This window comes from Citrobacter braakii (assembly GCF_009648935.1).
Classification (GTDB): Bacteria; Pseudomonadota; Gammaproteobacteria; order Enterobacterales; family Enterobacteriaceae; genus Citrobacter; species Citrobacter braakii.
Window position 1 is genome coordinate 4,547,714 of the sequence record NZ_CP045771.1, and the last position, 57,671, is coordinate 4,605,384.

Below are 57,671 nucleotides of genomic sequence, written 5' to 3' on the forward strand. Positions count from 1 at the left end.
ACTGTTTTTCTAACATTTTCAAACGGGTGAACCCGCTGTGTTTCAGCCACTCGTTTTTGAGCCAGGCCAGGCAACGACTGTCATGAATAAGATCATCAAACGACTGGAAATCGTCAAAAGCGCTATTGAACTGGAAGATGAGGAGATTATTTTCCAGCAGGTAGATCATCTGAAAAATGAGCCTATGTCAGTCTTGCCTGGCGCCATCGTTCAGGCGCTCGAAGCACGGCGCTTTAGTGATGCCCTACGTGAAATCACGGCCTGGCTACAATCTCAACGGGCAGTCTCAACGTGGCAGGATCCTGCCATTGCCGCCAGTAAACTGGAACTAAAGGCGCTCGAAACACAGCTGCGTGACCTGATCGATAAGCGCAACACGCGCATTCAAATCCTCGATGATTTCAACGATCTGTATCATCTTCGCCTTGGGCCTCTGATGAGCCGGATCCTCGAGTTGCGTAAACAGCTCGCCGCCAGCGCCCAGCGCAAACAGGAAGCGGAGCGAAAACGCCGGGAACAAGACTATCAATCCTGCCAGCACTATATTTCCCAGGCCGTTGATCAACTGGCCAGGCTTAAGCAGCTCTGGATGAACCAGAATTCAGATTCGCGCGAATCGGTGGAAACACGTCAACGAATTCAGCAACAAACGGAGCTTATTACCGCCCTGCTGGCGGAGATTCGTGAGCTGGAAAACGACTTTTCTCGCCAGGACGACAGCGCAGCCCGTCAGGCACAGGAAGAAGCCAGCCATGAATATGATGAATATCAGGAGCAGCAGCAGGATGCGCAACATCGTTTTAGCCGTGACCAACGACTTTCTTCTGAAGAGCGTAATGAGTTAAAACGCCTGTGGCGTCAGGCCAGCCGTCTTTGTCATCCGGACGTGGTGGCAGACGATCTGAAAGAGAAAGCGCATCAGATGATGGTGCAGCTTAACCAGGCGCGCCAGAATGCCGACCTTGCTGCCGTTCGGGCGCTACTGACTCAGTTGCAAAGCGGCCTCGAACCGATGATGGCGAGTGACCGATTGAACGATCTGCAGCATTTACGCAGCAAAATACAGCAGCTCAGAGAACAAATTAACGCACTGCTCAAAGAGATTACCGAACTGGAAGCTGAGAACGCCTGGCGCCTTGCCACCTCCGTGACGGATAAAGAGGCTTACTTCTCCGATCAACAACGGGCGCTTACTGAAATCCGCAATACGCTGGAACAACAGGTGCAACAGGTTGAGCAGGAGCTGTTGGCGGGCTAAGCGCTATCAGCGATAGCAAGCAGAAAATACAACATCTTCAAGCGAGATTTGAAGATTAAGCACAAAATGATAAAAATAGCACAAAATGCTTAGTTATTAAGATAAGTCAGAGTTATCAACTTAAATACTCGAGTTTTAGGTCGATAACTGCAAATAAGACAATATTTCTCTCTCCCACCGCTTTCCCTCTCTCTTTATCCTGGCCTTGATTAAGAATTCTCCTACCTGCCAATAGTCCCATTAAGAAGAATGGTTATCTGTTTGAAATATAAGATTTTTCATATAAATCCCCTCCAGTACAAATAGGAATACCCTGTCTTTATAGAAATGGCTGAAACATTATTCGCGTGATCCATAAGCGAAATCTATCAATCATTTACTCAGAGCTGAAATAAACGATTTATCTTAAATTTTAACAAAGTGTAATATCTACTTTAAGAATAGTTAATGATTCAAATTAATACAGAAAATATCTGTTGAATCTGCAATAAATAAGGATGCGTTCACACCAAAGAACGTCATACGAGATTTAATTAACATTTCATGCGTCGCAAGAAACTCTTTTTTTAGCCTAAAAAAAGAGGCGACCGCCTGCACCAAAATTTCAAGGAGATCGTTATGTCTAAGGCTATTTTTTTGGGTGAATCAATTTATCCCTGGCTAGGCATGCGAGAAATCCTACGTGGTTCATCATTATATATTGATATCGCGTACTACTCCTCTCAGACGCTTTCTGCCGTCAACATAATCCCTTATGAAATGGATTGCATCATTATTAATCCTGACAACTCAGATTTTTTAAAATATGCCAGGATTATCCGCAACATGGCTTTACGCCCTGCCACAAAAATTATTGTTTTGGCAGATGAAGCTACTTTTTCTATTTTTCAAACCGTTTGCGGGAGGAACATGCTGTTCCTCGATCAAGACGCCAGCCTTGATCGGTTACTGCATGCCGTGACGTGCATATCACAAAACAAAAAACCACGTAATATCAAAGAAATAAATAACAAAATCACAGCAAACGAATTTAACGTAATGATGATGCTTGCCCGGGGGTGGTCACTGACTCAAATCGCTGGGGCATCACAAAAAAGTGAAAAAACCATCGGGGCGTACAAAAGCAACATTGCCAGAAAACTCGGGAAAAATAACTCCCGACTCAAGTACACCATTTCTCACTATAGCCAGCCGTAACTGACTTATTTAAGGACAATTATCACGGTTATTATTTAAAAGATTTCCTTTCGGCTCACTTTTTAATTCCGCATCGCACGGAAGGGAATCCTATTTCCAAAAATCTATTACCGGGTAGCACATCCGCGTGCCAACCATAGCCAACAACTCAACGTATTAACAATACACATAACAGGAATGTAGACGAGGGTTATATATGAACAAAGTTTACAGCATTATTTGGAACGCGGTGCTCGGTATCTGGGTGGTCGTTTCCGAATTAACCAAAGGAAAGAAAAAAAGCAGCTCACGTAAAACTGTCGCCGTACTGGCGGCCGGCGCATTAAGCGCTACTTCAATGCAAGCTTCAGCAACTCCGATCATCGACATCGGTGAACATAATATTTTCGCCGACTACCAGACAGGTATTTCTGTTGGGGATTATGAGGGTGTCCACGACTACGGATTCTTATATGAAGATATCACTGCTGGTCAGGCACTCAATATCAGCGGCGCGATCCCAACCATCAGTCCGGGTCAAAGTGGCGTTGTTGAATCAACGACCATCAGAGAGCTACTGCAAACCGGCAAAATCACCCTGCAGGCCACCAGCCCTGACCAGGGCGTAAAAACGATTACTACTGCCGAGGAGCTGGCGGAATACCTGACTTATAACCAATCATCAACGCCTTCGCAGAGCACAGAATTTGAGATTAACGACCCGGCGTTCCCCGGCGAAAAAACAACCATTAAAGTCTTTGATACTAACGCGTTAAGTAACTTTCTTACCGAATCACAGATTGGCGATTCGGCATTAAACACTTACGATCCGGCGCAGTCTAAAATCTACAAACAATTTGGCATCGCGCTGGCGACAAACGGCTCCACGGCCAATCTGAATTTGGGCGACGACACGCTCAATGTACGCGCCAAAACCAATACCATCGAATTACTGGCCAAAGACTCCTCCTTACTGGAGGCTCAGGACGCGGGTAGCCAGGTTTACTGGCAATCCGATAACTTTATCAAATTTAACGCCGCCCCGGTTATTCCTGAAAAAACCTTCGCCGGCTCAGCGCAAACCTCCGTGTTTGGCGATGCTGTCACGCTCATGACCTACGGCTATGATACGGACGGCAAAGTCGTCGAAACGGGTGAGCGCACATTTAACATCACCAACACGCAGGAGTTGGCCGAATTTAACGACTGGCTGTTGGGCAATAGCAGCGACGCGGCGGAAAACCCGGAAGGCGAAAAAGTCAGCCAAATCCAGCTGTGGCTGGAAACGGATGAAGTCACTACCGTCACCGCAGCACAAACGAAGTATGCCGAGCTGATTGATGGTCTGATCAATTCCAGCAAGCCCTCTGACGTGCTCAGTTGGGATTACGACGTCTGGACAGACGGCTTATCGCATGCCAATAACGCGACCGCTGACCGCGGTGAGCTGCATGCTATTTACGCCAACGGCGCAGGCACCTCCGGCACCCTGAACAAAGATGCGATTCTTGCCGTTGACGGCAGTATTAATGGCGTCATGAAAGCCGTTGATGGCGGGGTTATCACAAACTTTGGCGAACTGAACGCATTACGAACGTCTACCGGGCAGAGCCTGGCGATTGGCATGCTGGCAAAAGACGCGACGGCAACCAACAACGGGATGATCAACTCCGGGCTGTTTATCGATAAAGACGGCAACCAAAACGTCAACAGCTATGGCGCATTTGGTATGCAAGGTCAAGGCACCAGCCAGATCGCTAACAACGGCATCATCAACCAGGCGATCACCACCGATAACTTTGGTACCGCTTCGGCAGCCGATCCCTGGAGCAAAGACGTCCCCGCTTCTTCGCTGACGCTGGCGATTGGTATGCAATTGTCTGACGATGCGCAAGGGGTCAACAATGGCGAGATTAACGTCGTAGACGGACGTAAAAGCGGTACATCCTTTGCCAGCGGCACCGCTTATGGCGTAGAAGTCGCCGGGAATGCCACCTTTACCAACGCTCAGAATGCCTCTATTTCTCTTGGTCGCGACGCAAGCGATCCGGCTAAAGATGTCACCATGGCAGGCGGTTCCAGCCTGAGCGCCGGTATTATGATCAAGAGCGCCAAAGAGGTGATTAACAACGGCCTTATCACGCTGGGAACCGGCGTCCGTAACGCCGCGGGGATTTTGGTCGGAAATGCCACGGGCAACGTCCTCAATACCGGCAATATCGTGATCAATGGCGGTTCTACAGGGGGCAGCAGTAAAAACTACGGCATCTCCGTACACGACAGCGGCGCAGAAAATAATCAGGAAATCCGTAACGACGGCAAGATTAACGTGAATGGCACCAACAACGTAGGGATCCACGTTAGCGCCAATAACAAAAATGCCGAAGTCACCACCAGCGCTGCAGGCTCTATCGTGGTGGACGGTGAAGGCGGCGTCGGTAACCGTAACTACGCCATCTGGGCGGAAGGTGACGCCAACGGTCAGGCAGTGGTTAACGTCTATTCCAATATTACGCTGGATAAAGCCGGTAACATCGGCGTCCACGTGCGTGATAACGCCATCGCTAACGTTGACAGCTTAAGTAGCCCCTCATTTAACAGCACCGATCAGATTGGTTATTACCTGTATGGTAAGGGCGCTACCGCCAATATTGGTCAGGCGGTGATGAATGACAACGGTCAGGATCGCACCACCATTTTCCGTATCGCCAATGGCGCATTGCTGGCCGGTAATACCACTAACCCGAAAGATCAGTCCACTTCCAACCTGGATTTGACTCTCAGCGGTAACAATTCCGTGGGCGTACTCGCCACCGGCGCAGGCAGTAACGTAGATACCGGTGAAGCAACGTTTACCGTTAAGGGTACTGACTCTGCGGCGCTGGTTATCGAAGGCGGCGCGAAAGGGACCATCAGCGATAAAACCACCATCAATTTAACCGGTGAAAGAACCGTTGCCGGGGTTGTGGATGGTCAGGCGCATCAGTTGAATGGTAATGCGCAGGGCAATGCCACGAGCACGACCCTCACCTCAAACGCGAAGATCACCTCTGAAGCCAGCGGCAACAAGGTAATCGCCTATGTGGCGAGGAATCTGGGCAACCTGATCCTCGATACCAAATCGATTATCGATCTGGCCAGCGTCGACAGCATTGGTGTCGATGTTCAAAAAGGCGGTAGCTTAACCAATAACTCCGCCCTCGCCCTGCATGTCAGCAACGGCATCGGCGTACGCGCCTCAGGCTCCAGCGCGCAGATTAATAAGCTGGGCAAAATTCAGGTTGATGATGGCACCGCTGGCGTTCTGTTGACCCAAGGGGCAAGCCTGCTGATTAACGGTATGACTGGCGACAGCATTACCACCGATGGCTCCGCGGACGGCATTCGCCTGGCCGAAGGCGCTGGCGCTCTGGCCGCGCAAAGCGTGATGATCCGTGCTGATGGTACCGGTGCCGGTATTCAAAACGATGCCAACAACACCAATATCACGCTGCGTGATGTCACCATCGACTCCAACGATGGCCCAGGGATCCGCACCAGCGTGGCTCTGACCATGAACGATGGGCTGGACAATATCCTCAACGTCAACGGTAAAGGTACCGGCTTCGCCTTTGAACAACGTAATGGCGACGCGGTGACGGGCAATCTAACCATCGGCAAAGGCTATACCATTGAGGTACTAAACAGCGAAGGCAGCGGTATCCGCGCCAATACGGACGGTCGTATCACCACCAATGCCGACATCAACGTGCATGACAGCGCAGGTGGTTCAGCAATCATCGCGAAAAACGTTAGCGCATTGACCAACAGCGGCAAGATTATCTCTGCCAGTACCACCTCACCGGTAATAGACGCCAGCGGCGACAGCAGTAAAGCCATCACCAACACGGGAACCCTGCAGGCCATCAACGACTCGGCCGTGGCAGTTCAGTCTGGTAAAGGCAATGACACCATCGATATCAGCGGCGGTGTGACCAGCGGCGTAATCAACACCGGTGAAGGTACGGATACCTTCAACTGGCGTAGCGGCTCTTATGCTGGCGAAGTGAATTTCGCGGGTACTGGCGGTAACAATAAAGCCAACATTGGCAATGTGACGCTGGATAAAACGCGCCACATCCTTACCGCAGCGGGTACGGGCAACGCCCTCACCTTCACTGATACAAAAGATGCGAAGATTGGTACGCTGGCTAGCGACAACCTGAATACCGGTACCAACATTGGCACCGGCTGGGATTCACTGACCATCAGCGGGTCAAATGCAGATGTACGCATCGTTGAAAACCTGAATCTGGCGAGCGAAACCCTTGCTGTAAACAATGGCGCCACGCTGCGTACCGGCGACCACGTCGAACCAACCAGCACTGCCGCAAGCATTGGCGATTACAATGTCACCACCCAGGGCGCAGACAGCAAGGTTATCTTCGATACTCAGGGGGATACCTCAGCAGCACAGATCTATCGCGGGATCATCAGCGGCGACGGGAAATTTGAACGTGCGGCGGGCGGCACCACGGTGTTTACCGCCAACAATAGCTACACCGGCTCTACCACCATTGATCAAACCGGTACGCTGCAGTTAGGTGACGGTGGAAATGAAGGCGAAGTGAGCGCCGTCTCTGACATCATCGACAACGGCGTATTGGCGATTAATCGCGCCAACACCGTGCTGCTCAACGGTGTGATCTCCGGTATCGGCGCGCTACAGCAAATCGGTGGCGGCATTACCCGTCTGAACGGTAACAATACCTATACCGGTAACACCACCGTTACTAACGGCACGCTGCTGGTGAATGGCGATCAAAGCGCGGCGCGCGGCGTCACCACCGTCAGCGGTACGTCCACACTTGGCGGTAAGGGCATTATCGGCGGCAACGTGCTGATGAACGATGCCACAACCATCAGCGCCGGTGACGGCGGTGCGGGTACGCTATCTGTTAACGGTAATCTGCAGCTTGGCAGCAAAACGACCTCCGCTTTCGAACTGGGCCAGGCCTTTACGCCAGGCGGTGCGCTAAACGATCTGGTGAACGTGGCAGGCGATCTGCAACTGGACGGGACCCTGGATGTTACCACTTCGCAAGGCGGTAACTTCGGACCGGGCGTGTACCGTATCTATAATTACGGCGGTACGCTGGATAACCAGACGCTGGAGCTGGGCGCAATACCGGACAGTCAGGATAAGAGCAATATTTTTGTCCAGACCTCTATCGACAAACAGGTCAACCTGGTGAACGCCAACGGCGTTACCCTGCAGTTCTGGGACGGGGCGACGGTAAGTCAAAGCCACGGCGCGTCGGGCATTGAGGGCGACAGCAAAATTGATGGTGGCGATGGCAAATGGATGGCGATCGGCAGTCAGGGTGATAACAACTGGACCACGGCAACGGGCGAAGGTAACGCACCTTGGGCGCAGAAGTCCTTTGCCGTCTTCACCACCAAAGGTGGCACCGTTACCGTGGATAACGCCGCGGGAGAAGTTAACTTCTCCGGGGCACAGTTTGACGCCGATGGCTATGTCGTTAAAGGCGACGCACTTAACGCTTATGCCACCACGGAAAACGCGACTCACGCCGGCCAGACGCCGGGAACCGGTGAACTGCTGCTGCGCGTTGGCGCGGGTGGCGCGGGGCAAAACTATACCGCGACCATTGAGTCCGTCATCCGCGAAGCCAGCACGACTGACAAGCTGACGCTGGTGAAAACCGACCTTGGTCGTCTGATCCTCAGCGGTGATAACGCGTATCGCGGCGGCACACGCATTGATGGCGGTACGTTGCAGATTTCCGCCGACAGCAACCTCGGTCAGAGCGGAACCGACCTGGCTATCAACAACGGCTCCACGCTGCAGATGGGCGCGGACCTGACCAGTAATCGCACCATTGCGCTGGGCGCGAATGATAACGCGGCGGTGTTTGACCTCAATTCACATGATTTCACGCCAACAGGTGAGATTACCGGCGACGGTAAACTGAAAGTCACCAGCAGCTCAAGCGATGCGGGCAGTACCCTGTCGCTCAATCGCGCGAACAGCTATAAAGGCGACACAGAAATTGCCGGTACCGGAAATGCCAACAATGTGACGGTCAACGTCAGCAAAACCGGGGCCTTTGGTAGCAATGAAAACAGCACCGTGAACGTCAATAACGGGGCAACGCTCAATGTCAGCGGAACAGAGACCAGCCTGAAATCCCTGACCATGAACATTGCCGACAGTCTGTTAACGCTGGCGGATAACGTCACCGCCGCGAGCGCAAAACTGAACCTGACGGGCACAGCGAAAGCGCTGTTAACCGATAACGCCACCGCGGACGAGGCGACGGTTAACGTGTCAAAAGACAGTACGTTGGCGCTGGAAGAAAATGCCAGCGGTGGTACTGCTAGCGTGAATAACAGCGGACTGATGACCTTTGCGGACCAGGCGTTAGCAGAGAATACCGTCGTTAAAAACCTGGCGGGCGGCAAGGTCGATATCAGCGCAGTCGACAGCGCAACATCTATCGGCTCGTTATCCGGCGCGGGGAATGTCGAACTGGGCAATAAAGAATTATCGCTGGGTAATCTGCATCTTGATGACACCATCAGCGGCATTATCAGCGGCAACGACGGCAGCCTGGTGAAAATCGGTGACGGCACGTTAACGCTCACCGGCGATAACACCTGGACCGGCACCACGGACGTCAATGAAGGCGTACTGCTGGTCAACGGTAATCAGTCTGCCGCGACCGGTCAGGTGACGGTGAAATCTGGGGCAACGCTCGGCGGGAACGGTATTATCGGCGGCGCGGTTGATGTACTGGATGACGGCCATATTACCGCGGGTGCAGCCATCAATAGCGTGGGTAAACTGACTACCGGTTCACTGACGCTCAGCGATAACGCACAGCTTGATTACCAGTTTGGTCAGGCCTATACCCCAGGCGGAGCCTTCAATGACCTGATAGATGTGAATGGCGATCTGACGCTCGATGGTAAGCTCAATATCCAGACCTCTCCAGGCGGAAGCTTTGACGTTGGTGTTTACCGCGTCATCAACTACACCGGCACATTAACCAACAATGTGATGGACATTGCCGACGCGCCGGAAGCTGCGGACAGCCTGTACGTACAAACCTCGGTTAAAAACCAGGTTAACCTGGTCAACCATGCCGGGCTGACGCTACGTTTCTGGGACGGCACCGGCGGTGAGAATGGCGAGCTGAAAAACAACGGCGTCATCAACGGCGGCGACGGTATCTGGCAATCCAGCCAGGGTAATGACAACTGGACAACGGATGAATCAACGCCAGAAGGCGCGCTGAATGCACCGTTTACCGATGCTGCGTTCGCCGTCTTCCAGGGTGAAGCGGGCAATGTAACCGTCGATAACAGCAAAGGCGACGTCATCATCAGTGGCGCACAGTTCGCCACCGATGGTTATCGCGTGGGCGGGGAAGCCATTACCACCGATACAGCTAATACGCTGATTCGCGTCGGCGATGGCACAGTAGACGGCGCTAACTACACCGCGACTATCGACAGCGTGATCCGCGGCACCGGCGGCCTGAATAAAGGCGACCTCGGTACGCTCATCCTCACTGGCGACAATACTTACAGCGGTGGAACCACCATCACCTCAGGTACGCTGCAGGTGGCGGGTGATACCAACCTTGGCGCACCAGAGACGGGAATTACCTTTAATGGTGGTACGCTGAAATATGGTGAAGCGTTTGATACCGCTCGTCAGGTGACTCTGGAATCCGGCGGCGGGACATTCGACACCAACGGACATAACGTTTCTCTGCTGACGGAAGTCGAAGGTAACGGTCAGTTGACCAAAACCGGTAAAGGCTCCCTCACCCTGACGCTGGATAACACCTACACCGGTGGCACCACCATCGAGCAAGGCGTTTTACAGCTGGGTAACGGCGGTGATATCGGCAGCATTCAGGGGGATATCGTTGATAACGGCGTACTCAACGTCAATCGTGGCGATACCCTGGCGCTGACAGGTAATATCAGCGGCGAAGGCCAACTGCATCAAACCGGCAGCGGTGTTACGGAGTTGCATGGTGAAAACAGCTACAGCGGCGCAACGCTGATTGCCAACGGTGTACTGCAGGCGGGTAATACCAACACTCTGAGTGGCGCATCACACCACTACGTTGTCGCTGACACTACCCTCAACACGCAAGGTTACAACCAGACGGTAGCGGGACTGAGCAACGGCGGCGATGTTTCACTCATCGGCCAGCAGACTGGCACAACGTTAACCGTCAAAGGGGATTACACCGGCGAAAAAGGAACTATCAACATGGCGGCCACACAAAATGGCAGCGGCGCAGGCATTGCCGACCGCCTGATTATCGATGGCGGTAAAGCCAGCGGTAGTACGCTATTGGATGTCGATGGTTCTGGTCTCGGCGCACCAACTATTGGTGATGGTATCGAAGTGGTAACCGCGCTCAATGGCGCAACCACTACGGCACAAACGTCACGAGACGCCTTCCATCTTGCCGCCGATCGTATGGCAGCAGGCGCATTTGAGTATCAACTGCATGCGGGTAACGCTCAGGGTCAGGGTGAAAACTGGTATCTGAGAAGCGAATATCGTCCAGAAACTATGCTGTATTCTGGTCTCGCCAGCGTCGTTCGTCAGGGCGACATCAGCCTGTTAGGCAACATGCACCAGCGTATGGGTGACGAGGTTAAACCGGGTATTGATGAAGACAATCGCGCCTGGGCAAGAATGATTGGCTACTCCGGTAAAACCAAACTGGATGATGCGGCTGGAACGCAAACCAGTTCCCATACCATGGGGATTCAGGTTGGCGTCGATATGTATGCCAACGAAAGCTGGAAAGCCGGGATGTATACCAGCATTCTTGATATCGACAGCAACGTGAAAGGCACGAAGACAGGCAGCGACGGCAAAGGCGGCAACATCGACGACAACGCGTTTTATGTCGGCGGCTACGCCACCTGGTTCTCAGGCGACGGGATGTATGTTGATAACGTCCTGCAATACGGTAACCATAAATCCCGCCTGGCGGCGACCGGTAACAACGGCTCGTATACTGTCAGAGGCAACACGCTGACGGCGTCAACAGAAGTGGGTAAATCGTTCCGTTTAGGCGCCAGCGCATGGAGTCTGGAACCTCAGGCTCAGTTGATCTATCAATACAGCGACTTTGATAACGGGCGGCTTGATGGTGTAACCCAAACGAAAGTGAAAATGGATACCGCGGATTCCTTTACCGCCCGTCTGGGCGTGCGTCTGGTCGCTGACTATGACACCAACCATGGCAAATTCCAGCCTTACGGCAGGGTCAACGTCTGGCAGGGTCTGGGTTCAAACGACAAAACGCACTTTAGCAATGCGGTAGCCACCACCACGCTTGAGTCTTCACAACAGTACTCCAGCACTGAAGTTGCAGCCGGTCTGTCATGGTCTATCGACAGAAACCTGCAGGTTTACGGAGAACTGGGTACGCAATTTAGCAACGGTGGCAGTAAGTCGCAGGTTGAAGCGCCGGTTAATGCATCAATTGGCTTTAAGAAATCGTTCTAAGCTGACATAAACTCGCTAGCCCTCTGTTTAACAGGGGGCTTTTTTTTGCCTGTCACGGATACAAAGCAACCTGATGCGCTTAACGTATCAGGCCTACGGACTTATTTTATAGGCAGGAAAAGCGCGGGAGCGGCCCTCTGGCAACGCGAAACAAACGAGATTCAGGGGAACAACAGAGAGGGAGAAGATTAAGGATTATACTGCGTCAGGAGTAACGGGATCTCTTCTGCTAACACTGGGGGAGAAATGAAAAAGCCTTGAATTTTGTCACAACCAATCTGCATCAGCCGGTCCAGTTCGGACTGGGTTTCCACCCCTTCAGCAAGAACTTCAATACCAAAATTGTGCGCCAGTGAAATTATACCCTCAACAATCTTTGTTGAGCGGGTATCGGGTTCAATGCCGGCGATAAACTCCTTATCAATTTTTAAGGTATCAAAAGGATATTTCAACAGATAGTTAAGATTGGCGTGGCCGGTTCCAAAATCATCAAGGGCAATTTTGACCCCTATCGCCTTCAGCTCCGTCATATTTTTAGCCGCGACCTGACTGTCGCACAGCGGCGACGTTTCCGTGACCTCTATCTGGCATCGATGGGGCGGGAGACCACATACAGTAAGGTTTTTTCTGACGCGTTGGGGTAACAGCGGATCGCAGAATTCAAGCGCGGAAATATTGACGGACAATACAAGGGGCTCTGGCCAACGGGTTGCCACATCCCAGGGAGTGTGGGTAACCATATCTTCAATTGACATGATATTGCCGCTGTCTTCCAGCAAGGTAATAAAAATATCGGGAGAGATCATCCCCATCTGGGGGCTATTCCAACGCATTAATGCTTCAAACCCGCTAATACGCTGATTACGCAAATTAAAAATTGGTTGATAAACCATATAAAGCTGACTGGTATTCAATGCCTTTTCAAGCGCGGTTAACACCTCACTAGAATTAAACATTCCTCTCTCCCTCAACAAATCATAAAAATTAAAAACCAGTCAATATCACTCCCGAATTGTATCTACTATTAGGTGTGTTACATCAGAATAGAATGGCCAGGTTAGGGTAAAAAAGACATACGATGGGTAAATCTGACAATTAATTTATTTAATTCCGAGGTATTGGTCAGTCCCAGCTTGGTGACGACCCTCATTTTATGCGCCTGGATAGTTTTATAATTCAGGCTAACTAACTCTGAAATTTCTCTGGCGGTATATCCGTTTACCAATAAATTCAGAATCTGCTGCTCTCTCTCGGTTAATCTTTTCTGTGAACGATACAGCCGGGGATTCCATTTCCCGGCCGTTAACGACGCCAGTTGACCGAAATCGCGCAGTGAAGATTTCTCCGTCAAAACTATCGTTTTTTCAACATATAATAACTCTACACATAATTTCGCCACCAAACTATCAGCAATAATTACCACGACATTATTATAAAACTTGAAGCGGTTTTTATTCAAAAACTGCACGATAGTTGAACATGGTTGTTCGTTATCAATGATATTAAAAACCATGGTTTGATGCTGGCATAATGATGACTGATGCAACATATCCTCAAACTGGAATGTTTGTATCGGTACATGTTTGCTTGTCAGGTAGGCGAACAAACCGTTGCCCACAAAATTATCACTGCCACACATCAACATCCTGTTCATCGCTCCTTATCAGCATCAAATCTTGTTACTCATTAAAAATTTAATAATAATCTTCTCGACCTCTGCCTCTTCACGACGATTTTTAAAATCGAACTCACATGAAATCTGATGACAGGCATACAATTGATTATCCTCATCAAATTCATTGATCATGACGACATCGATCACTTTCAAATCCAGCTGTAAACTGCCAAACGTATCAAAATCCAGCGCGGCATTTTTAATCACCGCATCTTTATAGAGAAAACGGGAGTTCACATCTTTAACAATTAATGCACAACCGCCCTGCGAGATGTTTTTAATCTTCAGAGAGTAGTTTTCTCCGTTTTTGTAACGACCAAAACAGAAAAAGTCGTAACCCTTCAGGAAGGAAAAACGCTGATTTTGTCGCTGCTGGGCAAAGAAAATCATATCCGGGATGAAGTAGGATAATCCTGCTTGTACACCTGCTGATAAGGTTTGTTCGAATCTGGCACTAAATTTTACAATCCCACTCTCACTGTGCAGGATAAAGTACTGGACCTTTTCAGGAACAATGTCTTCGTGTCCGGAGATGACAAACCGCTCGAAATCAATCTTCTCTAACTGCGTGATAACACTATGGTTTTCACATAAAACTTCAAGTTTCGTTTTCTTGTGCAACTCTTCACGAAGGGTAGCGATGATTTCAAACTTGTTGTCCTTTGCTAATCCAAAGCTCATTCTAAAACCCTTATTTCCATATTTAAGATATGTCTCGCTTTTGGTTACTCACAAAACGCAAGATCAGCATCCACCCCTGGTGCTTAATTACCATAGTGGATTCCATGTCGAACAGTTGGTTAAAAATTAAGTTTTTAACTATCTTTAGCCATTTATTGATACGTAAAAACATTTAATCAAAGTTAATTCTAGCTGAAGCCATGCCTAAAACCACATGAAGTTGTTGGCTAACTATAACAAAAGAGAATAATAAAATTTTTTGAGATGTCATTTTGAGATAACAAATAGCAAGAACTACACAGAAAAAAATAGAGGGAAATGAATGGGTTTTGATGGAAGGACCACGCAGTATGCGGACTGGCGTGCTATCGCAAGAAGAAGAGAAAATGCTTACTGCACTATATCATTAACCAGGAATATAGCTCCAACTAGTTATTGTGAAAAAGTGAATAATTATATTTCACCTGTAAAATAAATTTACCTTAGGGCAGAAAAAAGGCCAGCATCCTGCTGGCCCGGTAATTACCGAATCGAACTATAGAGGCTTACTGTCTTACAGAGGGTACAACGTTAAAAATTCAATACTTTTGCTTAATAATTGATCGTGATGAATCTGCGATGATCATCGCCGCTCCCGCCAGCATTAATGTGTCTTTCAACACCAGACGCCCGGCTCCGGACAAGTACGGAAAACCGTGGTGCAAATCGCCCAGTGGCATCACCCATGCTTCCGGTGTGGTAATTAAAAATGATAACGTCACAATCGGAGTAGCAAATGCCAGTACGCCACCAATTAATCCCAACCAACGACTAACAGGATTAGCCAGCACCAGCAATGCGATCAGCACTTCGACTACGCCCAGGCCATTGGAGAACGTATAGGTGTTATTCGCCTTCTGCCATTCCCGCTCCTGCGGTTTAAACTCACCTTCGTGGGTTAAATGCTGCTTATATTCTTCTGGATGTTCATAAAAAAATGACATTACCGGACTATTGGCAACAAATGGCGTAATACTATCGGCTTCGTAAGGTACAAATTTCAATAAGCCAATCCAGATAAAAACAATGGCAATACTCAGGCGAATCAATGTTAATCCAATTCTATCGCCCTTGCTGAGTAAACGCAGATACTTTTCCATTCAGACTCTCCTCACTTGTACAAAATTGCGGTTGCGTGAGTGCTGCTATCAATGCGCATTGAGGTGATTGTCCAGGAAGTTGCCTTCTTTTCCTGCGCCAGTCTGGCGATTGCATGTTCAACAACAGAAGGTGCGGCGGCAATTGCCGACACGCTGACGCGGGCTACTTCGACTGGCTGTTGTGCCAGTGCAGAAAATGTCACCGGCGCGGTCAGTAAAGCAGTCAACAATAATGAAGTTTTAAGCATGTTCATTTCTATTTCCATTAACAAGTGATTTCACTCGTAATAGAATAAAACATTGTTGCTTATCTTATTTCCTCCATAACGCCAGAATAACTGTTCATGAGTATTTCTTTATATATGATAAAAAAAAGCCCCACACAGGTGGGGCAATCATGCAAACTATATTATTATTTTATTAGAGAGAAGAGATCGTTCAGTGATTCGCTCATGCTCGGATGAGTAAATATTTGATCGCGCAATGTCGTGTAAGGTAAACCAGCATCCATAACGGTTTTAATGATATTAATCATCTCATGAGAATCCACGCACAGCAGCGATACGCCTAATATCTGTTTCGTTTCGCGATTTACCACCGCTTTAAGTACGCCACGCGTGTCATTCATCACCCGTGCACGCGGGATAGCCGCGACAGGCAGGGTGACAACCTGGACCGCCGCGCCGCTGGCGCGAGCTTGTTCTTCTGTCATCCCCACGCGGGAAAGCGGCGGCGTCATAAAGACAGAATACGGTACGTTTTGGCGATCGCCGGTGTTACGTAATCCCTCGCCTGACAGGTTGTCGCGCACAATACGGAAGTCATCCAGCGAGATATAGGTGAATTGTAACCCCCCCGTCACATCGCCCATGGCCCAGATATTGTCTGCCGAAGTACGCAGATATTTATTCACCACAATGGCACCGCGCTCGTTGACATCCACACCCGCATTCTGCAACTGCAGATTTTCAGTTGCCGGTTTGCGACCCGATGCCACCAGTAGCGCATCCACAGTCTGGACGCCTTCCTGCATTTGCACCTGCACCGCGCCGTCATGGGACGAAACCGCCTGCACCCTGGCATTGAGGATAATCTCAACCCCTTTGTCGCGTAAAATGTTGGCGATAGCGTCGGCAATATCCCGATCTTCGCGGGCTAAAAACAGTGGGGCGGCTTCATAAATGGTGACCTTACTGCCAAAGTTGGCAAACATTGATGCGAATTCAATACCAATATAACCGCCGCCCAAAATCCCCAAACGTTCCGGACGTTGCGTCAAATTTAACAACCCGGTACTGTCAAACACACCCGGTGTAGTCATTAACCCTGCCACGTTTGGCATCGTTGCCTGTGCGCCGGTATTAATAAAGATCTTTTCGCCGCTTAGTTCAATCTCGCCTGTTGGCTGCACGACCCGCACCGTATGGTTATCAATGAATTCAGCACGGCCTTCAATCACATCTACATTTTCCAGATCGGCAAGATTATGGAAATTTTTATCACGCAGAAAGCTGACAACGGAGGCCTTGCGCAGCATCGCCGCAGCAAAGTCATGCTGAAGTTCAGCATCGTGTACCAGGGTTTTGGTGGGAATGCAGCCGATATTGATACATGTCCCGCCATACATGGTGTTTGACTGTTCAATAATCGCCACTCGCCAGCCCGTTTTCGCCAGGGTAGCCGCCAGCGTTTTACCCGCTTTGCCAAATCCGATAATAATCGCCTGATACTGATTCATGCTGTCTCTCCGCCATGTCACTGTTCGTTTGTTGAACTGAAGTATAGGTTTAACGATGCATGAACAATGTATCCATATCGCGCAAATTACTGTCAAATCGTCTAAATCACTACTATCTCTCTTCCACTCAATCCATCGGGACAATAAACTAACACCATAAATTTATTTAAGAAATAATGAGTAACAGCGTTACTTTATCTCGACAAGCATCAACAAGAACTGCTCAGGAGTCTTTATGGATGCACTTAGCCGATTACTTATGCTTAACGACCCGCAGGGCTCGATTGATCAAAACTGCCTGCTGAGCAGGGACTGGCAACTGCCGCACGCGGCGGGCGAGCTGTCCGTTATCCGCTGGCATACGGTAACCCAGGGATTTGCTCAACTGGATATGCCAGACGGAACGTCTTCTACGTTACGCCCTGGAACAATAGTCATTCTGCCTCAAAACTCCGCGCATCGGCTGTGCCAGACAGGGGAAGAACAAACGCATATTGTCTGCGGAAGCCTGCGATTGCAGGCATCTTCACGCTATTTTTTAACCGCCCTTCCGGAAGTATTAATACTGGCACCAGAAGATGACAGTCCCATTAGCCACTGGCTGAAGGCCATGATTGCGCTGATGCAGCAGGAATACATCAACGATCTGCCTGGCTCCAACATCGTTTGCAGCCAGCAATGCGCTACGCTGTTCGCGTTAGCCGTTCGCGAGTGGCTATCCCAGCCGACCCCCGCTAAAAATGTGCTGAATTTACTGCTGCACCTAAGGCTTGGGGCCGTTGTCTTCATGATGCTGGAGTCACCGGCTTTTCCCTGGACTGTCGAAGAACTGGCAAAGCGTGCCCATATGTCGCGGGCCAGCTTTGCGCAGCTATTCCGTGAAGTATCAAACTCCACGCCGCTGGCGGTGTTAACCGAGCTACGGCTGCAATTCGCCGCCCAGATGCTGTCACGCGGATCGCAGCCGTTGATCGTTATTGCCGAGTCGGTGGGTTACGCCAGCGAATCATCGTTTCACAAAGTCTTTTTACGGGGATTTGGCTGCACGCCGGGCGAGTACCGAAAACGCGTGAAAGCGCTGGCGGCATAACGCACCGCCTGCTTCGGCAACAAAACCGACGCAGGCGAGCGCTTCAAGGCATTACTTTTGGCTGCGATGCCTGTGCAGCCACATCAGCTTATAAGCTGCCGGAATAATAAACAGCGACAGCAATGGCGCGGTAATCATGCCGCCAATCATCGGCGCGGCAATGCGGCTCATCACTTCTGAGCCCGCCCCTGTCCCCCACAAGATTGGCAACAGGCCCGCGATAATCACCGCCACGGTCATCGCTTTCGGACGCACGCGCAGCACCGCGCCGTGATACAACGCTTCATCCAGCTTATCCGCCGTAAAGGTTTGCGGATTTTCCAGTGCAGGCTCGGCTTCAATAGCATGGCGCAAGTACATCAGCATCACTACGCCAAACTCCGCGGCAACGCCGGCCAGGGCGATAAACCCGGTTCCGGTCGCAACCGACATATGGAACCCCATCCAGTAGAGGAACCAGATCCCCCCTACCAGCGCAAAGGGCACGCTGGTGATAATCAGCAGCGCTTCACCAAAACGACGGAAAGCCAGATAAAGCAGGACGAAGATAATCATCAGCGTCATCGGCACCATCAGTTTGAGCTTATGGCTGGCGCGTTCAAGCAGCTCGAACTGCCCGGAAAACGCCACGCTGGTCCCCGGCTTTAACTGTACGTTTTCAGCGATCGCTTTTTTCAGATCGTTCACCACCGAAACCATGTCACGGTCGCGGGCGTCGATATAAATCCAGCTGGTGGGTCGCGCATCTTCGGTTTTCAACATCGACGGACCAGAAACCACTGTCACATCTGCAACATCAGCCAGCGTGATTTGCTGCTTCATGGGCGTCAGAATAGGCAGATTACGCAGCGCTTCCGGGCTATCACGATAGCTCTGCGCATAGCGAAGGTTAATCGGATAACGTGCAATCCCTTCCACCGTTTCGCCCACCATCGCGCCTCCGACCGCGGAGGTGACAAACAACTGTACCGCGCCAACGGTCATACCGTAGCGGGCTGCTTTCTCCCGATTAATGTCCACATTAATATAGCGCCCGCCCACCAGCCGCTCAGCCAGCGCCGAAGCGACGCCCGGCACGGTTCTGGCTACCTCTTCGATTTGTTCTGCCGTGGCGTCGATATCAGCCAGAACGTTACCTGACACCTTTATCCCAATCGGGCTTTTGATGCCGGTAGAAAGCATGTCGATACGGTTACGAATAGGCGGAACCCACAGGTTCGCCAGCCCTGGCAAGCGCACGGTTTTGTCGAGTTCGGCGATGATTTTGTCCATCGTCATCCCCGGACGCCACTGATCCTGCGGCTTCAGTTGGATCGTTGTTTCGACCATTTCCAGCGGCGCGGAATCCGTTGCGGTTTCCGCCTTACCGGTTTTACCAAACACACGCGCCACTTCCGGAACGGTCATGATCAGCTTGTCGGTTTTTTGCAGCATATCCGCCGCCTGCGCCGCCGAAATCCCCGGCAGGGTTGACGGCATATACAGTAGATCGCCTTCGTTAATCTGCGGCAGGAATTCACCACCGACTTTATTCAGCGGGTAGATAACCGTCAGTATTGAAAGTACCGCCACCAGCAGGGTGGTTTTAGGCCAATGCAGCACCTTCAACAACAGCGGATGATAAATACGGATCAGGAAACGGTTAAGCGGGTTACTGCTTTCCGCCGGTATTTTGCCACGGATCCAGAACCCCATCAGGATCGGAATGACGACAATAGCCAGAAACGCCGCGCCTGCCATGGCATACGTTTTGGTGAACGCCAGCGGGCCGAACAGTCGCCCCTCTTGCCCCTCGAGCGTGAAAATAGGGATAAACGACAGGGTGATAATCAGCAAGCTGATGAACAATGCCGGGCCAACCTCTACCGAGGCATCGGTAATGACCTTCCAGCGCGTTGCGTTATCCAGTTTTTCATCCGGATGCTGATGTCCCCACTCTTCGAGCCGCTTATGGGCGTTTTCAATCATCACAATCGCGGCATCGACCATGGCCCCGACGGCAATGGCAATGCCCCCAAGCGACATGATATTGGCGTTCAGCCCCTGGAAATGCATCACGATAAACGCGATACACAGTCCCAGCGGTAGGGAAATAATCGCTACCAGCGCCGAACGCAGATGCCACAGGAACAGCGCGCATACCAGCGCAACAACGATAAACTCTTCCAGCAGCTTATAGCTCAGGTTATCAATAGCGCGATCGATGAGCTGACTGCGATCGTATGTTGTAACTACCTCAACGCCTTCCGGCAGGCTGCTTTTCAGGGTGTCGAGTTTGGCTTTAACGGCGGAGATCACTTCACGCGCATTTTTACCGGAACGCAGAATTACCACCCCGCCCGCCACTTCGCCTTCACCATTCAGTTCGGCGATCCCACGGCGCATTTCCGGCCCAATCTGCACACGCGCGACATCGCGCAGATAAACAGGTACACCGTCGGCCCCTGTTTTCAGGACGATATTATTGAAGTCATCAAGCGTTTGTAGATACCCACTGGCACGGACCATATATTCCGCTTCAGCCATCTCAACAGACGAGCCGCCCGCCTCCTGATTCGACGTATCCAGTGCAGATTTCACCTCCGCCAGGCTGATGCCATATTGCGTCAGCTTCATCGGGTCGATAACAACCTGGTACTGTTTAACCACGCCGCCTACCGAGGCCACCTCTGCCACATTCGGAATCGTTTTTAACTCATACTTTAAAAACCAGTCCTGAAGAGTACGTAACTCTGCCAGATCGTGTTTACCGCTGCGATCGACCAGCGCATATTCAAAGATCCAGCCGACGCCCGTGGCGTCCGGTCCCATCTCCGCGCTGACCCCTGCCGGTAATTTCCCCTGAACCTGGTTGAGATACTCCAGTACGCGCGAGCGCGCCCAGTAAGGATCGGTGCCATCTTCGAAAATGACGTACACATAGGAATCACCAAACTGCGAGAAACCACGCACGGTCTTCGCGCCCGGTACCGACAGCATGGTGGTGGTCAGCGGGTAAGTCACCTGATTTTCGACGATTTGCGGTGCCTGCCCTGGATAGCTGGTTTTGACGATCACCTGAACATCAGAGAGATCGGGCAACGCATCAACCGGGGTATTGATGATGGTCCAGGTTCCCCAGATACTGAGAAACAGCGCCCCCATCATCACCAGAAAACGGTTTGCCACCGAACGGCGGATAATCCATTCAATCATTTATCATGTCCTCAGTGTGAATGGGTCGCCTGGGCTGGCTTTGCGGATGCGTCTTGCGCACCACTGTTCTGCGCGCGCATACGGTCCAGTGCGCCAGAGATATTCGCCTCGGAATCAATCAGGAACAGACCACTGGACACCACTTTTTCACCTTCAGTCAGGCCTGAGCGGATAGCCGTCAGCCCTTGAGATTCATGGAATACCGCAACCTGCTTCGGTACAAATCGACCTTCGTTATCGACGGTGATCACCCGTTGCTCGGTGCCTGTATCAATCAACGCCTTTGAGGGGATCAGCAGCATCGGTTCACTTTGCGCTTTCAGTTGCAGGTAAGCATTCATCCCCGGCTTGAGCGCCTCATCAGGGTTATTGACCTGCAAGCGGATCTGCAGCGTACGCGTGGAGGCATCGACACTAGGTAAGATATTCCACTTGCTAATGGTGAAAGGCTTATCCGGCCAGGCGGGCACGGTGATAGTAAATTGCGAGGCGTCTTTGATCAGCCAGGCGATAGATTCCGGGACCGACGCGCTGACCCATACCGGGTCCATCCCCTGAATTTTCGCGACCACATTGTCTTTGGAAATGTTCATGCCAGTACGCAAATCGAATGCGGTAATCACCCCATCAATAGGGGCTTTCAGGGTAAAGCGGGTCTGAATTTTACGCGTCGATTTTAAGCGCTGAATATCCGCTTCCGGCATACCGGCCAGACGTAATCTCTCCAGAATCCCTTCCACCTGCGTCGCACTGCCGCCAGTCTCCCGCAGTAACAAATATTCGCTCTGCGCCTCAACCCAGTCGGGAATCGTCAGATCGATAAGCGGCGCACCTTGCTTAATTTTGTCGCCCACGGTTAGCGGGTAAACCTTCTCGATAAAGCCTGCGGAGCGAGCCTGGACAATAACAAACTGGTATTCGTTATAGCTAACGTTAGCCGGGAAAGTTTGCGCATAGTGCAGCGGGCCACGGCGCACAGGTTCTGTTTTCAGACCCAAATTTTGGGTCTGAGTAGGATCGATACGCACGCCAGGCGCTGACGCGCTCGCGGTCTCTTCATCGGCATATTTCGGGATCAGATCCATATCCATAAACGGTGATTTACCCGGCTTATCAAAGCGCGTGTTCGGGTACATGGGGTCATACCAGAACAACACTTTTCTGGCTTCTTTTTGCGAAGCCTGCCCGGTTTCAGCCGTTACGTTTGCTGATGAATAATAAGTATAAATACCGACAGAAATAACCCCACCGGCAATCATGCCAGCGAGAATAAGCGCGGTATTTTTAATATTTAAAGACGCCATAGTGATTTCCATTGCGCGATAGTCTCACCCGAATTTCGAAGAATCCGGGCAAGAATAAAAGAGACCAGCGAGAACGTTATTTACTGATGTGAATATCGCGTAACACAGAGATATTTCCCTGCTGAACAAACGTAAACGCAACCTTATCGCCGGGTTTAATATCGTCAGCCTTGGTGTCGGCAACCCGCGTAAAACGCATCGTCATGGCAGGCCAGTTCACCGCGGGAATGGGATCATGCTTGATCGTGATTTTTTTACTTTCTTTATCAATAGCTTCAATCACCCCGGTGGCGCTAATGACGTCTTCCTGTTGGGCCGCTGGCTGCATGTTCATCATCTCGCCATGCTGATGCTCATTGGCCTGAGCGTTAAACATGACCACAGAGAAAAAGCTAAACAACACGGCTTTGGCGGTAGTATTCATACTTGATGCTCCTGAAAAGTTAATATTAAGGATTACTCCACCCAACCGCCGCCTAAGGCAGCAAACAGCTTAATTTCATTAACCTGTTGGGCGTAATTAAGATCGAGCAGCGATTGCTGCGTAGCGAATAAAGAACGTTCGGCGTCCAGTACTTCGATGTAGCTAACCGCACCATTTTGATAAAGCGCTCTGGCGCGTTGTAAGGTGATTTGCAATGACGTCAGGTAGCGCTGCTGACCGCTAATTTGATCGGCAATGCTTTGGCGCAACACCAGCGCATCCGCCACCTCTTTAAACGCGTTCTGAATTTTTTGTTCGTAATTCACCACCGACTGCTGTTGGCGAATTTCAGCGAGGTCGAGATTGGACTGATTACGTCCGGCGTTAAAAATGGGAATATCTATTTTGGGGACAAAATTCCACATGCCGCTGGTCGCATTAAATAAGCTGGAAAGATCGCTGCTGCTGCTGGAAACCGAACTGGTCAAGGTAATCGACGGGAAAAACGCTGCCCGTGCGGCGCCGATATTGGCATTCGCCGCCATTAATCCGTGTTCAGCTTCCAAAATATCCGGGCGCTGCAACAGGATTTGCGACGAGAGCGACGGCGGCAGCGTTACTGGTTTAATATCCCCGCTGCTGCGCATCTGGTCGTTGGGTAATTTCCCGTACGTACCCAGCAACAGTTGCAGCGCGTTGTTGGCCTGCGCCAGTTCACCTTTACGCTTCGCGATTTCGCTGCGCGTGCTTTCAATCACGCCCCGCGCCTGTTCCAGCGCCAGTACGTTGGTGCTTCCGGTCAGCAACTGCTTCTCAACAAAAGCGTAAGAACGCTGATAGTTTTGCAGCGTTTCTTCGGCAATTTGCAGTTGTGCATAAGCCAGACGCTGATTGAAATAACTTTGCGATACGTTGGAGATTAATGAGATGTGTACCGCCCGACGCGCCTCTTCGCTGGCAAAGAAATTCTGTCGCTCAGCTTCACTCATATTTTTCAGCCGCCCAAAGAAGTCCAGATCGAAACTGAGATTGAGTCCAGCTTCGAATTCACGATCGGTGCTGCTATCACCTTTTAATTTACCGCTGTAAGTACCGCTGGAACCTGCCGTGAGTTGCGGGTAGCGGTCAGCGTCCGTGACGCCATATTGCGCTCTCGCTTCCTGAACTTTTAGCACTGCCATACGTAAATCGCGGTTATTGACCAGCGCCTCGCCAATCAGCGCCTTTACCTGGGAGTCAACGAAGAAGCTCCGCCAGCCCGTGTCCTGATATCCCACCGGTGCAGAAACCAGGGCGTTCTGGCTTAAGGAGAATTGCTGCGGCACAGGCAATGTCGGACGCTGATAGTCCGGCGCCAATGAACAACCGGCGAGAACGAATACAGCGCTGAGGGTAAGAAGCTTAAATTTGCTCATAGTTCTTCTCGTCCTGACCGGACTGATGGCCCTAAAAAATGTAGGAATTTATAGCGTTGTACTTTAACGAAGTGACTCTGTTTAAGCGGTGACAGGAAAATGACAAAACTGTCATTTTCCCAATAACCGATTGCTATCCGATCCCGCTTCCCTAGAATTGAAAGTCCGCACAACCCGTGTGAGAAGGAGAATGCGATGAAGGTGTTGATAGTCGAAGATGAGAAAAAAACCGGTGAATACCTGACGAAAGGCCTGACGGAAGCGGGTTTTGTCGTGGATTTAGCGGATAACGGCCTGAACGGGTACCACCTGGCGATGACCGGCGATTACGACCTGCTCATACTCGACATCATGCTGCCGGATGTAAACGGCTGGGATATCGTACGGATGCTGCGTTCCGCTAACAAAGGGATGCCCATTCTTCTCCTCACCGCGCTGGGTACCATCGAACATCGGGTTAAGGGTCTGGAATTAGGCGCTGATGATTATCTGGTCAAACCGTTCGCCTTCGCCGAACTGCTGGCGCGGGTCAGAACGCTGCTGCGCCGCGGGGCGGCGGTGATTGTCGAAAGCCAGTTTCAGGTCGCGGATTTAATGGTCGATCTGGTCAGCAGAAAAGTCACCCGCAGCGGGACGCGTATTACCCTGACCAGCAAAGAGTTTACGCTGCTTGAGTTTTTCCTGCGTCATCAAGGGGAAGTTTTACCCCGCTCACTGATCGCTTCCCAGGTCTGGGATATGAATTTTGACAGCGATACCAATGCCATCGACGTCGCCGTTAAGCGTCTGCGCGCCAAAATTGATAACGATTTTGAGCCGAAACTGATTCAGACCGTACGCGGCGTGGGATATATGCTTGAGGTTCCTGATGCCCAGTAAACGATGGCGGCGCCCTTTTTCGCTGGCGACACGACTGACCTTTTTTATCAGTCTGGCGACGATCGCTTCATTTTTCGCCTTTGCATGGATAATGATCCACTCCGTGAAGGTCCATTTCGCCGAGCAGGACATCAATGATTTACAAGAGATCAGCGCCACGCTGGAGCGGATTATTAACCAACCCAACGAGCCAGAATCACGCCGTCTGGAAACGCTAAAAAACGTGGTAGAGGGCTACTCGAACGTCATTATTTCTCTGGAAGACAGTAAGCAGAAAGCCATTTTTCATTCGCCAAATGCGCCGGATCTCCGGCAATTTATCGCCAGCGCAAGACCGGATAAAAATGCCCATGCCAGCGATGTTTTTATTATATCCGGCCCTACACTGCAAACGTCCAAACATATTCACGGACAAAAAACGTCGTCTAACTGGCGAATGATTCGCCTGCCGGTAGGAAAGCTGACTGATGGAAAAGCGGCATATACGTTGTATTTGGCGTTATCGATCGATTTTCATCTGCACTATATTAACGACCTGAAAAACAAACTGATTATGACGGCATCGCTGATTAGCATGATGATTGTATTTATCGTGCTGTTCGCTGTGTATAAAGGCCATGAACCGATCCGTAATGTCAGTCGGCGCATCCAAAATATCACCTCAAAAGATCTTGATGTGCGCCTCGATCCGCAAGCGGTCCCTATTGAACTGGAACAACTGGTAAGTTCGTTTAATCACATGATCGAACGCATCGAGGATGTATTTAAACGTCAGTCGAACTTCTCGGCGGATATTGCCCATGAGATCCGCACGCCAATAACCAACCTGGTCACGCAAACGGAAATTGCGCTCAGCCAAACCCGTAGCCAAAAAGAGCTGGAAGACGTGCTGTATTCCAATCTTGAAGAGTTTGGTCGTATGTCGAAAATGGTAAGCGACATGCTGTTTCTGGCGCAGGCAGACAACAATCAGCTTATCCCGGAAAAGACAGCGCTTAATCTGGCCGATGAGGTTGGTAAAGTGTTCGACTTTTTCGAAGCCTGGGCAGAAGAGCGCGAGGTGGGCTTACGTTTTGAAGGACGCGCATGCTGGGTTTCAGGCGATCCGTTAATGCTACGCCGGGCAATGAGTAATCTGCTTTCAAATGCCATGCGCTACACGCCAAAAGGCGAGTCGGTAACCGTGCGGGTGAAAGAGGCGGATGGCCTGGTCCAGATAGTCGTGGAAAATCCCGGCCCCCCCATTCCCCCACAGCATCTATCGCGGCTATTTGATCGTTTTTATCGGGTTGACCCTTCGCGACAGCGTAAAGGCGAAGGCAGCGGTATTGGCCTGGCGATTGTGAAATCGATTGTTATCGCCCATCAGGGGAAAGTCTCGGTGACATCCGATCAGCTTGCCACCCGTTTTATTCTGACGCTGCCCAAGCATGCGATGTAATTTATGATAATGGCGTTGATACCTTAAACAATTCGAGTTGCAGGAAGGCGGCAAGAGAGGGAATCCCCGGTCACTTACTTAAGTAAATGACTGGGGGTGAACGAGCGCAGCCAACGCATATGCAGCTTGAAGTATGACCGGTATATATATCATCACCGATTCTCTGACGTAACCGTCATAGTCCTGTCACGCCGCTGACAGCCCTCACCAATTATAATTTCTTCCGTAAACCCCAACAGGAGAAATATGATGAATAAGATATCCTCTTTTTTCGCTATCGCGTTTTTTATTTCAGCTGGCGTTAATGCGGCCGACACACCCAAAATGCATCAGCAGGCCGCAGCGGCCCATGAAATGATGAATAACAGCGGTGCCCCTGCACATCAACAAATGGCGCAAGAACACGTCGCGCAGACGAATAATTCAACGTCAACGCCATCCCAGGCACGCCCTTTTTCACAAATGAATAAACATGAAAAAGCGATGGTCGTTCACCAGTCAGTGAATAACGGTCATTCATATGCCCATGAGGTTCAGGCCAGGCAGCACCGCGCACAGATCCCCTCGCAAGGGTAACGTTGCCCTGTGTTGAATAAAATGTCCATCAATACGCTATGTATGAATATTGCGGACAAAACGCGCCACGCAGGCCTGTACATTTACAAGCCTGCGTTCCTGCCGTTAATGTCAATATTAATATTTCTTTAAACACTTCATTAAAAAGTAAATATAATTAAGCGTTTTATCTCACTTGTATAAACTACGTAATTCACCTGCTTGTAATGTTGCATATTACAGCCCCCACACCCTCACCATTAATATAAATTAGGATTCCCCCTGGTATGCGTCATTAATATTTAATGGGAGACTGCCGTCGTCGTAAACATGACATTCGAACAGTTCGTATTCCTATAAATAAACTTAATGATGATAGTGAGCAAAAAAATGAAAAAACGTCTGCTGACCCTCTTTGTCCTCGGCCTGACAACGGCCACAACAGCATGCGCAATTACCCCGGCAATGCAGAAAAAGTATGAACATTCAGGTTGTACACAAATGAGTGAACTCAATGGCTGCGATATCAATAAATCCTATCAGTGGAACCGCGATCATGGTTTTATTGAGAACGGCAACAGCCAGCAGAGCCGTCATCATCATCATGGTGAAGAGCAGCAAAATACCGCTGACCGGGATAACCACGATAATGCCGATATTTACGGCAAATTCAGCGGAAATTACGTAGCCAAATTTGCCAATGGTCAACGCAGCGTTGATATTCACGTCGAGGGTTCCAGCGTGTACGTCAATGGTAATGAAGTGCGTGACGTAAATACCTATCAGGATACGATGACCTTCCGTGTCGGCTATGCCACTTACACCATTAAAACGAATGGTCGCGGTAGCTGGAATGACAGCGATGCCGGGAATGCTGGCAAAATTGTGCGCGAGTAACGGATACCGCCACAATGAAAAAACTGATTTCCACGTTGGTTATTATGGCTAGTCTGTCGGGCTGTGCCGAACATCCTTATCTTTCTGCAGCCGCTGCTGGTATTGGGGCCGCAGCAGTTGCCACGGCGATCGCTAATCACAAAAACCGTGAAGCCAACCGTGATAAAGAGCATGAACGCCAGGAGCGCGAGCAAAGGGAGAACCAGCATGCGTGGCGGCATAGTCACCATCACTCCGATGATGACGGCCATTACTATCACCGCTAAGTCAGCACAAAGAGCGCTGCGATCACAGCGCTCTCAACGGTCATGTATTACAGTATGCCGTTTTAATACTGGAGTCAGGCATGGCATTAACCCTCACGGTATTGCTTGAAAACAGGCGCGCTGCGAGCGCAGATAAATCATTACGGGCAAAGCCTGGATTAAGTCTGTTAGTTCAGGATGAAACCACCACCATACTATTTGATACCGGCCCGGACGACAGCTTCATACTTAACGCCGCGCAAATGGGCGTAGACCTGACGCAATTGACCGCCGTGGTTCTTTCGCACGGCCATTACGATCACTGTGGCGGCGTGCCGTGGCTGGCGGATAACAGTCGTATCATTTGCCATCCCCAAATAGCCTGCGAACGGTATGCCTCAATAACCCTGGCGGGAACGCCAAGAAAAATAAAAAAACTCTCGCGTGATAACGACTACTCTCGACTAATCATGGAATACACCCGTGAACCGTTGGCGATCAGCGATCGATTTTTGTGGTCCGGGGAAATTAGTGTCGCCACTCCACAGGCCTATGGCGTTATTAGCGAGAAAACACCTCAACCGGATTACATCAGCGACGAAGGCGTATTGATCTATAAATCTGATCGCGGGTTAGTCATCATTACCGGATGCGGGCATCGGGGAATAGAGAATATCGTATGCCATTGCCAAAACATCACCGGCGTTAACCAAATTTACGCCCTCGTCGGTGGGTTCCATTTACGCACTGCCTCCCCCGCTAAGCTATGGCGAACCCGACAATTTATTAAGCAACAACAACCAGAAAAACTACTCGGCTGTCATTGCACCGGTTCGTGGGGTCGATTGTGGCTACCGGGAACTGACGCCCCGGCAACGGGAGATGTGATTGTGCTGGCAGAGTAACGGCGATAAGACATTGCCAAACCAGCAATAAAAAGCGGGAGCCTTACGGCCCCCGCTTTTCAACCATCATTACAGAGTGACGATTGCTGGCTCATCAAAGACGGTGAGTTTTGGCGCTTCGCCGGTGAATTTTTCTGCGTATACCAGGCTGGTATTCCCCGCGCAGCCATTCGCCAGCCTTGAGGTTGGGATATCCGCCGTCAGCACGTTCGCGCCGCCATTTTTGCAGATACCGTTCTCAATATCTGGCCATGCGCCTTCATGGATACAGATAATTCCCGGTTTGATACCGTCACTGATGTGTGCCCCCACCAGCACCTGTCCACGCGCGTTCCATACGCGTACCAGATCGCCCTCGGCAATACCTCTGGCTTTCGCATCATCCGGGTGAATCGTTACCGGCTCACGATTGGCAATCGCGTACTCTTTGCGCAGCGAAGCGTAATTCAACTGACTATGCAGACGATGTGCCGGGTGCGCCGTCAGTAGCTGCAGTTGATCTTTATCCGCAGTTCCTTTCCATTCATCGGGTTCAATCCATGACGCATGCGGCGGACAATCTTTGTATTGATAGCCTTCAATCGTTTTTGAGTAGATTTCTATCTTACCGCTCGGCGTTCCAAGCGCATTCATCACCGGATCGCTGCGGAAATCCGCGTAGCGTACATATTTGTTATTCTTTTCATTCTCACGCATTTCGATCAGTTTGTTTTGCTGCCAAAACGCGTTGAACTGAGGCATGGCGATACGCTGGGCGCGGGCGGCTTTTTGTGCGGCATCATAGAACTGCTTCAGCCACGCCATTTCATCTTTGCCCTCGGTGTAGACCGCCTTACCGCCAGGCTTGAGCATCTCCGCCAGATCGGCAAATACGTCAAAATCACTGCGTGCTTCAAACTGCGGCTCAATGACCTGCTTCATCGGCACCAGATGTTGGTTACTGTAATCACCGGTCATGGTCAGATCGTTGCGCTCAAACGACGTGGTTATCGGCAGGACTATATCGGCATGTTTGGCCGCTGCGGTCCAGTAGCACTCAGAGATGACAACCAGTTCAGGCTTCTGCCAGGCTTTGATTAAACGGTTAGTATCCTGATGATGGGTAAAGTTAGCGCCGCCCGCCCACCAGATCATTTTGATATCCGGGAAGGTTTGCTCTTTACCGTTATGCTGATATTTGCCGCCTGGATTTTCCAGCGCTTCGACAATTCGCGCTACCGGCAGGCTGATCACCGCATCGGAAACCGCCCAGTCGTTACCCGCAGATGACCCACCCTCAATTTGGGCGGAGATTGCTGGCAATACTCCCCCGGTACGCGTTGGGTTACCGCCGTTGGAATAGTGATAAGAGAACCCGAAACCACCGCCTTCGGTACCAATTTGCCCCAGCATCGCCGCCAGAGTCACCAGCATCCAGTGTTTTTGCTCACCGTATTGCTGGCGCTGAATCCCCCAACCCGCCATGAGCATGGTTTGATTGCTGGAGAAAATTTCCGCCAGCTTCTCCAGTTGCTCAGCAGGTACGCCGCACACGCCGGAAGCCCACTCGGCGGTTTTCTCTATTTTGTCGCTCTTGCCGAGCAAATACTCTTCAAACTGCGGATATCCGGTGGTGTATTTTTCCAGGAAGGCTTTGTCATGGAGATTTTTCTTCACCAGCGTATGGGCGATCCCTAACATCATCGCCACATCGGTCCCCATATGTGGCGCAATCCAGGTCGCATTATCACCAAAGAACTCAATGGTTTCGGAACGCATCGGATCGATGGCGATGACGCTTTTCCCTGATTTCTTCAGCAGATTAAAGTATTCAATCCCCTGTTCATCCGTGCTGCTCCAGGCAATCTTGAGGGTATTGAGCGGGTTCATACCCCACAGCACCACGACCTGACTGTGCTCAAGCACCATCGGCCAGGTGGTTTGCTGCTCATAGACTTCAACCGATCCCACAACGTAAGGCATGATCACCTGCGCGGCACCGGTTGAATAATCTCCGGTATGACCTGCGTAACCACCGGCCATGCTCATATAGCGTTGCAGTAAGGTTTGCGCTTTATGCAGAACGCCGCTGGAGCGCCAGCCATAAGAACCAGCAAATATCGACGCCGGGCCATAGCTGCTACGGATCCGGCTATGCTGCTCATGTATCAGTTTCAGTGCCTGCTCCCAGCTAACCCGCACGAAAGGATCGCTTCCACGTTTACCATCCGCATTACCCGGGTTTTCCAGATAGCTTTTGCGCACCATCGGATATTTTACGCGGATATTGGTATGGACCTGATCCGGCGCGGTTTGCTGTAACGAGTTCGGCACCGTTTTAGGCAACGCGCCTTTTGAGGAAACCACTTTGCCATCTTTTACTTCCACGTATACCGCGCCCCAACGCGCTGCCGTCAGAATCGCTCCGCCATTTTGGCCTTCGGCCCAGGCCGGCATTGGGATCACCGAAGAAATCGCCATTGTCCCGGTTGCCACGCCAGCCGTCTTAATAAAGTCACGTCTTGTGAGTTTCATGATTTCTCCTGATTTATCGCTTATTTGTTCATGTCTTTAGCGTTGTACTGGAAGTAACGGCTCAGGATATCCAGTTCGTTTTCACTGATATTGGTGCGAGCGCCCATCCCTTTTGCTACTGAAGGCCAGGCGTTGAGGGTGAAATGATTCGCCGGAATTGGCGCATGGCAGCCCGCGCAGTACACATTGTCGAGTTTGCGTGCGTAATCCCACATCGGTTCACGGCTGGCGAGAGCGGAACCGCTCCATTCACCCTGCAGCACGACATCTCGCCAAACATTGCCGTAATCATCTTTTTTCCAGTCGGAGAGGATCTTCAGCGATTGCTGACCTTTTTCACTCAGGCTGGCAAGAATCAAACGCTGTCCTGCCGCGTAGTAAATGACCTGTTCATTTCCCTGCATCTGGCTACCGCGAATCTCGACCTGTCGCGTATTGTCCGTTGTTTTCAGAACCTGCATTTTTGTTGCCGGGTAAACGGTTCCCAAATCGCCCAGCGCGGTGTTGCTTACGGCATAAAGCTCTGTTGCCGAAGCAGGGGTGGAGGCGGACTGCGCTTCAAGCCCTTTGAGCGCGCTGTCATCCATTTTTATTTCAGGTGGAAAATGGGCGACGCCTTTGTGGCAATCAATACAGGTTTGCTTTTCCTCAATGCCCATTTTGTGCATTTTCTGGGCCTCTGCGCTTTGTGCGGCAAGATCCATCGCGTCCATGCTGTGACAGCTACGGCAGGTCGCAGAATCGCTCGCTTTTAGCTGTGCCCAGACGGTTTGCGCCATTTCCAGACGGTGTTCTTCAAATTTTTCTGGGGTATCGATTTTTTTGGTTATGAACTGATGATAAACATCTTTTGAGGCCCGCAGTTTAGCCACCAGATAATCCAGGCCGCCCTGGGGGATATGACAATCAGCACACTCTGCACGAATACCTTTCTGATTCTGAAAGTGAACCGAACCGGTATATTCCTCATACGGTGCCTGCATCGTATGACACGATAAACAGAATTCCGTGCTTGAGGTTTTGTGCAACGTCCATTGCCCTGCCAAAACGATAACAGCACCAAGAACAATGCACAGCAGCATCGTCCCGAGGATGGTTTTATTTATTTTTCTCATCTTTTATTCCCACAAGATGAATACCCTTTAATGGGTAGACAATAATTACCCTAACGCGGCTACTTATTGATATTCATCAAACGCAGAGGGAAATGAGAATCAGCATGTGGGTAAGTTTGAAGGCGCTCGCATAATTAATACGAACGAAATTAAATATAAAATACCTTTTTAAATTCAGATAATTAAACCAAATCCAAGGTTTAATTAACCATTAATTATGGAAACGTCAGAATAAAAGTTTGATGAGTGCTGAATGGCATTAAAATTATGCCCTTGGCAATAGTCGCTATATAATAAAATATATAATGAAAAAACATAAAAACGAACCCTTTTCTATTACGTGATAACACGTATTAATGAAGATACCCCTCTTGTGGTTGTGCTCAGATATACATTCACGACAAGACTTGTGACACACACCTATCATTGACGCGCATTTATGCATGCAACCTTGATCTGGTCACTTATTATACAGATTCGATTTTCGCTACACTCTGGGTAGAGGTAAACAAACAGGAGGTAGTGAATATGTATCGCTCAATTCTGGTGCCCATTGATATCTCTGAAACCGATTTAACCCGCCATGTTGTTCCACAGGTCCTGGCGCATGCCAAAACCGCTAAGGTCCACTTTTTAGCCGTTATTCCTACCGTTCCGTTCTATGCCTCGCTGGGGCTGGCTTACTCAACAGAATTCCCGGACAGAAGCGGTCTGCAGGCCAAGGCCAGCGAAAAACTCGAAGAGATTATTAAGCAGTTCAATATTCCTGCAGGCAGGAGTCAGACTCACGTCGTTTACGGCCCGCCGAAGGATCAGATCCTCAAACTGGCGGAGGCGGTAGACGCTGAGCTTATTGTTATTGCCTCACATAAGCCTGGTTTTAGCACTTATCTGCTGGGTTCAACGGCGGCTGCCGTAGTACGCCATGCAAAATGTCCCGTGCTGGTTGTGCGGTGATAGGGTCAAAATGGGGGCGAATTTGCACTAACGTTTATAAGTTAAGCATTATTGAGCACATGTGATTCTTGCTCAGGGTTCCGTTCACCTCAGCGGTAAATGTAGCAATATACCGGAGGCAACAGATTCATTGCCTCCGGATGTCCCACTCTCAGTTACTCATTACGGCCATTCATTTTCGTTAAAATGACAAGCATTAGAACGAATGTATTTCCGTTTTTCTGTGGCTTAGGCCATCACTCAGTTCTGAATATCCAGCCTGACCAGTGCCAGCAACAGCTGACTCAGCGCGCCATAGAAACCAAAGTCATCATAGCGGCGGCATTTGGCGGTGAATTCCGGTAACCAGCGTAACAGCCCCGCCAGCGTTTCTCTGCGCAGCGCATCAATACGCTGGCGGCTAAGCCCGGACTCTCCCAGAGAAAAATGCAGATGACTCAGCAGTTCGATAAAAATTGCCAGATGATCGGCTGACTCGCTAAACGTTTCGCTTACCTGCATGCCAGCATCGGCTAACAATCGTTTAATGACCCCGTAATTCGGCCCTCCTTCAAGATGGGCCGACGCATAGGGTAACGCCGCGTGTTTTTCCGACATCAGAAACAGGCTACAAAAATCAGCCGCCAGTTCGAGGGTAGCGTCCTCACGCACCTGAAGCGCAGCAATTTTCTCCTCCAGCTGAAGGACTTCCGCTTCAAGCGACGGTTCACCTTTTAGCACCGCGAACCACTCAGCCATTTCGCTGGACTGCAAAAATGCCAGGCTGTCATCGTCACGTTCCCGGGAAAACAACTGCGCCAGCCAGGCGTAAACGCAGGCCATCTGTTCTGTTGTCAGGGAAGAGTGTTTTATCATGACGATACCTTCTCCGCCGGAACATATTCGCACTGCGCCACCATTTTTATCGGGCCGCTGAACGCCGTCACGTTATCCACCTTGCCGGTATATTTCTCAATTTCCACCAGCGTGGTATGAGCGCTGGTCGCCTGTGCCAGTTGAGACGTGCCGATATCGATTGTTAATACGTTCGGATTGCCGTATTTACACAGCGCCCCAGTTTCTCCGCCGTTATCAGGGTCGTACCAGGCACCTTCATGAATACGCGCCACGCCTGGCGAGTAGAGATCGGAGACAACCGCCCCGGCCAGTACTTGTCCACGTGCGTTAAAGACACGGACAATATCACCGTTGCGAATCCCCCTGACGCTGGCATCCTGCGGGTTGATAAACACCGGCTCTTTACCGCTTACCGCATAATGCTTACGCAGCGCTTCAGATTCACAAAGCTGCGAGTGCAGACGGAAATCAGGGTGAACAGATTGCAGATGCAGTGGCCAACGCTGCGACCCGGGTCCACCATGTGAGCGTTCGATTTTCTCAAACCACATCGGATGCCCCTGGCAGTCGTCATACTGCATACCGGCAATGGTTTTCGAGAAAATTTCGATCAATCCGCTCGGCGTGCCCAGCGGCTCAAGATCGGGGTCGTCGCGGAATGCCTGATGACGTACAAACATCTGCGGATGTTCGAATTCAACGTACTCTTGCTGATTCCAGAAAACGTCAAAAGCGGGGAGATGAACGCCGCGCCCTTTCCCCTGCTGGCTTCCTTCCTGCCAGATCCGTTTCAGCCAACCCATCTCATCCAGCCCTTCGGTAAAGGCTTCTTCACGATTAAAGCGGCGGCAGAGATCGCGGAAAATATCGAAATCATTACGTGCTTCAAATTGCGGCTGCACCAACTGTTTCATGGCGATAATGCCGCGGTTGGAGTGGTTGCCATACTGGTCAAGATCGTTACGCTCAAACTGGGTCGTCGCGGGCAATACGATGTCAGCGAATCGACAGGTCGAGGTCCACTGATTATCGATGGCGATAACGGTTTCCAGCTTACGCCAGCCCTCAATAATACGATTGATCTGCTGGTGACGATGGAAAGGGTTGGTCCCGGCAAAAACGCACATCTTCAACGGCGGCAACTTGACGGTTTTGCCGTTCCAGTTAATTTGTTTACCCGGCTCAAGAATCGCATCGATAAAACGCGCGATCGGGATGGTGCTGCTGTACCCCTTATAATCAGTGCTGTCATGCACAGGAGGTACGGTGGTGGAGCCAGAAAAACCGCTCAGGATAATCCCTTTGCGGCTTGGTGTGCCCGCGCCGTTGTAGTGCCAGCCAAAGCCGAAGCCACCGCCGGGTAAGCCGATTTGTCCAAGCATTGAGGCCAGCACCACGATCATCCACGCCCACTGTTCCCCGTGCTGCATACGCTGGACGCACCAGCCGGCAATAATCTGCGTTCTTCCGCCCGCCATTTGCCGCGCCAGTTCACGAATCGTATCGGCATCAATCCCGCATATTTTTTGCGCCCACTGGGCATCTTTAGGCTGTCCGTCACTTTCCCCCAGCAGATAAGGCAGAAACTGCTCAAACCCTACGCAGTAGTTATCGAGAAAATGCTTATCGTAGAGCTTCTCGGTATAAAGCGTGTGCGCCAGCGCCAGCTGTAGCGGCACATCGGCCTGCGGATTCACGGCGACGTGTTTAACCTTGTCGCGGCCCAGGTAGTCGTGCGTCGAGGTGATGACCGGATCAACGCTGATAACCGAGATCTCGCCGCGCGCCACTTTTTCTTTCAGTTGTTCGTAGTATTCATAAACATCATGATCCGGGCACCACCAGTTCGCCTGCTGGTTTTTAATCAGGTCGGAACCCCACAGCACAATCGTTTTGCTGTTTTTCAGCACCAGCGGCCAGGAGGTCTGCTGTTCATATACCTCCATTGACCCGACCACGCGCGGCAGAATCACCTGGGCTGCACCAGTGGAATAGTCGCCCCCGGTACTTACGCTGTTGCCGTGCAGCGCAATGGCGCGCGCCAGCATCCCCGAGGCGTTATGGAACATGCCGGTTGATTGCCAACCGCTGGCCGTCAGCAGCGCGCTCGGGCCATAGGTCTTCTGAATTCGCTCCAGCTCCTGATAGAAGAAGTCCAGCGCTTCATCCCACGAAACGCGCACAAAGCGGTTATCTCCACGCTGCGTGGTATCGCTCTGATGGCGTTTACGCAACCAGTCGACGCGGACCATTGGATAGCGAATACGCGCCCCACCATGCACGTGATCCGGCAGTCCGGCGATCATTTTTGACGGGTACTTATCACGCTCAAACGGTTTGGCTTCAATAAAACGCCCATCAACCACGGTGGCGCGGATTGCCCCCCAGTGAGATCCGGTCAGGATCCCCTCTTTGACGCCAGTTCCCTGCACCTCTGCGGCGTTGGCGCTGCGCGGTGTGAGCAGCGAAGGTCCTAACATACCAGCGACGGTCAAGCCGCCCAACTGCAGTAGAAAACGACGGCGAGATGCCTGAAAGAGATCGTTATTTTTCATTGCTTTCTCCCTTATCGCCATGCGGCTTGTCCGTGGTGTCAGAGGCATTCATCTGCAAATATTTCAGTAAGGTACGTTCTTCACGTTTATCCAGACTGGTAAATCCAATCATGCCGTTCAACGTGCCAATCCAGCCGTTGGCGTCAAAGTGTTCTTTCTCCGGTGCGCCGTGGCACTGGTTACAGGTTCCGTTATAGAGCGAGTCGGCATAAGCCCAGATTGGCTTAATGTCGTTAACCATATCGCCCTTCTGCATCCAGGCGGTGGCCTGCAGCTTGCTCCACTGCGTGTTCGTTTCCGCGACGGTCGTTTGCTCCAGGGTTTTCACGTGCTGCTGGATGTCGCCACGAATGGAGGCCACAAAAATGCGTTTACCTGGCAATTGCGCCAGCACGCGCTGACGCCCGTTACTCTCTGTCCAGCCCACAATCTCAATTTGCAGCCAGTCGCCGTCACGCTTTAACACTTTTACTTCAGAAGCAGGCAGCAGTGAGCCCGCAGGTTCTTTATCCCCTTTGGCGGCATAAATAGGTTTGATGTCCAGGGAATAGAGCGTATCGCCATCGTCGTTTGCGTTGGCGCGTAACTGGTCAAACTGCTTGCGGAAACCGCTGCTCATATCGGGAAGCTGATGCGCAATACCTTTATGGCAGTCAATACAGGATTGATTGTCCTTGGCCGCAATCTTCATCTGACGCGCAGCTTCAGGGTGCTGTTTCGCGTGATCCATCGCATCATAGTTATGACAGGAACGACAGGTCGCGGAGTTGTTCTCTTTCATTCGCGCCCATTCGCGCTCCGCCAGCTCGGCACGTTTGGCTTCGAATTTCTCAGGAGTATCAATAGAGTGGGCAACAAAGGTCTGGTAAATATCGTTGCTGGCCTCCAGCTTACGTTTCACCATGCCAGGGATATCGGATGGAATGTGGCAATCATGACACTCTGCGCGCACCCCGGAGGCATTCTGAAAATGCGCAGACTGTTTATATTCTTCATAAACCGGCTGCATGCTGTGGCAGCTCACGCAAAATTCGGTTGAACTGGTTAATTTAATGCCAACGTGCGGTAAGACGATCAGCGCGATACCGACCACCATCCCGATGACGACCAGCGCCAACACTGACCAACGTGCGCTCGGTCTGAGCAGCGCCCTCCATAGTTTCCGCATAATAGCCCCTGTAAATATATGGTTTAGTTACAGAGGATCTTATTTCGCAAATGTGAACGGCAACACTGGTCAGGATGAATGGCTTACGGCACAATGTGAACAGATATGAACAGAAAGAGACAACAACCAGGATGTCGCATCACATTGTCATTGTTGAGGATGAACCCGTTACCCAGGCACGATTACAGGCTTATTTTGAACAGGAAGGTTATCACGTCTCGGTCACAGCCAGCGGAGCCGGCCTGCGTGAAATCATGTCACAACACTCTGTCGATCTTATTCTGTTAGATATCAATCTCCCGGATGAAAATGGCTTAATGCTGACCCGCGCCCTGCGTGAACGCTCAACGGTGGGGATCATCCTGGTAACGGGTCGTAGTGACCAAATTGACCGTATCGTTGGCCTGGAAATGGGGGCTGATGATTATGTCACCAAGCCGCTGGAGCTACGTGAACTGGTGGTGAGAGTGAAAAATTTACTCTGGCGTATCGACCTTGCCCGCGAGGCGCGACCGGAGGCCAAAGACAACTGCTATCAGTTTGCCGGGTATTGTTTGAACGTCTCCCGTCATACTCTGGAACTGGGCGACGAGGCAATCAAACTCACCCGCGCCGAGTATGAAATGCTGGTCGCGTTTGTCACCAATCCGGGGGAAATTCTCAGTCGCGAACGTTTACTGCGCATGCTTTCGGCACGACGGGTAGACAATCCGGACTTACGCACCGTGGACGTACTGATCCGCCGTTTACGCCACAAGCTGCGGGCTGATTTACTGGTGACACAGCACGGGGAAGGCTATTTTTTAGCGGCCGACGTGTACTGATACAGATAAACAGGACGGAATCCGCCGGGTGACAACGAGCACTTTACATGCTGGCTGTCGGCATTTTTCGGGGTGAGCACCAGGATCGGGGGACTGATATTTTCCGGCACCGGTTGTCCTTGTAATACTCTGATAGCCTGCTGAATCGCCAGTTCACCTTGCCAGACCATTTGATCGCTGGCAGCCATAATGATTCTTTCGCGTTTAAGCCCGCGATACACCTGATGCGACAGATAAAAAGAGACGACAGTTAACGGCGCGCCCTGATTGCGCTTCTCCCCCATCGCCGCTTCAGCAGCAATTGCCGTACCGGCCACCACGTCGACATCCGGGTGACGCTCAAGCATCTCCTGCAGCAGGTTACGCTGTATTTCAATATCATTATCGCCCAACGCCACATCCACGATGCGCACCTGACTGCCGGCAATCGCCTGACGGAATCCGGCCACCATCTCACGACTGCCCCCGGCGTCATCAGGTCCTGGCAATAATAAGACCTTTAGCGGTTTGCCCGCGCTCCACTTAACCAAATAGCGGCCAGGCTGATAACCCATCTGGAACCACGGAACCCCAACCCGGGCTTTTACCGTTGCGTCATGGATAGCATTTACCACCTCGATAACCGGCAGCGTGCCAACCTGCGCCTGCAAATCCGGAAAAGTCGTCGTGCTGCTGCCCAACAAAATGGCATCCGCGCCCCATTGCTGGCATTGAGCGATTTGTGATTTTTGCGTGTCGAACTGGCGATACCCTCCCGCCTCGAGCACCTTCAGGCTTACGCCGTATTTTTTCGCCGCCTCCAGCATGCCGTAATTCACGGAAAGCCAGTAGGAATCCTTCAGGCTGGGATACAGCGCGCACAGTTTCCAGACTTTGTTTGCAGTAACGTCCGTTAGCGGCTCCGGCACTGCCTGCTGGGTATCCTGCCAGCGCAGCAGTGCGGACCCGGTCGCGTGACCTAAGCCGGGAAAAAGTGTGATAAGCAGGAAAACCAATACGCGCATGATAGCCTCAACATTGATAAGGCTTTATCCTAGTTGCTTTCCTCTTTTGGACTCAACCTTTTTAATCTGTGGCGACCCGACAGTGAATTTATCTCTGACCAAACGACTGTGGATAGGCTTCGGGCTGATGGCAGCACTGACCCTCATTAGTACGCTGGTTGGCTGGTATAACCTGCGTTTTGTCAGCCAGGTTGAGCAGGCCAATACCCAGGCGCTGATCCCGACCATGGACATGGCGCGCCAGCTCAGCGAAGCCAGCGCCTGGGAACTGTTTTCCGCGCAGAATCTGACCACCGCAGATAATGAAAATATGTGGCTGGCTCAGGGGCGTATGTTAACCGCCCAAAGCCTGAAAATAACCGCTTTACTGAAAACCCTGCGCGAGCAGGGCTTTGATACGTCGGCCATTGAACAACAGGAAAAAGAGATCGCCCAGTCGTTAAGCCATCAGGGGGAGTTGGTTGGCGAACGTCTGAAACTGCGCGATCGGCAGCAACAGCTCAGCCAACATATTGTTGAGGCTACCGCCGACGTTGCCGAAATGGCGCGTGGTCAGGCCAGTAATGCCGCCACCTCGGCGGGCGCTACGCAGGCAAGCATTTATGATTTGATTGAGAGCCATCAGGGGCAGGCGGCGGAACACGCTCTCGACAGGCTTATCGATATCGATCTGGAATATTATAACCAGATGAATGAACTGCGCCTGAGCGCGCTACGCGTGCAGCAAATGGTGATGAATCTGGGGAATAACCAGGCGCAGAATAACCTTGCAGCGCTGGAAACCCAGCTTAATGCCGCCGTCAGAGTGCTTCACCGCCGACAAATACGCATTGAAGATCCGGTGGTACGCACCCAGGTTGCCGGCGCTGTAAATTCGATAAGCCGTTATGTCGATCTGCTGGCCCTGTATCGTCAGGATAATGACATCACCACCCGCTTACAGATCTTATCGCAGAACAATATCGAGCAATTTACCCGTTTCAGTAGCGAAGTCAGTCAGTTGGTAGAAATCATTGGCCAACGCAATCAGACCGGGCTGGCGCATCTCAAACAGGCCAGCCAGCGCGGGCAAACGCTGCTGCTGCTGTTAGGTGCGGTGTCATTGTGCTTGTTAATTCTCATTCTTTGGCGCGTAGTTTACCGCTCGGTCACGCGTCCGTTGGCGCAGCAAACCCAGGCGTTACAGCGTCTGCTTGAAGGTGATATTGACTCCCCATTTCCGGAAACCGCGGGCGTTCGCGAACTGGATACCATCGGTCGGTTGATGGATGCCTTTCGCGGCAGCGTTCACGCCCTTAATAGCCATCGCGAACATCTGGCCGCTCAGGTAAAAGCTCGCACCGCCGAACTGCGTTCTATGGTGTCGGAACACCGGCAGGCGCGGGCAGAAGCCGAAAAAGCCAACCAGGCAAAATCGGCGTTTCTGGCCGCCATGAGCCATGAAATACGCACCCCGCTGTATGGGATCCTCGGCACTGCGCAGTTGCTCTCAGACAATCCCGCTCTGGCGCAGCATCAGGAGAATCTGCGCGCAATCACTGACTCTGGCGAGTCTCTGCTGACCATCCTCAACGATATCCTGGACTATTCCGCCATCGAAGCGGGCGGAAAAAATGTGGCGATCGGCGATGAACCTTTTGAGCCCAGACCCTTGCTGGAAAGTACGCTTCAGCTCATGCACGGTCGCGTTGTGGGTCGCCCGGTCGTGCTGGTTACGGATTTTGCCGACGACGTCCCCGACTCCCTACGCGGCGATCCGCGCCGCATTCGGCAAATCATAACTAACCTATTAAACAACGCGCTGCGCTTTACCGATCGCGGACACATCACCCTGCGTAGCCGATGTAAAGACCAGGACTGGTATATTGAGGTTGAGGACACGGGATGCGGGATTGACCCTGTCCATCAGCGCGATATTTTTCAGCCGTTTGTTCAGGTTAGCGGTAAACGTGGGGGGACCGGGCTTGGACTCACTATCAGTGCCAGCCTTGCGCAGGCGATGCAGGGAGAACTGAGCGTCACCAGTACGCCGGGAGTCGGAAGCTGCTTTCGTCTGCGTCTGCCATTACGGGCTGGCGCGATGCCGGTAGCTAAATCCGTTCCACGTGCCATATCGTTACAGGGTTTACGCTTACTGCTAATCGAGGATAACCCCCTCACGCAGCGCATCAGTACAGAAATGCTCACCCTCAATGGCGCCCAGGTCACGGCTGCAGACAGTGCGGCTGCGGCGCTCACCATACTGCAGCAAGACACCCAGTATAATGCCGCGCTGGTTGATTTTGATCTTCCGGATATCGACGGCATCACGCTGGCGCAACAGTTAACCCGCGAGTTTCCGACGTTAAAGCTAATAGGCTTTAGCGCACACGTCATCGACGAAACGCTAAGCCAAAGAACCAGCACCCTGTTTCTCGGCGTTATTCAAAAACCGGTTCCCCGGGATGAACTCAGTCGGCTCATTACCCATTATCTGCACGGTAACTCCCCTCTCCCGGTTGCATTAGAAAATGACAACCAACGGTTAGATACCCAGCAATTAGCCGAGGATATCCAGCTAATGGGATGGCAAAAGGTGCACGAATGGTTAGCGCTCTTTAAGCAACACACCCTTCCTGTATTAGATGAGATTGACGCAGCGCGCGCAGCATGTGAGTACGAGAAGATAAAACGTCTGGCACATCAGCTAAAAAGCAGCTGCGCCAGCATGGGGATGCGTTCTGCCAGCAGGATGTGCGCAGCGCTTGAACAGCAGCCGCTAGCTGATTTTTCACTCAGAGAGGAAGTACAACTAAGTCTTACAGAAGTGGAAATGTGGTTGGCAAAAGAAAATTTGTCGCGATTAGCCGAAGCTGAACATCAGAAGTGACGTTGAAATGGTACGCCCTGTAGGATTCGAACCTACGACCTACGGCTTAGAAGGCCGTTGCTCTATCCAACTGAGCTAAGGGCGCATTGCGAAGTGATTACTTCATGCAGATGAAACGCGTGAATTATACGGTCAGCGCTTGCTGAGTCAATGCCTTTTGTTTCGGTTGCTGGCGAAGTGTACGAATGTTGATTTTTTCTGCTCGTTCAAAGGTATCCAGGAAATCACCTGGTAACAACTCAGCCCGCAAAACGTCAGATTTAGGGATACATGTATTTAGAATATTTATGATTTTGCTTAACATTCCTTTATCCCCTCTCCAGTGGTCAGGAACTCTTTAATGTTAAGTATCGCCATCAAGGAAGAAAACAGTCACTTCGAACATGGGCTGAAAATCATCATCTCCCATCTGGCAAATCAGTGGCATCAGGAGATTAGCTTTTTACCTGTCGAAGATATCGATCGCGCAGAAATCGCGTTTATCTCACTGGATGAAGATTGGCTCAGCGCCGATTGTTACATGGTTCCTGTCCACACCAGGCGCCAACACCGGGTGGTCATCTGTAGCAAAAACGACAAAGATAAGCTGATGTTCCGCCCCTGCCTGTACATGTTGCCACTGATTTATCGGGAAGATGACGTAGACGAGATAACCAAAAAACTGGTCCTCATCCTGCAAAAACGCGCACTGCGCACTAGCGTGCCCGCGACTATCTGCCATTACTGCACCACCCGCAACTTTTCTATCGAAGAACGCCAGTTCTTAATGTTTCTCGCCAGCGGGTATACGTTAGCCGAAACGGCTCATCTGCTCTCAGTCAGCGATATCCAGGCCAAAGCGACCCGCCGCAGCATTATGAAAAAGCTGCATGTGAAAAACGATCAGCAATTCTTAAGATACATCCGCGCACATCTGAACTTTCTGCAAAATTAGACGGGGTATCTCTGCCTAATTTTTATTGAGAAATATCTCATCATCGATTAAGCATCGGCTCCTACTGTACCTGGCTTCAGGCTGCGAGAATAATCCGGCCATACTATTTCCGGGGAAAAAGAAAGACACACCCGGTAATATTTTATCTAATCTCAGAGAGAGGTTGAACTGGATAAAACGATCTTTTGGGCATTGAGTAAGACATCAGAAAACTTCCGGCAAATTATTCTGATGGGGTACGCAATCGCCAGTCTGATGATTGTTGAAGCACTGAAACCCAACGGCATAAGTCAACTCACCTTTGCGCTGACAAAAGTTTGGTTCAGGGATGTCTGTAGTCAGCAATTTATCCAGACCTGCCGCAACAGAAATGGAATGGAAAAGGATGCACAGTGCAAAACGCCGGGACCGCTATCGCCGTATACGAAACGCTAACTGTAGCTGGCAATTTCCCCACTGTACCTCACAGGTATTTGACCGGATCGAGTATCTGGCGCAAAAACTCGAATGCACCTTACCAGACGGCACTATATCTCAGGCGATAATTACGACAGACTACTATCTGGCCTATGCGCTGAGTCGACATTTATTCTCAGGTACTCGCACGGCGATCTTCCAGAGCGTTGAATCGACCTTGCTCAGCATGCAAGAGCCGGTAATTAGCCAGTTAGTGATTGACATTGAAAGCTTAACAACCCCTTATTTCGATATACTTGAAAGCCTGCGCCAGCTAATTAAGAAGCATAATGACATCCAAATCTTCATAATGCTTTCCAGTCGCGATGAAGACCTCACTACATTTATTACACTGTCCGGTCCATTTTATATCTTGCCACGCAATTTGCGCCTCCCCGAGATGCGTCATGCCTTATTATCTCCGGTTCTTAGTTATATTCATTCCAGACGCATAAATCAGCTCGACTGGGAGCTGATTACCTTACTATTACAGGGTAACTCCTTAAAAAAGATTGCATTGTTACAGACACAACCCTATCACCGTATCATTTATCGCCTGAATCAGTTGATTACGCGCCTTGGATTACCCAGCAGGCAGCGCTTTTTGCATCTGATACACCGCCTCAACGTTACCTCTACCCATTTAATTTAACACCATAACTCATTGTGCTATAAGATTTTTTAGGAAATTACTTATTTTCAAATAAGAAAACAGATCTAATTTTTACAAATATTTAATATTTACAACTATTCCTGGTATTATGCCTGGAGCCACTACCACACTTAACCTTACTGATCCTGTGCATTTCAATAGAAAATAGTCCCATTGCAGTCTTAACAAAACCTAAACAATTGGTTTATTGTGTCGTTTTTACTGTTTAAAAAAAATTTTCAATCTGCCATAATTCGAACCGCAGATAAATAATACCAATAGTCATTAACACATCTGGATCTTTCAGAATATCCTAACTGACATTAACAACCGGGATGTTGTAAGTCTTTTCCGAATGAGCAGAGCAGGTATAATCCCCACAGTTTCCTGATTAATTGTTAGTTTTCCCGGTGTGAAATGGATTTTCCACAAATTCATTGTTCTGCAGAAGAACAACCGAATAAACAAGGATGAAATAATATTTATTCGGCTCTCCCTCAGAACAATTCTTGGCTATTTGACAATATTATAACGCCTGATGTTTTATCAAATTCGCAAGATACGCAAACAGTTTGAGGCATACAACAATGAAACCAGCATCCGTTATCATTATGGACGAACACCCTATTGTCAGAATGTCGATAGAAGTACTACTCGAGAAAAACAGTAATATTCAGGTAGTGTTGAAAACCGATGACAGCCGTACGGCAATAGAACACCTGCGCACGTACCCGGTCGATCTTGTCATCCTGGATATTGAACTGCCTGGTTCTGATGGGTTTACATTACTCAAAAGAATAAAATCATTGCAGGAGAAAACTCGGGTACTGTTTCTGTCCTCAAAATCCGAGTCGTTTTATGCCGGGCGTGCTATCCGGGCCGGTGCAAATGGGTTTGTCAGTAAACGAAAGGATCTCAATGATATCTACAATGCGGTAAAAATGATTTTATCGGGATATTCCTTTTTCCCTTCGGATACCCTTAATTTCATTAACAATATAAATGCACAAAAAGGCGTCTTACATGACATGCCGCTCTCTAACCGTGAAGTTACCGTTTTGCGTTATCTGGCAAACGGGCTATCCAATAAGGAAATTGCTGAGCAGTTGTTACTCAGCAATAAAACGATTAGCGCTCACAAGGCTAATATCTACTCCAAGCTCGGGTTGCACACCATCGTTGAGCTGATCGATTACGCAAAAATGCATGAATTAATGTAATAACACTCCCGGCGAGATTTCGTTCGGGAGTGTTTTGTTAGCGCATTGATTAGTTATAGTTAATCATGAACGTGGCATCAGCCTTGGCAATGCCAGGCTGAACCCCAGCAGCTAACGCGATATAGTTTGCGAAAAAGGTCAGCGTGGCGTTGCCGTTCTCATCAATCCCCACGGTCTGGCTGGCCTGCTCGAGCGGCAATCGCGTACGGTCGCTGTCGTGCAGTTCGATCGCCACCTTTTGCGCCATCACCGCGTCATCAAGCGCCAGCAACGTCGTGCCCGGGGCCGGAGTTCCGGTAAACGTTATCGAAGCGGAACCCGGCGGGCAGCCTTCTAGCTTCAGCGTAAACGCGACTGGTTGAGTGGTATCTCCGCTGGTCTGAAGCTGCTTTGTCGCCCAGGAGCCTAGCTCCACAGACTTATTGCTGTCGCCGGCAATTACCGCGCACGTAAAGTCCACCACGTTACCGCGCAGTTCAATATTGATTTCCCCCAGCGACGAAGCGGCATGGCAAAACGAGCTGAATGTCAGCAGGCACACCATTGCCAGAAGTGTCCCTGCGGCTGGCGTTTGTTTGTTAGTCATAATCCACTCGCAGATAGCCACGGGCTGTAAAAGGTCCTTCGGTAGGCTTATTGCCCGTTACGCTGACCGGCCATGTTCGGATCCCCACGCTCGCCGCGGCGTTATCATCCAGTTGAAACGGGATAGTGCTGGACAGATTATTGGGCGTTAGCGGTTTACCGCTGCTGTCGGCGACAATAAAACCTAAATCCGGGTTGTCAGATACCATCATTTGCCCGGTGGCTTTCTCGGCCTCTACACGCATGGTTAAGTAGGCCTGTGCAGCGACGTTGGTACATTTTATCGCCACCGTTTTGGTCTGCGGATTGATGCCTTCAGGCCGGTTTCCCGCCCCTGCCTTGCTAAACAGCGATGCGCCAATATCACCAAAATCAAACTCAACAATCTGCCCGGCGTTTACTTCGCAGTTTTGTGGAACCTCCACCTTGCCGCTGTAGCTGATGGTATAAACCGGCACGCTTAGCGCATCTCCGGTACTGGTCGTGACATAGACGCTAAACATCGTCTGCCGCGGAATCGGCACCATGTTAATAAACGGGCGGATCACTTTGAGCTTAAACACCAGCTTTGAATCCATCACGCCAAAAGGCTGCTGCTTAGGTACGTTTGGGTGAGTCCCCATGCGAATGTAATTACGCGGGGGATAAAATAACCCGGCATAGTCATCAGTTATGCTCATGGCCCCCAGCAGGTAGTCATTGAGCTTCAGATACTGAAAACCGCCTTCGGTACTTTGCACCGGAAGTTCAGTGGCATAGCTTCGATAGGTGTAATTTACCGTTGTCCCGGCCGGACAGGTGGCCTTCACGCCAACCCAGCCAGATTTTTCCGGTAACGTCACCACCTGTCCCGGCTGGTTGTTACTACTGTTGAAGACATTCGACAGATCGTAAAAAACATCCGTTGACGTGCCATTCGAGTTTTGGCAGACCGTCGCCCAGGACGAATGGGTCATCAGCAGTAAAGCGCTTCCCAGTAACAAACCCGTTTGTCGTTTCATCGTATTATTCCTGTCGTGCTGACGGAGATTCGCACGTCACGTTCGTGAGCGTTACCGCTTGTTTCAGGCTCTCCTCTGGCAAGGCATAGCGCGCCACGCAGCGTGCGTTCGCGCCTTCCCCCCATTGGATCAACAACTCGCCTTTTAGCGGCAAGCCGCTCAGGTAGATTTGCCCGTCTTCACCCACCATGCTGGTCACGCCGCTGGTGTTTTCACGCACGACGGAGCCAAACGGCACTGGTTTACCGGCATGTTTGGCGGTAATCAGCGCCCGCACACCGATTCGTGTATCAAACGCCGCCCGCACCAGCGCCCCTTTCGTTGGCACTACGCTACTGACGTTATTCTCCACATCGGTATTGTTGTTCATGGAATTGGTGTCTAACGCGACGCGGTTATAGCGATAGACGGTGGCATATGGCATCACCGCGTATCCGCGCCAGTCGGTTTGAACGCCGGTCTGGTTCTCTATCCGTACACCCTGCGCGCCCGGCGCTTTAATCAGCACGTTGGTATCGCCCAGAGGCTGACTGAGCGTAATGCCGTCCGCATGCCCCACCACGCCGCCGGAGAGCTGCCAGTTGTAGTCATGCTGGTCACGGTCGTAGTTGTAACCCACGCCCAGCGTGCCATAGGCCGCCTGCCAGTTGGCGCTGGCGTTTCCGCTATAGCCATTGGTGCTGCTGTGCCCCTGATTCACGCTGTAGCTCAGATTGCGCCCATCCAGCAACGTACCGCCGATCCCGCTCTGCCAACTGTTCTGTCCGTTGCTATTACGGTTGGCATTAAAGGTGGCGTAGGTGCGATCGAGGGCGTTATCACGCGAGTAACGCCGTCCGCTCAGCAGGCTGAACGGTACTGACATATTGAACGCCAGAATACGGTCGGTGTCGGAGATGCCAACCGATTCATTCCACGACCAGGAGAGTGAATAGCTAATCCCCTGCCAGCCGCTGGCATAGCCCAGTTGATACCAGGTATTGGTGTCTGAAGTATTCCAGTACGTCTGCTGACTACCCGAGATATACAGCGATCCGTAATCCCCCAGATTCTGCGAAATGTTAATCTGGAAACGGCCCTTTTTGCTGTAGCTCAGGTTGTGGTAACTCGTCACATTGGGCACGTCGTGGCGATTGCCCTCACTGTCGTATTCGTACTCATAGCCTTCCATACTGCGATACGCCACATCGTCGAGGGTATAGAAGCCACGCGTTGAGTAGCGATACCCCAACAGCTGGAAGTTAGTGCCAAAATTGTTCAGCGATTTCGCATACAAGAAACGTAGCGACTGCCCCTGGTGCGTACTGTCATCCGCCAGTTGGCTGCGCGCATGGGTGAGATCGACAGAAACCGCCCCCCAGTCCCCCAGGTTTCGACCGGTGCCTAAAACCACCGCAGTGTAACGTGAGGCCAACTGCGTACCACCGTATGCGGTATAGCCCTCTGGTAACCCGGCAATTAATGTTCCCTGAAAAAAGAACGGTGAAGATTGCTGGCTATTGCCGCTGCGAAAATCCCCGGCGACAACGTCATATTTGAAACGCCCTTCTCGCTGTAATAAGGGAACGGTGGAGTACGGCACCGTATAGCGTTGCTGGCTGCCGTCCTTCTCATCCACCGTGACCTCAAGATCACCGCTGGATGACGTTGGGTTGAGATCGGTTATCGAGAAAGCGCCGGGTGAAACATAGCTTTGATAAATCACATAGCCATTCTGACGAATGGTCAGTTTCGCTGCGGTACGCGCAATGCCGCGCACGGTAGGCGCGTAGCCCTGTAAGCTGTCGGGATACATACTGTCTGAGGAATAGAGCCGCGCACCGCGAAACCCGACGCTGTCAAAAACGTCGTTGCCAGTGTTGCTGTCGCCCATCACCAGTTCGCCCTTCAGCGGGATAATTGCGCGCTGAAGCCATGTACCGATGTTTTTCCAGCTTTGTGAGTGGTATCCGTCGCCCTTGGAGTAGCTCCACGCACCGTTGTTTCTCAGCCGCCAGGGGCCATAGTTCAGACCACTGAGCATACTGAGGAAATAACTGTCAGTATCACTGCCGCGGCTGCCGGTAAAGCTGTAGTTAACCAGCGCGGCCGGGATCCCTTCATCCCACTCTTCCGGTGGAATATAGCCGCGCGCACTGTTTAACATTGACGCCTGTGGCAGGCTGACGTTTAAGCGCAGGGTAGAAAAATCAAACGCAATCTCGCTGCCGGGAATCGCCTCAGGTAGATTGATACAGGTATCGTTCGGATCCTTACTGAGTGCCGGAAACGCGGCGATATTGACGCCAAGGCGCTTCACCCAGTCGAGTCCAAAGCACGGCATCAGCCCACCGGACTTCTCCCCGGCTTTTCCCGCACTGGTAGCAAAACGAATATCCTGAGTGGCAACAAACTCATCGTTGCGCCAGATATCCACGCGATAAACGCCTTCAGGCTGGTGATTGCCTTTTTCAAAACGTGATAAATCCGCCACGGTTGCCGTATCCGCAGATAAAAAGGCCGGATTAAAATAGCTTTCCCCATAGCTTAGAGAGGGAAAGAGCGCCGCCAGCGTGGACAACGCCACCCCCGCCAGCGGTGGCGTAACCCCCGGTAACAGGCCAGGAAAATACGTTGTCTTATTCATCGTTATCTCAACGCACACTAACCGTTTTGGCCGGGGTCACAGCGCCATAATCATTGACCGTCTGGAACGTGACGTTGCCCTGAACGCCCGTGGGTAGCAGGACCTGCGCATCGCTTTTCGGCGCAACCATCACGTTATCGACCTTCGTTTTCCCCACATTGAGATTGACCAACGTGACGTAGTACGCTGACGGATTGTTGATTTTCAGGTGGTTGCCGGAGCGGGAAAAGGTCAGCATTCCTGGTGCATCTTCCGGGATTTGCGGCAGATTATTCGGACGAACGAAAAGTTTGATGCGTGACAGAATCGCCAGTTGCAGAACGTTTTTGCCCTCAAGGCTGTTTTTATTGACTGACGGAATGGCTTTGACGTTCATCCAGAACAGCGACTCACGGTCTTTGGGCAGCGGTTCACCGGCATAGATGATACGCAGCGTGTTTTCGCTTTTGGGTTCACTAACAAACAGCGGAGGCGTAACCACAAACGATTTTTCTTTAGCGCCGGCGCTATTCTCAATCCATGAATTAACCAGGTAACGTTCTTTGGTATCGCTATTGCTAATAGACAGGGACGTTTGTTTAGCATCGGCCGGATAAATAACGCGAGTGGCGCCTAATGCAATGCCTCCGGCAGCCTGAACACTGGCAGCAGAAAATAAGGCCAATAAAAGGATAAAACCTGATTTTAGATAATTAAACATAGCTAAAAATACCTTTGATGCGATTATCGTTGGGAAATAAATCAGGGATAAACCAACGTAAACCACACGTCTGAGCGAAGCGTTCCCGGCGTTATATTTTCCGAGACAGCCCGATAGCGGGCAGTGAAATGAAACGTCATCTCTTGCGTTATAATCGGCACATAATGAAGCGGCAGGGCATTCGGTATAATTTGCCGTTGGCGCTCGTCAAATAACGCCAGGCCAATCCCCGAAGCCGCAGACGCATCGCCGCTGGCAAGAAAAACCTGCGGATCTTCCGCTGGCGTCACGCCCGCAAACGCAATCCCAACATGGTCATAAACATCGGAGCTGCACGACGTTAAGCGCAGTGAAAACGGTACGCTGGTAGAGGCGAAGCTTCCCGTCCCAGAGAAAGCATTGGTGCGATACTGCCCCATTTGCACCCGCATATCCTGACTGTCAGTGGCGACCGTACAGGCGCCGTTGACGAGCTGCCCCCGTAAGTGGACGCGGCCACTTTCCAGTATTACCGTATGTGAAAGCACAGGCATTACGCACAGCATTCCCGCCAGCGCCACGCCTTTCCCTATCATCTGCCGCATCCTTCATCATCCCCGGATATTGCCTCATCCATTGAGGCGAACGTCTTCCTTGCGCAAATCAAAACGGCTTATTCGTACTTCATGATGAACGTCGCGTCGGCATTTGCCTGACCCGGCGTTGCGCTTGCGGCAGTGGCTTTGTAACGCGCAGAGAAACGCAGGGTGTTGGTCCCTTCTACCAGCGCCTGAGCGGTAGAGAAGGTTGCGCCATCCGGCTTCAGCGCGGTGGACGTATTGTCCAGAATTTCAATCCCAACACCGCCCGCAGTGGTACCGTTGTCTGCAGAAGAGACGGCCAGCAGGTTGTTATTGGTATTATCGGACTGGCCAGAGAAAGCAACGGCTGCGGTTGCGGCAACGTTCGGGTCACAGTCGTTCAGCACGATAGAGAACGGAATTTGTGCTGTAGTGTCACCCACTGCGGCAAAACTGGCAGTACGATACTGGCCTAACGTCACAACCTGATCGGATGACTGAGTACTGACTGCACAGGCTGCATTGACCAGTTCACCTTCAAAATGCACAGTACCGCCGCTAACGCTTACCGGATCGGCTGCAACCGCTGCACCGGCGACTAACATCAGGCTGGCAATAACAGAAGAGGTCATTAATTTACGTTTCATGGATTTCCCTTGAATTACACACATCCGGCTCCAGCATCCTGCGGGATCCGTTTGAATCATTATCGACATTAAATGTCAGGCTAATTATCTCTGCATCCTGTAAAGATATATATCGCATGAGAATTAGCTAACCTTTTACCCCAATTCTCCTGAGTATTTGATTCACTAATTATTCCTCGCGAATATGACTATTCGTCACAGCGATAAATTAAACATTTCAATTAATGAAAAATACCTGCAAATCCTTTTAATGACCCTGGCTAATTCTTAATGGGACCCAGGAAAAATCTGGGTAGGAATGAGGTAAAATCCCTCATAATTAACCGTAACAGACTGGTTTGTGGCGCATTACCCCTGAAAATACCAGGGTGATGAGTTGTTTCATTCACGTTAATTTTAATTAGCATGCTCATTAATTATCCGTAAGGCTTAAGCCTCTGTCCTGACCCCATTCGCAGATCGTGACGCCTCCTGGCGCACGTAAAAATGCAAACGAAAACTGACAGCACGTCCCGCTTCTGACAAAATAGCGGCATCCCCTTCGATTTAACGTAACAGACGGAATCCTCTCTCTGATGGCAGCAAAGATTATTGACGGTAAAACGATTGCGCAGCAGGTGCGCTCTGAGGTTGCTCAAAAAGTTCAGGCGCGTTTAGCGGCTGGATTACGCGCCCCAGGCCTGGCTGTTGTGCTGGTAGGTAGCAACCCGGCTTCGCAGATTTATGTCGCGAGTAAACGCAAAGCCTGTGACGAGGTGGGGTTTGTCTCCCGCTCCTATGACCTGCCTGAAACCACCAGCGAGGCGGAGCTGCTCGAGCTGATCGATACGCTCAATGCAGATACCACCATCGACGGTATTCTGGTCCAGCTACCGTTACCTGCGGGTATCGACAACGTTAAAGTTCTCGAGCGTATTGCGCCGGATAAAGACGTTGACGGTTTCCACCCGTATAACGTTGGTCGCCTGTGCCAGCGTGCGCCGCGCCTGCGCCCGTGTACTCCGCGCGGTATTGTGACTCTGCTTGAGCGTTACAATATCGACACCTACGGTCTGAATGCGGTCGTTATTGGCGCGTCGAATATTGTTGGCCGCCCGATGAGCATGGAGCTGCTGCTGGCTGGCTGCACCACCACCGTCACCCACCGGTTCACCAAAGATCTGCGTCGCCATGTAGAGCATGCAGACCTGCTGATTGTTGCCGTCGGCAAACCTGGCTTTATTCCCGGCGAGTGGATCAAAGAAGGTGCGATTGTGATTGATGTCGGCATCAACCGTCTGGAGAATGGTAAGGTTGTTGGCGATGTGGTCTTTGAAGATGCTGCCGCACGCGCGTCATACATCACGCCGGTACCCGGCGGCGTAGGCCCAATGACGGTCGCCACACTTATCGAAAACACGCTGCAGGCGTGTGTTGAATATCATGATGTAAAGGACGTTTAAGATGGCCACATTTTCACTGGGTAAACACCCACACGTTGAACTCTGCGATTTACTGAAGCTGGAAGGCTGGAGCGAAAGCGGCGCCCAGGCAAAAATTGCTATTGGCGAAGGGTTAGTGAAGGTCGATGGTGCTGTAGAAACGCGTAAACGCTGCAAAATCGTTGCCGGACAGACCGTCAGCTTTGAAGGCCACAGCATTAACGTCGTGGCGTGATCCCAGGTGCCGGATGAGGTTAACCCCTGTCCGGCCACTTCCTCTCTCGTTTTCAGATAATGACTTCATCACCACTTCACAGTGAACTGTTAGCATGTTGTTTTTCCACACGAAGCGATCATCATGCCAACAATCGTTACCCACGCTGCCGTTCCACTCTGTTTAGGATTAGGTCTCGGGCGTAAAGTCATCCCCCCGCAATTACTGTTTACTGGCTTCATTCTGGCTATGCTGCCGGATGCCGACGTACTGTCGTTTAAGCTTGGCGTCGCCTACGGCAACGTGTTTGGTCACCGCGGTTTTACCCATTCGCTGCTGTTCGCCTTCGTGGTGCCGCTGCTCTGCGTATGGATGGGTCGACGATGGTTTAAGGCAGGCTTAATTCGCTGCTGGCTATTCCTGACGGTTTCACTGCTGTCGCACAGCCTGTTGGATTCGGTCACCACTGGCGGCAAAGGCGTCGGCTGGCTGTGGCCGTGGTCGGATGAACGCTTCTTTGCGCCGTGGCAGGTGATTAAAGTCGCCCCGTTTGCGCTATCGCGCTACGCCACACCATACGGACACCAGGTGATAATTTCGGAGTTGATATGGGTATGGCTACCGGGAGTTATGATGATGGGTGTGCTGTGGTGGTATCGGAAATATTAATTTGCCGGATACGACAAGCGTCTTATCCGACCGACATTCGTACATTGATTGCCGGACAGGGCGCGAGCAGCCATCCGACAATCAATATCATTACTTACGGCGCCAGGTAGTGCCCTGCGGGCCATCTTCCAGCACGATACCCATCTCATTGAGACGGTCACGCGCGGCGTCAGCTGCCGCCCAGTCTTTGGCTTTACGGGCATCCAGACGCTGCTGGATTAACGCTTCAATTTCAGCAACTTCACCGTCATCCGCCTGCGCACCGCTTTGCAGGAATGCTTCGGGCTCCTGTTCCAGCAGGCCCAGCACGCTGGAAAGCTTACGCAGATGCGAAGCCATACCGTTAGCCGCCGCCATATCTTCACCCTTCAGGCGGTTAACCTCACGCGCCATATCAAACAGCACGGAGTAGGCTTCCGGCGTATTGAAGTCATCGTCCATCGCTTCAATGAAGCGTGCTTCAAAGGCTTCGCCACCGGCTGGAGCAACGGACTTATCGGTGCCGCGCAGCGCGGTATACAGACGCTCCAGCGCAGAGCGTGCCTGCTTCAGGTTCTCTTCGCTGTAGTTTAACTGGCTACGGTAATGACCAGACATCAGGAAGTAGCGAATGGTTTCGGCGTCGTAGTATTTCAGCACGTCACGCACGGTAAAGAAGTTGCCCAACGATTTGGACATTTTCTCCCGGTCAACCATCACCATCCCGGAGTGCATCCAGTAATTAACGTATTCACCGTCATGCGCACAGGTGGACTGAGCGATTTCGTTTTCATGGTGCGGGAACATCAGATCCGAACCACCGCCATGAATATCAAAATGGTTGCCCAACTGTTTGCAGTTCATCGCCGAACATTCGATGTGCCAGCCAGGACGACCCGCGCCCCACGGAGACGGCCAGCTCGGCTCGCCTTCTTTGGACATTTTCCACAGCACGAAGTCCATCGGGTTGCGCTTCACATCAACCACATCAACGCGTGCGCCCGCCTGCAGCTGATCCAGATCCTGGCGTGACAGCTGACCATAGTTCGGGTCAGTCGGCACGTCGAACATCACGTCGCCGTTATCAGCGACATATGCGTGACCTTTGGCAATCAGTTGTTCAGTGATTTCAATGATCTCAGCGATATGGTGCGTAGCGCGCGGCTCCAGATCCGGGCGCAGAATATTCAGCGCGTCGAAATCGCTATGCATTTCCGCGATCATTCTGTCGACCAACGCCACAAAGCTCTCACCGTTTTCATTCGCGCGCTTGATGATTTTGTCATCAATATCGGTAATGTTGCGCACATATTTCAGCTTATAGCCGAGGAAGCGCAAATAGCGCGCGACAACGTCGAAAGAAACGAAGGTACGTCCGTGGCCAATATGACAGAGATCGTAAACGGTAATACCACACACGTACATGCCGACTTCCCCGGCATGAATAGGTTTGAATTCCTCTTTTTGGCGCGTCAGTGTATTAAAGATTTTTAACATCGAAGATTCCGTGTAGACGTGTGTGGATAGTAAAGTCTGTATAATACCCATAATTTAGACCGGAAGCAGCACACTTTGCGAGGTGATCGCAGCTTGCGGTTATGCTATAACACACCCCTAACTCTGACCCTCCACGGGGTCGAAGCACCAATCTATCGGAACAGGATGCAAAAATGGTTACTTTCCACACTAATCACGGCGATATCGTAATCAAAACGTTTGATGATAAAGCGCCTGAAACAGTTAAAAACTTCCTGGACTACTGCCGCGAAGGTTTTTACAACAACACCATTTTCCACCGTGTTATTAACGGTTTCATGATCCAGGGCGGCGGTTTCGAACCGGGCATGAAGCAAAAAGCCACGAAAGAAGCGATCAAAAACGAAGCGAACAACGGTCTGAAAAACACCCGTGGTACGCTGGCGATGGCGCGTACTCAGGCTCCGCACTCCGCAACCGCACAGTTCTTCATCAACGTTGCAGACAACGACTTCCTGAACTTCTCCGGCGAAAGCATGCAGGGTTGGGGTTATTGCGTGTTTGCTGAAGTTGTTGAAGGCATGGACGTGGTTGATAAAATCAAAGGCGTTTCCACTGGTCGCAGCGGTATGCACCAGGATGTGCCAAAAGAAGACGTCATCATCGAAAACGTGACCGTCAGCGAGTAATCGTGACGACACTGTTTATTGCAGATCTTCACCTCTGCACAGAAGAACCGGCGATCACCGCCGGTTTTCTGCGTTTTTTAGCCGGTGATGCGCGAAAAGCTGATGCACTGTACATTCTCGGCGACCTGTTTGAAGCCTGGATTGGCGACGACGACCCAACCCCACTGCATCATGAAATAGCCGCGGCGATAAAATCACTGGTTGATTCCGGCGTTCCCTGCTTTTTTATTCACGGCAACCGAGATTTTCTGCTCGGCAAACGTTTTGCCCGTGAAAGCGGCATGAGCTTGCTGCCTGAGAAAAAAGTACTCAACCTGTATGGCCGCAAGGTATTGATCATGCATGGCGACACTTTGTGTACAGACGATGCAGGCTATCAGGCGTTTCGCGCCAAAGTACATCAACCCTGGCTACAAAAGCTGTTCCTCTCCC

At 51.1% G+C, this 57,671-nt stretch carries 45 protein-coding genes and 1 tRNA gene (1 of these 46 cut by a window edge); 21 read left to right on the plus strand and 25 right to left on the minus strand.

The window, feature by feature from the left end; genetic code table 11:
* Positions 1–82 precede the first annotated feature (82 nt).
* The 3 genes from GFC06_RS21525 to GFC06_RS21535 all read left to right on the plus strand — a co-directional run bounded on the left by GFC06_RS21525 (position 83) and on the right by GFC06_RS21535 (position 11,984).
* Positions 83–1,258, plus strand: a complete 1,176-nt coding sequence (locus tag GFC06_RS21525; protein ID WP_016152164.1) for a coiled-coil domain-containing protein — start codon at positions 83–85, stop codon at positions 1,256–1,258.
* 618 nt (positions 1,259–1,876) lie between these two features.
* Positions 1,877–2,455 (plus strand): helix-turn-helix transcriptional regulator, encoded by a 579-nt coding sequence (locus GFC06_RS21530; RefSeq protein ID WP_047501815.1) that lies wholly within the window; start codon positions 1,877–1,879, stop codon positions 2,453–2,455.
* Between the two features lie 196 nt (positions 2,456–2,651).
* On the plus strand, positions 2,652–11,984 hold the full coding sequence (locus tag GFC06_RS21535) for an autotransporter outer membrane beta-barrel domain-containing protein (protein WP_153690643.1): 9,333 nt from the start codon (positions 2,652–2,654) through the stop codon (positions 11,982–11,984).
* Between the two features lie 188 nt (positions 11,985–12,172).
* Here the strand turns inward: GFC06_RS21535 and GFC06_RS21540 are convergent, their stop codons facing one another.
* From GFC06_RS21540 to rclA, 6 genes are all read right to left on the minus strand, one after another.
* Entirely contained in the window at positions 12,173–12,940 is a 768-nt protein-coding gene (locus tag GFC06_RS21540) for a putative bifunctional diguanylate cyclase/phosphodiesterase (RefSeq protein WP_047501818.1), read from the minus strand.
* A gap of 101 nt (positions 12,941–13,041) precedes the next feature.
* Entirely contained in the window at positions 13,042–13,629 is a 588-nt protein-coding gene (locus tag GFC06_RS21545; protein ID WP_019076223.1) for a helix-turn-helix domain-containing protein, read from the minus strand.
* A 24-nt stretch (positions 13,630–13,653) separates the two neighbouring features.
* Entirely contained in the window at positions 13,654–14,340 is a 687-nt protein-coding gene (locus GFC06_RS21550) for a flagellar brake protein (RefSeq protein WP_047501820.1), read from the minus strand.
* Between the two features lie 578 nt (positions 14,341–14,918).
* Entirely contained in the window at positions 14,919–15,479 is a 561-nt protein-coding gene (rclC, locus tag GFC06_RS21555; protein WP_047501822.1) for a reactive chlorine resistance membrane protein RclC, read from the minus strand.
* A gap of 11 nt (positions 15,480–15,490) precedes the next feature.
* Positions 15,491–15,727 carry a reactive chlorine resistance periplasmic protein RclB gene (gene rclB / locus GFC06_RS21560; RefSeq protein WP_047502484.1) on the minus strand — a complete coding sequence of 79 codons (237 nt, stop codon included), beginning with the start codon at positions 15,725–15,727 and terminating at the stop codon, positions 15,491–15,493.
* Between the two features lie 164 nt (positions 15,728–15,891).
* Positions 15,892–17,217: a reactive chlorine resistance oxidoreductase RclA gene (gene rclA / locus GFC06_RS21565; RefSeq protein WP_047501824.1), complete on the minus strand. Its 1,326-nt coding sequence runs from the start codon at positions 17,215–17,217 to the stop codon at positions 15,892–15,894.
* 235 nt (positions 17,218–17,452) lie between these two features.
* On the opposite strand from rclA, the gene rclR reads away from it, so the two are divergent.
* Positions 17,453–18,307, plus strand: coding sequence for a reactive chlorine-specific transcriptional regulator RclR (gene rclR / locus GFC06_RS21570; protein ID WP_153690644.1), 855 nt, complete (start codon positions 17,453–17,455; stop codon positions 18,305–18,307).
* Positions 18,308–18,358: 51 nt separating this feature from the next.
* Here rclR and GFC06_RS21575 read toward each other — a convergent pair whose 3' ends face one another.
* The 4 genes from GFC06_RS21575 to GFC06_RS21590 form a co-directional block, all read right to left on the minus strand.
* Entirely contained in the window at positions 18,359–21,502 is a 3,144-nt protein-coding gene (locus GFC06_RS21575) for a CusA/CzcA family heavy metal efflux RND transporter (RefSeq protein WP_016152153.1), read from the minus strand.
* A gap of 11 nt (positions 21,503–21,513) precedes the next feature.
* Positions 21,514–22,806 carry an efflux RND transporter periplasmic adaptor subunit gene (locus GFC06_RS21580; protein WP_153690645.1) on the minus strand — a complete coding sequence of 431 codons (1,293 nt, stop codon included), beginning with the start codon at positions 22,804–22,806 and terminating at the stop codon, positions 21,514–21,516.
* Between the two features lie 76 nt (positions 22,807–22,882).
* Complete coding sequence (gene cusF / locus GFC06_RS21585; protein WP_016152151.1) at positions 22,883–23,230, minus strand: cation efflux system protein CusF; 348 nt, start codon at positions 23,228–23,230, stop codon at positions 22,883–22,885.
* Positions 23,231–23,262: 32 nt separating this feature from the next.
* Positions 23,263–24,645: an efflux transporter outer membrane subunit gene (locus GFC06_RS21590; RefSeq protein ID WP_065554217.1), complete on the minus strand. Its 1,383-nt coding sequence runs from the start codon at positions 24,643–24,645 to the stop codon at positions 23,263–23,265.
* A gap of 195 nt (positions 24,646–24,840) precedes the next feature.
* Between GFC06_RS21590 and cusR the strand changes: the two genes are divergently transcribed.
* The 6 genes from cusR to GFC06_RS21620 all read left to right on the plus strand — a co-directional run bounded on the left by cusR (position 24,841) and on the right by GFC06_RS21620 (position 29,567).
* Positions 24,841–25,524 (plus strand): copper response regulator transcription factor CusR, encoded by a 684-nt coding sequence (gene cusR, locus GFC06_RS21595; protein WP_016152149.1) that lies wholly within the window; start codon positions 24,841–24,843, stop codon positions 25,522–25,524.
* Positions 25,514–26,965, plus strand: coding sequence for a Cu(+)/Ag(+) sensor histidine kinase (locus GFC06_RS21600; protein ID WP_016152148.1), 1,452 nt, complete (start codon positions 25,514–25,516; stop codon positions 26,963–26,965). The genes cusR and GFC06_RS21600 overlap by 11 nt, the downstream gene beginning before the upstream one ends.
* Positions 26,966–27,214: 249 nt before the next feature.
* On the plus strand, positions 27,215–27,541 hold the full coding sequence (locus tag GFC06_RS21605) for a copper-binding protein (protein WP_153690762.1): 327 nt from the start codon (positions 27,215–27,217) through the stop codon (positions 27,539–27,541).
* A gap of 369 nt (positions 27,542–27,910) precedes the next feature.
* Positions 27,911–28,417 carry a hypothetical protein gene (locus tag GFC06_RS21610; RefSeq protein WP_047418251.1) on the plus strand — a complete coding sequence of 169 codons (507 nt, stop codon included), beginning with the start codon at positions 27,911–27,913 and terminating at the stop codon, positions 28,415–28,417.
* A gap of 14 nt (positions 28,418–28,431) precedes the next feature.
* The gene (locus GFC06_RS21615) at positions 28,432–28,683 is read left to right on the plus strand and encodes a membrane lipoprotein lipid attachment site-containing protein (protein ID WP_019076216.1); all 252 of its coding nucleotides are present in this window, start codon (positions 28,432–28,434) and stop codon (positions 28,681–28,683) included.
* A gap of 80 nt (positions 28,684–28,763) precedes the next feature.
* Positions 28,764–29,567 carry an MBL fold metallo-hydrolase gene (locus tag GFC06_RS21620; RefSeq protein ID WP_153690646.1) on the plus strand — a complete coding sequence of 268 codons (804 nt, stop codon included), beginning with the start codon at positions 28,764–28,766 and terminating at the stop codon, positions 29,565–29,567.
* A 69-nt stretch (positions 29,568–29,636) separates the two neighbouring features.
* Here the strand turns inward: GFC06_RS21620 and GFC06_RS21625 are convergent, their stop codons facing one another.
* Together GFC06_RS21625 and GFC06_RS21630 are read right to left on the minus strand one after the other, a co-directional pair.
* Positions 29,637–32,081, minus strand: a complete 2,445-nt coding sequence (locus GFC06_RS21625) for a trimethylamine-N-oxide reductase 2 (RefSeq protein ID WP_153690647.1) — start codon at positions 32,079–32,081, stop codon at positions 29,637–29,639.
* Positions 32,082–32,101: 20 nt separating this feature from the next.
* Positions 32,102–33,196, minus strand: coding sequence for a NapC/NirT family cytochrome c (locus GFC06_RS21630; protein ID WP_016155916.1), 1,095 nt, complete (start codon positions 33,194–33,196; stop codon positions 32,102–32,104).
* A 528-nt stretch (positions 33,197–33,724) separates the two neighbouring features.
* On the opposite strand from GFC06_RS21630, the gene uspF reads away from it, so the two are divergent.
* On the plus strand, positions 33,725–34,153 hold the full coding sequence (gene uspF / locus GFC06_RS21635; RefSeq protein ID WP_016152141.1) for a universal stress protein UspF: 429 nt from the start codon (positions 33,725–33,727) through the stop codon (positions 34,151–34,153).
* Between the two features lie 240 nt (positions 34,154–34,393).
* On the opposite strand, the gene torD is transcribed toward uspF, so the two are convergent.
* Genes torD through torC form a run of 3 tightly spaced genes read right to left on the minus strand, consistent with a single transcriptional unit; the run spans position 34,394 to position 38,713 of the window.
* Positions 34,394–35,008, minus strand: a complete 615-nt coding sequence (gene torD / locus GFC06_RS21640; protein WP_153690648.1) for a molecular chaperone TorD — start codon at positions 35,006–35,008, stop codon at positions 34,394–34,396.
* Positions 35,005–37,545, minus strand: a complete 2,541-nt coding sequence (gene torA / locus GFC06_RS21645) for a trimethylamine-N-oxide reductase TorA (protein ID WP_049282492.1) — start codon at positions 37,543–37,545, stop codon at positions 35,005–35,007. Before torA ends, torD begins: the two co-directional genes overlap by 4 nt.
* A complete protein-coding gene (gene torC / locus GFC06_RS21650) occupies positions 37,535–38,713 on the minus strand; it encodes a pentaheme c-type cytochrome TorC (RefSeq protein WP_016152138.1) in 1,179 nt (392 codons plus the stop codon). Before torC ends, torA begins: the two co-directional genes overlap by 11 nt.
* A 131-nt stretch (positions 38,714–38,844) precedes the next feature.
* On the opposite strand from torC, the gene torR reads away from it, so the two are divergent.
* Positions 38,845–39,537 carry a two-component system response regulator TorR gene (gene torR, locus GFC06_RS21655; protein ID WP_016152137.1) on the plus strand — a complete coding sequence of 231 codons (693 nt, stop codon included), beginning with the start codon at positions 38,845–38,847 and terminating at the stop codon, positions 39,535–39,537.
* Here the strand turns inward: torR and torT are convergent.
* Positions 39,510–40,541 (minus strand): TMAO reductase system periplasmic protein TorT, encoded by a 1,032-nt coding sequence (gene torT, locus GFC06_RS21660; protein WP_016152136.1) that lies wholly within the window; start codon positions 40,539–40,541, stop codon positions 39,510–39,512. The two genes, torR and torT, sit on opposite strands and share 28 nt — an antisense overlap.
* Before the next feature lie 82 nt (positions 40,542–40,623).
* On the opposite strand from torT, the gene torS reads away from it, so the two are divergent.
* Positions 40,624–43,410 carry a TMAO reductase system sensor histidine kinase/response regulator TorS gene (gene torS / locus GFC06_RS21665; protein WP_153690649.1) on the plus strand — a complete coding sequence of 929 codons (2,787 nt, stop codon included), beginning with the start codon at positions 40,624–40,626 and terminating at the stop codon, positions 43,408–43,410.
* 8 nt (positions 43,411–43,418) lie between these two features.
* Here torS and GFC06_RS21670 read toward each other — a convergent pair.
* Positions 43,419–43,495 (minus strand) — tRNA-Arg (locus GFC06_RS21670).
* Between the two features lie 39 nt (positions 43,496–43,534).
* Entirely contained in the window at positions 43,535–43,714 is a 180-nt protein-coding gene (locus tag GFC06_RS21675; protein WP_016152134.1) for a hypothetical protein, read from the minus strand.
* A gap of 36 nt (positions 43,715–43,750) precedes the next feature.
* Here GFC06_RS21675 and fimW point away from each other — a divergent pair, with 36 nt between their 5' ends.
* From fimW to fimZ, 3 genes are all read left to right on the plus strand, one after another.
* Positions 43,751–44,344, plus strand: a complete 594-nt coding sequence (fimW, locus tag GFC06_RS21680) for a fimbria biosynthesis transcriptional regulator FimW (protein WP_016155913.1) — start codon at positions 43,751–43,753, stop codon at positions 44,342–44,344.
* Between the two features lie 385 nt (positions 44,345–44,729).
* Complete coding sequence (gene fimY, locus GFC06_RS21685; RefSeq protein ID WP_047501853.1) at positions 44,730–45,452, plus strand: fimbria biosynthesis regulator FimY; 723 nt, start codon at positions 44,730–44,732, stop codon at positions 45,450–45,452.
* A 587-nt stretch (positions 45,453–46,039) separates the two neighbouring features.
* The gene (fimZ, locus tag GFC06_RS21690; RefSeq protein WP_016152131.1) at positions 46,040–46,672 is read left to right on the plus strand and encodes a fimbria biosynthesis transcriptional regulator FimZ; all 633 of its coding nucleotides are present in this window, start codon (positions 46,040–46,042) and stop codon (positions 46,670–46,672) included.
* Positions 46,673–46,721: 49 nt separating this feature from the next.
* Here the strand turns inward: fimZ and sfmF are convergent, their stop codons facing one another.
* The 6 genes from sfmF to fimA form a co-directional block, all read right to left on the minus strand.
* The gene (gene sfmF / locus GFC06_RS21695) at positions 46,722–47,258 is read right to left on the minus strand and encodes a fimbria assembly protein (protein ID WP_153690650.1); all 537 of its coding nucleotides are present in this window, start codon (positions 47,256–47,258) and stop codon (positions 46,722–46,724) included.
* The gene (gene fimH, locus GFC06_RS21700) at positions 47,251–48,258 is read right to left on the minus strand and encodes a type 1 fimbria D-mannose specific adhesin FimH (protein WP_047501858.1); all 1,008 of its coding nucleotides are present in this window, start codon (positions 48,256–48,258) and stop codon (positions 47,251–47,253) included. Before fimH ends, sfmF begins: the two co-directional genes overlap by 8 nt.
* 4 nt (positions 48,259–48,262) lie before the next feature.
* On the minus strand, positions 48,263–50,884 hold the full coding sequence (locus tag GFC06_RS21705; protein ID WP_153690651.1) for a fimbrial biogenesis usher protein: 2,622 nt from the start codon (positions 50,882–50,884) through the stop codon (positions 48,263–48,265).
* A 7-nt stretch (positions 50,885–50,891) separates the two neighbouring features.
* Positions 50,892–51,584 carry a type 1 fimbria chaperone FimC gene (fimC, locus tag GFC06_RS21710; protein WP_016152127.1) on the minus strand — a complete coding sequence of 231 codons (693 nt, stop codon included), beginning with the start codon at positions 51,582–51,584 and terminating at the stop codon, positions 50,892–50,894.
* 41 nt (positions 51,585–51,625) lie between these two features.
* Complete coding sequence (gene fimI / locus GFC06_RS21715) at positions 51,626–52,159, minus strand: type 1 fimbrial protein subunit FimI (RefSeq protein ID WP_019076203.1); 534 nt, start codon at positions 52,157–52,159, stop codon at positions 51,626–51,628.
* A gap of 77 nt (positions 52,160–52,236) precedes the next feature.
* Positions 52,237–52,791, minus strand: a complete 555-nt coding sequence (gene fimA, locus GFC06_RS21720) for a type 1 fimbrial major subunit FimA (RefSeq protein WP_032931075.1) — start codon at positions 52,789–52,791, stop codon at positions 52,237–52,239.
* Between the two features lie 575 nt (positions 52,792–53,366).
* Here fimA and folD point away from each other — a divergent pair.
* The 3 genes from folD to GFC06_RS21735 all read left to right on the plus strand — a co-directional run bounded on the left by folD (position 53,367) and on the right by GFC06_RS21735 (position 55,095).
* The gene (gene folD / locus GFC06_RS21725) at positions 53,367–54,233 is read left to right on the plus strand and encodes a bifunctional methylenetetrahydrofolate dehydrogenase/methenyltetrahydrofolate cyclohydrolase FolD (protein ID WP_003021887.1); all 867 of its coding nucleotides are present in this window, start codon (positions 53,367–53,369) and stop codon (positions 54,231–54,233) included.
* A gap of 1 nt (position 54,234) precedes the next feature.
* Positions 54,235–54,447: a ribosome-associated protein YbcJ gene (gene ybcJ, locus GFC06_RS21730; protein ID WP_016152124.1), complete on the plus strand. Its 213-nt coding sequence runs from the start codon at positions 54,235–54,237 to the stop codon at positions 54,445–54,447.
* Positions 54,448–54,570: 123 nt separating this feature from the next.
* Positions 54,571–55,095: a metal-dependent hydrolase gene (locus GFC06_RS21735; protein ID WP_153690652.1), complete on the plus strand. Its 525-nt coding sequence runs from the start codon at positions 54,571–54,573 to the stop codon at positions 55,093–55,095.
* A gap of 90 nt (positions 55,096–55,185) precedes the next feature.
* Here the strand turns inward: GFC06_RS21735 and cysS are convergent, their stop codons facing one another.
* Positions 55,186–56,571: a cysteine--tRNA ligase gene (gene cysS / locus GFC06_RS21740; protein WP_006685638.1), complete on the minus strand. Its 1,386-nt coding sequence runs from the start codon at positions 56,569–56,571 to the stop codon at positions 55,186–55,188.
* Between the two features lie 173 nt (positions 56,572–56,744).
* On the opposite strand from cysS, the gene ppiB reads away from it, so the two are divergent.
* Entirely contained in the window at positions 56,745–57,239 is a 495-nt protein-coding gene (gene ppiB, locus GFC06_RS21745) for a peptidylprolyl isomerase B (protein WP_003021875.1), read from the plus strand.
* A 2-nt stretch (positions 57,240–57,241) separates the two neighbouring features.
* On the plus strand, positions 57,242–57,671 hold the 5' portion of the coding sequence (gene lpxH, locus GFC06_RS21750) for a UDP-2,3-diacylglucosamine diphosphatase (RefSeq protein WP_046276062.1). 293 nt of this gene lie beyond the right edge of the window; 430 of the gene's 723 nt are visible here — the first part of the coding sequence; its start codon is at positions 57,242–57,244; its stop codon lies off the right edge, out of view.

What these genes read in the sequence shown, in the direction of transcription:
- GFC06_RS21525 (WP_016152164.1), top strand. Translation starts at nt 83, where the DNA reads ATGAATAAGATCATCAAACGACTGGAAATCGTCAAAAGCGCTATTGAA.
- GFC06_RS21530 (WP_047501815.1), top strand. Translation starts at nt 1,877, where the DNA reads ATGTCTAAGGCTATTTTTTTGGGTGAATCAATTTATCCCTGGCTAGGC.
- GFC06_RS21535 (WP_153690643.1), top strand. Translation starts at nt 2,652, where the DNA reads ATGAACAAAGTTTACAGCATTATTTGGAACGCGGTGCTCGGTATCTGG.
- GFC06_RS21540 (WP_047501818.1), bottom strand. Translation starts at nt 12,940, where the DNA reads ATGTTTAATTCTAGTGAGGTGTTAACCGCGCTTGAAAAGGCATTGAAT.
- GFC06_RS21545 (WP_019076223.1), bottom strand. Translation starts at nt 13,629, where the DNA reads ATGTTGATGTGTGGCAGTGATAATTTTGTGGGCAACGGTTTGTTCGCC.
- GFC06_RS21550 (WP_047501820.1), bottom strand. Translation starts at nt 14,340, where the DNA reads ATGAGCTTTGGATTAGCAAAGGACAACAAGTTTGAAATCATCGCTACC.
- rclC (WP_047501822.1), bottom strand. Translation starts at nt 15,479, where the DNA reads ATGGAAAAGTATCTGCGTTTACTCAGCAAGGGCGATAGAATTGGATTA.
- rclB (WP_047502484.1), bottom strand. Translation starts at nt 15,727, where the DNA reads ATGCTTAAAACTTCATTATTGTTGACTGCTTTACTGACCGCGCCGGTG.
- rclA (WP_047501824.1), bottom strand. Translation starts at nt 17,217, where the DNA reads ATGAATCAGTATCAGGCGATTATTATCGGATTTGGCAAAGCGGGTAAA.
- rclR (WP_153690644.1), top strand. Translation starts at nt 17,453, where the DNA reads ATGGATGCACTTAGCCGATTACTTATGCTTAACGACCCGCAGGGCTCG.
- GFC06_RS21575 (WP_016152153.1), bottom strand. Translation starts at nt 21,502, where the DNA reads ATGATTGAATGGATTATCCGCCGTTCGGTGGCAAACCGTTTTCTGGTG.
- GFC06_RS21580 (WP_153690645.1), bottom strand. Translation starts at nt 22,806, where the DNA reads ATGGCGTCTTTAAATATTAAAAATACCGCGCTTATTCTCGCTGGCATG.
- cusF (WP_016152151.1), bottom strand. Translation starts at nt 23,230, where the DNA reads ATGAATACTACCGCCAAAGCCGTGTTGTTTAGCTTTTTCTCTGTGGTC.
- GFC06_RS21590 (WP_065554217.1), bottom strand. Translation starts at nt 24,645, where the DNA reads ATGAGCAAATTTAAGCTTCTTACCCTCAGCGCTGTATTCGTTCTCGCC.
- cusR (WP_016152149.1), top strand. Translation starts at nt 24,841, where the DNA reads ATGAAGGTGTTGATAGTCGAAGATGAGAAAAAAACCGGTGAATACCTG.
- GFC06_RS21600 (WP_016152148.1), top strand. Translation starts at nt 25,514, where the DNA reads ATGCCCAGTAAACGATGGCGGCGCCCTTTTTCGCTGGCGACACGACTG.
- GFC06_RS21605 (WP_153690762.1), top strand. Translation starts at nt 27,215, where the DNA reads ATGAATAAGATATCCTCTTTTTTCGCTATCGCGTTTTTTATTTCAGCT.
- GFC06_RS21610 (WP_047418251.1), top strand. Translation starts at nt 27,911, where the DNA reads ATGAAAAAACGTCTGCTGACCCTCTTTGTCCTCGGCCTGACAACGGCC.
- GFC06_RS21615 (WP_019076216.1), top strand. Translation starts at nt 28,432, where the DNA reads ATGAAAAAACTGATTTCCACGTTGGTTATTATGGCTAGTCTGTCGGGC.
- GFC06_RS21620 (WP_153690646.1), top strand. Translation starts at nt 28,764, where the DNA reads ATGGCATTAACCCTCACGGTATTGCTTGAAAACAGGCGCGCTGCGAGC.
- GFC06_RS21625 (WP_153690647.1), bottom strand. Translation starts at nt 32,081, where the DNA reads ATGAAACTCACAAGACGTGACTTTATTAAGACGGCTGGCGTGGCAACC.
- GFC06_RS21630 (WP_016155916.1), bottom strand. Translation starts at nt 33,196, where the DNA reads ATGAGAAAAATAAATAAAACCATCCTCGGGACGATGCTGCTGTGCATT.
- uspF (WP_016152141.1), top strand. Translation starts at nt 33,725, where the DNA reads ATGTATCGCTCAATTCTGGTGCCCATTGATATCTCTGAAACCGATTTA.
- torD (WP_153690648.1), bottom strand. Translation starts at nt 35,008, where the DNA reads ATGATAAAACACTCTTCCCTGACAACAGAACAGATGGCCTGCGTTTAC.
- torA (WP_049282492.1), bottom strand. Translation starts at nt 37,545, where the DNA reads ATGAAAAATAACGATCTCTTTCAGGCATCTCGCCGTCGTTTTCTACTG.
- torC (WP_016152138.1), bottom strand. Translation starts at nt 38,713, where the DNA reads ATGCGGAAACTATGGAGGGCGCTGCTCAGACCGAGCGCACGTTGGTCA.
- torR (WP_016152137.1), top strand. Translation starts at nt 38,845, where the DNA reads ATGTCGCATCACATTGTCATTGTTGAGGATGAACCCGTTACCCAGGCA.
- torT (WP_016152136.1), bottom strand. Translation starts at nt 40,541, where the DNA reads ATGCGCGTATTGGTTTTCCTGCTTATCACACTTTTTCCCGGCTTAGGT.
- GFC06_RS21675 (WP_016152134.1), bottom strand. Translation starts at nt 43,714, where the DNA reads ATGTTAAGCAAAATCATAAATATTCTAAATACATGTATCCCTAAATCT.
- fimW (WP_016155913.1), top strand. Translation starts at nt 43,751, where the DNA reads ATGTTAAGTATCGCCATCAAGGAAGAAAACAGTCACTTCGAACATGGG.
- fimY (WP_047501853.1), top strand. Translation starts at nt 44,730, where the DNA reads ATGCACAGTGCAAAACGCCGGGACCGCTATCGCCGTATACGAAACGCT.
- fimZ (WP_016152131.1), top strand. Translation starts at nt 46,040, where the DNA reads ATGAAACCAGCATCCGTTATCATTATGGACGAACACCCTATTGTCAGA.
- sfmF (WP_153690650.1), bottom strand. Translation starts at nt 47,258, where the DNA reads ATGACTAACAAACAAACGCCAGCCGCAGGGACACTTCTGGCAATGGTG.
- fimH (WP_047501858.1), bottom strand. Translation starts at nt 48,258, where the DNA reads ATGAAACGACAAACGGGTTTGTTACTGGGAAGCGCTTTACTGCTGATG.
- GFC06_RS21705 (WP_153690651.1), bottom strand. Translation starts at nt 50,884, where the DNA reads ATGAATAAGACAACGTATTTTCCTGGCCTGTTACCGGGGGTTACGCCA.
- fimC (WP_016152127.1), bottom strand. Translation starts at nt 51,584, where the DNA reads ATGTTTAATTATCTAAAATCAGGTTTTATCCTTTTATTGGCCTTATTT.
- fimI (WP_019076203.1), bottom strand. Translation starts at nt 52,159, where the DNA reads ATGATAGGGAAAGGCGTGGCGCTGGCGGGAATGCTGTGCGTAATGCCT.
- fimA (WP_032931075.1), bottom strand. Translation starts at nt 52,791, where the DNA reads ATGAAACGTAAATTAATGACCTCTTCTGTTATTGCCAGCCTGATGTTA.
- folD (WP_003021887.1), top strand. Translation starts at nt 53,367, where the DNA reads ATGGCAGCAAAGATTATTGACGGTAAAACGATTGCGCAGCAGGTGCGC.
- ybcJ (WP_016152124.1), top strand. Translation starts at nt 54,235, where the DNA reads ATGGCCACATTTTCACTGGGTAAACACCCACACGTTGAACTCTGCGAT.
- GFC06_RS21735 (WP_153690652.1), top strand. Translation starts at nt 54,571, where the DNA reads ATGCCAACAATCGTTACCCACGCTGCCGTTCCACTCTGTTTAGGATTA.
- cysS (WP_006685638.1), bottom strand. Translation starts at nt 56,571, where the DNA reads ATGTTAAAAATCTTTAATACACTGACGCGCCAAAAAGAGGAATTCAAA.
- ppiB (WP_003021875.1), top strand. Translation starts at nt 56,745, where the DNA reads ATGGTTACTTTCCACACTAATCACGGCGATATCGTAATCAAAACGTTT.